Source organism: Streptomyces sp. NPDC041122, assembly GCF_055592445.1.
The window spans coordinates 361810-419321 of record NZ_JBVIYQ010000002.1 but is presented as its reverse complement, the minus strand read 5'-3'; the positions used below and the strand labels follow the sequence as shown (position 1 = coordinate 419321).

Genomic DNA, 57512 nt, shown 5'->3' with positions numbered 1-57512 from the left:
CCGGGTCGCGGTGGCTGAGCAGTGGCAGGAGCAGTACGTCGTCGCCGGGGCCGATGCGGTCGTCGAGGGCGGGGTACTCGGGGCCGGCGTTGCGCAGGAGGTTCCAGGACGGCGGCAGCAGCCGCATGGACTCGTACAGGATGTGCTCGTTGGGCGTGTCGTCGTCGAAGGGCGCTCCGAGCCAGTACGCGTTGGCGACGAGCGTGGAGACGGTGAAGCAGACGGGCGCGGCGGCGCGCCGGTACATGCCCATGGCGTAGCGGCGTTCGTTGTAGTTCGCGGCGTTCGCGGTCAGGCCCGCGATGCTGGTGGCGGGCGCGCCGGGGCGGAGCCTGCCGGGCAGGGCGGCGCCGGTGGCGATGACCGCCCAGGTCAGCTTGGGCGTCAGCTCCAGGGTGCGGTCCATGAGGATGCGCAGCCGGTACGGGTCGGCGCCCAGGATCAGGTCGCGCAGGTGGACGTGGCCGACGTGCGGCCACTGCCCCGTGAGGTCGAGGCGGCCGGGCACCGGCTTCTTCAGCGCGGTGCGCACGTCGCGGCCGATGGCCTGCATGACGGCGGCGGCCTCCGTACGCGGGATGGAACGCCCCTGCAGCGGTTTGAAGGTGGGGCGTTCGCGCTCGGTGGCCGGCCGGGCGGCCAGGATCCGGTCGGTCAGGGCGGGTCCTGCGACGCCGACGGTGTCGGCGTCCAGGCGGAACACGTCCTCGCCGCGGTGGTCGCGCAGCAGGGCGTCGAGCCGGGGCGTGAGGACGGTGGTCCGTGCGAGGCCGGCGGTACCGGATATGGACATCGGGAGTCTCCAGGAGCGGGAGGCCCGCACCCGGCGGCCGGTTCACGGCACACCGGACGCGGGCCTCGACGGCGCGTTGCGTCCCTACGGAATGTGCGTCCGCGCGGGATGCGCGCGGTGTCCTGCCTGCGGTCTAGTACCAGATGTACCAGGCGTAGGACTTGAGGCTCTTCTCTCCGGTGACCTTCTTCTTGAGGGAGCGGACAACCTTCATGTGCATACCTCCGGTCGTTTCCGTTCGTCCGTGCCGGACACGGACCTGCGGAGGATCTCCGTCCCCGATCAACAGCCGATAAACGGCCAGGTGATGGGCTATGACGGGCATATCCGGAGTGTGTCGGTGAGGGCCGTGGGCGAGGCGCGTGAGCGGAACGTCGGCGTCACGCGCGCGGGGACCCGTGCCGTGGAGGAAGAGGGACGGGGGCGGTGTTCCGTTCCCGTCCACCCGGTCGGCGGGGGCGGGCCCGCTCCTGATACCAAGATCCGTGGAGACCGTCCGGCCGCCCGCGGGGTACGCGGGCACGCGGAGAGAGGCACCACGATGCAGCTGCACACCCACGAGTGGGGGACCGGCGACCGGATCGCCCTGTTGGTCCACGGGATGATGTCGGACCACCGCACCTGGCGGCGCGTGGGGCCCGCCCTCGCCGAACGGGGGTACCGCGTGATCGCCGTCGACCTGCGCGGCCACGGCGCGAGCGGACGCGGCGCGTACGGCGCGCGGCTCTTCGCCGACGACCTCGTCGACACGCTGCCGGCCGGCGCGGACCTCGCGCTCGGGCACTCGCTCGGCGGTCTCGCGCTGGCCCTCGCGGCCGAGCGGCTCGCGCCCGCGCGGGCCGTCTACTGCGATCCGGCGTGGGCGCTCGGCCCCCGCGGCGCGGTCGACCCCGCCGCGTTCGTGGCGTTCCAGCGGCTGTCGCGGCAGGTGATAGCGAAGTTCAACCCGCGCTGGGAGGCGGCCGACGTGGACGTCGAGGTCGCCACGCTGGCCGCGTGGGACCCGGACTCCGCCCTGTCGCTGTCCGGCGCGCACGCCGCCGACCACACCCCCGCCGCCCCGGTCGTGCGCTCGCTCGTCCAGGTCGCGGACCCCAGCCCCGTCGTCGACGCGGCGCTCAAGGAGGAGCTGGCGCGGCGCGGCTTCGAGGTGCGGACGGTCCGGGGTGCGGGACACACCATCCACCGCGACGACTTCGACGCGTTCATGGGCTCGCTGGAGGGGTGGCTCTGAGAGGACCGGGCCACCTGCGCGACGCCCCGGCGCCCCCGTACGGCGCACGGCGCCGGCGGCGCGGGCGTGGCGGCGGAGTGAGACCTCGCGCCCCCTCGGACCTGTTGTCCTATTTGACGTATTAATGCCTATATCGTCGCGCGGGTGATCACTCTCGTACGGAGATGCGCCGCGCTCTGCGCCCTCGGCTCCCTGACCGTCGCCCTCGCCGGCTGCGGCGCCGACACCGCCACGTCCGGTCACGCGGGCCGCACCGCCCGCCCCGCGCCGACCGCCCCCTCGTCGTCCGCTCCCCCGACCCTCGCGCCGGGCCCCGCCGGGATCACCCCCGTGTTCACCAACGGGTCCCGCAAGCACGGCCGTACCGTCGCCCTCACCTTCGACGCCGACATGACCGCGGACCAGGGTCCGCGCGCGGCGGCGGGTGAGCGGTTCGACAATCCGGCCCTGGTCGCCACGCTGCGGCGGCTGAAGGTGCCCGCCACGTTCTTCATGACGGGCCGGTGGGCCGAGGAGTACCCGAAGCAGGCCAAGGACATCGGCCGCGACCCGCTCTTCGAGGTCGCCAACCACTCCTACAGCCACCATGCCTTCACCGGCGACTGCTACGGACTGCCGACCGTGCCCGCGGCCCGGATGCGCGCCGACATGGACCGCGCCTTCGCGGCCTTCCGCACGGCGGGCGTCGAGCGCCGCGTGCCGTACTTCCGCTTCCCCGGCGGCTGTTACGACCGGCAGGCCCTGCGGGCGCTGGCGCCCGGCGGCGTGACCGCGGTGCAGTGGGACGTCGTCAGCGGCGACGCCTTCGCCACGGACTCCTCGGCGGTCGCCCGGCAGGTGCTCGACGGGGTGCGGCCGGGCTCCGTCGTCGTCATGCACTGCACGCGCAGCGCGGCGCCCACGACGGAGCGCGCCCTGCGCACGGTCGTCCCCGAGCTGCGCGAGCGCGGGTACCGGTTCGTCCGGGTCTCGGAGCAGATCCGCTCGTCCGGGGCGCCGGGCACGACGGGAGCGACGCCCCGGGCGACGGGCGCGGCGGACTCCGCGGACTCGGCGGGGCGGGACGCGTCCGACAAGTCCTGAACGGGCCTGGTCCGGCCTGAACCGTCGGGATCCCCTGAACTAGGCTGGTCCGCATGCCGGATGACGATCACCGCGCGGCGGCCCCGCCGGAGCCCCGGCCGGACGAGCCGTTCGCCGAGTGCGTGCTCTGTCGCGCGCCCACCGAGTACCCCGAGTCCCGGCGGGGCGTCACGCTCTGCCCGGTGTGCGAGTGGCAGGAGGCACAGCGCTCGGCCTGTTCGGGCTGAGCGGGACCGGGGACCGGCGTCCGTCGACAGGCAGACCGGCGGATGGGCCACCAGGCCGACAGGCGGATGGGCCGACAGGTCGATCCGTCGACCATCGGGCCGTCGCTCCGTCAGCCGCGCCGCGAGCTGAGCGCGCACGCCCCCCACAGCGCCGCCGCCGTGACGGCCAGCGCCGCCGCGAGAGCGCCCAGCGGGGCGGGCACCGCGCCCTCCCGCGACCCGGTGGTCAGGTCCGTCAGGACCGACTTGGCCGGGGAGCCCGTGGTCACCAGCAGGAACAGCGCGCCGAGCAGCAGCGCGGGCACGGCGCGGCCCGCGGAGCGCAGGATCGGCCAGCCGGCGAGCGCCCCGAGCGCGGTGCCGAGCAACGCGCTGACCAGCATCGCGAGGAGTCCGGCCGCGCCCGCGGGGAGCCGCTCCACCGGCACCCGGGCGTTCGTGCTCGCCGCGTCGCTGATGACCGTCACGACGCACACCGCCGCGGCGCCGAGCGCGGCGGCGGTGAGCAGTGCGGCCAGCAGTGAGGCGAGGTGGGCCCGGCCGGGGCCGATGGCCGCGGCGGAGCAACTGCGCGCCGCGGGCGGCTCGTTGGACACACAGATGCGGACGAGCCAGGCCGCCACGGGCAGCAGGCCCCCGGCGGCGTAGGCGAGCGAGTCCAGGATGGGCTGCCCGCCCTGTACGCCGACGCCGAGGAACACGGCGTACAGGATCACGGGCGGAAGCCAGCGCTGGGACCGCACCAGCAGGGCGGTCTGATAGCGCAGCGCGGCACGCATCACCGCACCTCCTCGTCCGTGGCCGCCCCTACCTCGCCACAGACGCGGGCGTCCGCGGCGTGCACCCGCACCACGTGCCACGGCGGCCGTGCCGTCAGAAGCTCCCGCAGGACCCGGTCCGAATGGGGCTCGGGCACGGTGAGCCGCAGCAGGCCGGGCGCGGCCCCCTGCGCGCGGGCCACGACCGACGCGGCGACCGACGGCGGGAGCCCCGCCCCCCGCGCCCCCTCGGGCCCCTGCGTCTCGATGAGCACCGCGGGCCCCTCCCACTCCCGCGAAGTCCCTTGTTCCGTGCGGCGGTTCAACGTCGAGCCCGTCACCGCGTACGTCGCGTGCGCCAGGCCCCGCAGCCTCAGCGGGTCGTGGTCGACGAAGACCACGGAGCCGCCCGCCGCGGTGCGTTCGGCCACCGCGCGGTCGAGCTCGGCGCGGGCGGGCGCGTCCAGGCCGGTCCACGCTTCGTCGAGGACGAGGAGTTCGGGGTCGGCCAGCAGGGCCTGCGCCACGGCGACCTTCTGGCTGCTGCCCTTGGAGAGCTCCGCCAGCGGAGTCCGCGCGTACCCGTCGGCGCCGAAGCGCTCCAGCCACTCCGCCGCGCGGCGCCGGGCAGCCCCGCGCCCGAGTCCGTGGACGCGGCCCATGTGCGTGAGATAGCCGACCGCGGTGAACGGCAGCGCGGCGGGGAACCGTTCGGGCACGAACGCGGTGCGCGGACGCCCGGTCAGCCGCCCCTCGGAGGGCGCGTCGATCCCGGCCAGCAGCCTCAACAGGGTCGACTTTCCTGTTCCGTTGCCGCCCTCGACGCGCACCAGGGCGCCCGCCGGTATGCCGAGGTCGACCTCGCGCAGCACCCAGGGGCCGCGCACGCCGTAGCGGCGTCCCACCTTGTCGAGCCGTACGGCGTGCTCACGTTCCATGCGGGTCATTCTGACGCACACGCCGGGGCGGACACGATCCACGGACGGGCCGGGGCCGGGCCCGGTCCGCCGGCCGGGCGGCTGGCAGACTTGCCGCGTGAGCAGCGAACAGACGACCACCCCCGACAGCGCCCCCGACCGCGCCCCCGCGCAGGACAGCCCGTTCCGGCACGAGATCACCGCGCGCGACGAGGCGCCGCAGTTCGTGCTGCCCCTCGTCGTCCGCATCGAGCGCGCCGCTCCCCCGGCCCGCACGGACGCCCTGGAGACCGCGGCCCGCGCCGTCCTGGTGATGCTGAGCGACGCGCGTTCCCTCGGCGACGGCGAGTGGGCGCAGGCCGTGCGGGACTGGCAGGACGCCCGTATCCGCAAGGTGGTGCGCCGGGCCAGGGGCGCCGAGTGGCGCAAGGCCGAGGCGCTGCCCGGCATCACGGTCACCGGCAAGTCGGCGGAGGTCCGCGTCTTCCCTCCCGTACCACTCGACGGCTGGCCCAAGGAGCTGGCGCGGCTCCAGGTCTCCGGCACCGAACTCGACGACCCCGAGCCGCCGGCCGGCGCCGACCCGACGCACCCCGTGCTCTGGCTGAACCCGCACGTGGAGATGACGGCGGGCAAGACGATGGCCCAGGCCGGCCACGGCGCCCACCTCGCCTGGTGGGAACTCACCGGCGAGGAGCGCGCCGCCTGGCGGGACGCGGGCTTCCCGCTCTCCGTGCGGACCGCCGACTCCGACCACTGGCGCGCGGTGTGCGCCGGCGACAACCCGGTGGTCCGCGACGCGGGCTTCACGGAGATCGCCCCGGGGCCGACCGTCGCGGTCGAGGGCGTGAACCGCATCGGCCTCCTCGGCCCCTGAGGGCTCAGGTGCTGCCTGAGGGCTCAGGTGCTGATCGACGTGACGGCCTCGACGCCGTAGGTGCGGGCGTAGCCGTTCTCGGTGCCGACCAGGAGGTCGACGACCTCGAAGTAGCGGTCCCAGAACGGGGTTTCGCGCAGGGCGTCGACGAGGCGCTGGTAGGCGTCGTGGTCGACGGCCTCCCAGACCCAGACGTCGGTGACCCGGGTGGAGTAGAACTCGGTGTCGTAGAAGCGCGACCGGACGCCGGTGGTCCTGGCCTCGACGGCGGGGACGACCTGCGTGGTGAACGCCTCCACCCGCTCCTGCGGGGTCATGGCGAGCCATTCGGGCGTGGTCTTGACGAGCATGAACGCGGTGACGGGCAGGGTGGTTTCCGGTACGGACATGGGACGGGCCTCCGGGAGGTGTGTCGATGACGGGGTGCGGGTCACGGATACGGGTCGGGTCGTGGGGAAGGCTCAGGCGGCGGCCGAGGACTCGACGGCGGGCCTGAGCACCCGGTCGCACCACTGCTCGAACGTGGTGGGCGTGGCGTTGCCCGGCGTGCGGGTGACGCCGGCGTCCAGGCCCGCGTCCTTGGCCCGCTTCATGTCGCGGACGCCCCGCGCGAACGTCTCGTCGAGCCCGTAGCCGACCAGGGTGCTGTACAGCTCGTCGAACGCCTGGCGCTCGTACCGCACGGGCCGGCCGAGCCGCTCCGTCATGATGCGGGCCAGGTCGTTCGGGGACAGGTCCTGCGGCCCGAGGACCGGAACGCTGTCGACGCCGGACCACGTGCGGTCGAGGAGCAGCCCGGCGGCGACGGCCGCGATGTCGGCGACGGCGACGAGAGGGGCCCTGCGGTCGGGGTCGACGACGTCCGTGAAGACGCCCTTGTCCCGGATCTCCGCGGCGTCCTCCAGGAAGTTCTCGAAGTACGAGGGGTTGGCCAGCGCCCGGTAGGCGACGCCGGTCCCGGCGATGAGGTCGTCCATGGCGAGCGAGGCCGTGACCAGTCCGGCCCGGTCGGCGACGGGCGTGCCGCGGCCGAGCGCGGAGACGCCGACCACATGAGGGACGCCGTGCGTGACGAGGGCCTGTGCGGCGGGACGCGTGAAGCCCCGGAAGCCCTCGTCCGGCGTCCGCGAGGAGTCCGGCGGTACGAGCCAGAACACGGCGTCCGCGCCGGCGAAGGCCCGGTCGACGACGTCGGCGTCGCCGTGCGAGCCGACGACCACCTCGACCCGTTCGCGGACCGCGTCGGGAAGGCGGGCCGGGTCGCGCACCACGACGCGCAGGCGCTCGTCGTGGGCGGGGGCGGACTCCAGGAGCAGGGGCAGCAGATGGCGGCCGATGTTCCCGGTGGGAGCGGTGATGACGATCATGAAAACCTCGTGGGCTGGTGCGGTTCCGGTACGCCCTCATCCTGTTGACCGCACAGTCATTGCGACAAGAGGAACTTCGGCACGGGATCATTGCCGGAAGTGGAATGACCGGGTTGAGCAGCGTCGATGACGGCACTTCGATGGCACCATGACCACCACGGCGGCCGTCGCCCGCCGCGCGCGCCCGGATACCGGGGCGCGAGCACGGACGCGCCCGGCCGGAAGCGAGGCCGGGCGCAGAGCCAGGAGCAGGGGTACACACATGCAGGCGAGAACGGAACGCGAACGCGCGGCGGCCGTCCGGCACCGGGGGCGGTCGTGAGCGGCGGCGCCGCGGGGACCGGCGGGCGCCTGGACGGCCGGGTCGAGCGCGGCAACCAGACCCGCCGCCTCGTGCTGCGCCGCACTGTCGACATCGCCTCCGTCGAGGGGCTCGACGCCCTGTCGCTGGGGCGCATCGCCGCCGAGCTGGACCTCAGCAAGAGCGGGGTGTTCGCGCTCTTCGGCTCGAAGGAGGAGCTGCAGCTGGCGACCATCAGGGCGGCGGGGCGCATCTTCCTCGACACGGTGGTGGAGCCCGCGCGCGAGGAGCCGCCCGGCCTCGGACAGGTGGGCCGGCTCTGCGCGAACTGGCTGGCGTACTCGGAGCGCCGGGTCTTCCCCGGTGGCTGCTTCTTCTACGGGGCGATGGCCGAGTACGACGCGCGTGAAGGTACCGTGCACGACGCCGTCGCCGACGCGGGCCGCAGCTGGACCGGGCAGGTGGAGCGCTGCCTCGGCGAGGCGCGCGACGCCGGCGACCTGCGGGCGGACACGGACATCGGGCAGCTCGCCTTCGAACTCGTCGCCCTCATGGAGACGGCCAACGCGCACTCGGTGCTGCACGGCGCGCCGGACGCGTACCGACTGGCCGGCGCGGGCATCACGGCGCGGCTGCGGGCGGCGGCCACGGATCCGGCGTCGGCGCCCCACCTCCCGTAGGGATGAGGCTTCCGTCTCTCGCGCGACGGCCCGCCTTCCTTCACTAGCACGACCGTTCGTTTAGTTTTATGCTTGCCGCATGCCTTCGACGGCTTCCCGCCCCACCCGGAACCCCGACCCGGAAAGCAGGCACACCGTGACCGATCCCGTCGCCCTCGACCGCGCCGCCGTCCAGACCTCCCTCCACGTCCTGTCCTTCGCCCGCGACGCGGCGGACTGGGAGCGCCCCACCCCGTGCGCGGGCTGGACCCTGCGCCGTCTCGTGACCCATATGACCGCCCAGCACCACGGCTTCGCGGCGGCCGCGCGCGGGGCCGGCGACGACCGCACGTGCTGGATCGAACTCGACCTCGGCAGCGACCCGTCGGCCCGCTACGAGGAGTCGGTGCGGCACGTCCTGGCCGCCTTCGCCGAGTACGGAGCGGAGTACGAACAGGACGGCAGGGAGCGGCAGTTCGTGCTGCCGGAGCTCGGCGGCAGCTTCTCCGGACGTACCGCCGTCGGGTTCCACCTCCTCGACTACGTGGTGCACGCGTGGGACGTGGCCGTCACGCTGGACGTTCCGGTCACCTTCCCGGACGAGGTGCTCGCCGCCGCGCTCGCGGTGGCCCGCCGGGTGCCCGCCACCCCCGAACGCCGGGGCCCCGGCGCCGCGTTCGCGCCCGCGCTGCCCGCCCCGCCCGACGCCTCCGTCCTGGACCAGGTGCTGACCCACCTGGGCCGCTCCCCCGTACCGTTCGCGTCCGACATCTCGCGCGGTTGAACGCCCCGCCCGTATCTTCCGTACTCCCCGGTATCACCGGCGACACCGGAGCACCACGGGAGGCACCTTGCGGCGCGTCAACGGCACGGCTCTGATCATCGCGGCACTCGTCGCCACGCTGGGGGCGATCGCGTTCCCCGTGTGGTCCTACGCCGACCGGTCCGGCACGGGCCAGGCCAATCTGGCCGCGGGGTCCGTCGCCACCCGGTGGGGGCCGCTCTCCACGGCCGACCGGGACCTGCTGGTGAAGGTGCGGCTCGCCGGGCTGTGGGAGATACCCGCGGGCCAGCAGGCCGTCGAGCGGGCGCCGACCAAGGCGGTCAAGGAGGCCGGGGACCATCTGATCGTCGGCCACACCGATCTCGACCGCCGGGTGCGCGGGGTCGCCGCGCAGCTCGGTGTCGAGCTGCCCAACCAGCCCACCGAGCAACAGCAGGGCTGGCTGGACGAGTTGACCGCGGCGAGCGGCGAGGAGTACCAGCGCAAGTTCGCGAATCTGCTGCGCGCCTCGCACGGCAAGGTCTTCGGCGCGATCGCGCTGGTCCGCGACAGCACCCGCAACTCGCTCGTGCGCCAGCTCGCCACCGACGCCAACCAGACCGTCCTCGACCACATCACGATGCTGGAGGCCACCGGCCAGGTCGACTTCGACGGGATCGCGAACGGCGCCGCGTCGACCGCGACCGCCAGCCCCACCGGACCTCCGCCGCCGTCCGGCGCCACGCCCCCGCAGCCACCGCCCGCCGGGCCCAGCGGCGACGTGTCGGCCACGTCCCGTCCCTCGCCCGCGCCGCCCGGCCAGGTCAACACGGACCGGCCGGAACCTCAAATGTAGCTCTGAACGTCCTCCCCCGAGGGTTCGCCCGCCCCCGTCCCGGTGATGTCCTGGGCACGGAAGGGCCGGGGGTACGGGGGCCCGCGGGACGAAGGGGGAGCGCATGACGCGTCAGGAGAGGCACCTGGGACGGCCGGCACGACTGGGGACGGGCATCGGCTGGCGGCCGGAGATCGCCGGTGCCGTGGAGGCGATGCCCGGCATCGACTGGGTCGAGGCCGTCGCCGAGAACCTCTGCCCGGGTCATCTGCCCGACTCCCTGCTGCGGCTGCGCGAGCGCGGGGTGACCGTCGTGCCGCACGGCGTCTCGCTGGGGCTCGGCGGCGCGGACCGCCCCGACGAGGGGCGCCTGGCGGCGCTCGCCGAGCGTGCGGAGGCCCTCGGCTCGCCGCTGGTCACCGAGCACATCGCGTTCGTACGGGCCGGCGGTACCCTCACCGCGACCCAGCCGCTGGAGGCCGGGCACCTGCTGCCCGTGCCGCGCACCCGCGACGCGCTCGACGTGCTCTGCGAGAACGTCCGCGCCGCACAGGACGCGCTGCCCGTGCCGCTCGCCGTGGAGAACATCGCGGCGCTGGTCTCCTGGCCCGGCGAGGAGATGACGGAGGGGCAGTTCCTGTACGAGCTCGTCGAGCGGACGGGCGTACGGCTGCTCATCGACGTCGCCAACCTGCACACCAACCACGTCAACCGCGGCGAGGACCCGGCCAGGGCCCTGGACGAACTGCCCGTCGAGGCCATCGCGTACGTCCATGTGGCGGGCGGCTTCGAGCGGGACGGCGTCTGGCACGACAGCCACGCGCACCCGGTGCCCGAGCCGGTCCTCGCGATCCTCGCCGACCTGGCGTCGCGGGTGTCCCCGCCGGGCGTGCTCCTGGAGCGCGACGAGAACTTCCCCGAACCCGCCGAGCTGGAAGGCGAGTTGGACGCCATCCGGGCCACGGTGAAGGTGGCGGGCGAGCTGCCCGCGCCGGAGTCCGCCGCCCGGCGCGAGGTGCCGCCCGCCTCCCCGGCCGCCCGGCAGCGGACCGCGCTCGCCCAGACCGCGCTGCTCTCCGCGCTCGTCGCGGGCACCCCGGCGCCCGAGGGCTTCGACCACGCGCGGCTGAAGGTGCAGAGCCACGCCCTGGCCGCCAAGCGGGCCGACGTCGTGGCGAAGGTCGCCCCGGAGCTGCCCGGCATCCTGGGCGCCGGGTACCGCGGCCACTTCCTGGCATACGCCCGCTCCCGCCCCATGACGGCCGGCTACCGCCACGACGCGCTGCACTTCGCCGCCCACCTGCTGTCCACCGGGCAGCCGGCGGCCCCGGACGCCCGAGCCGAACTGAGGACCTGGTGGCGGGAGCGCTCGGGCCCGGCCCCGCTGTCCCGCCGCCCCGCCGCCCGCCTGCGCCACGCCACCCGCCGGGTGCTCCTGCGGAGGTGACGAGGGCGGGGGGTCAGGTTGCGCAGGCGGGGGTCCGCCGTCTGCGGGCGCCCTGCGCGCCAGGCAACCCGGCCTTCGCATAAGGCAGTTGACGTACTCCCCGCCGTATCGGGCCGCGCCCCGCCCGGCGCGCACTAACGTGCGGTGCCGCAACAGGAGGCGTCATGCGATCCCGAACCATCAACGGCACCGGCCTCATCGTGGCGGGCCTCGTCGCGACCCTGGCCGCGCTGATCTTTCCGCTCTGGTCCTACGAGGACCGCTCGGGTACCGAACTCGACCGGCTCGACGCCGAGGCCGTGTCGACCGGCTTCGGGCCGCTGTCCGCCCAGGACCGGGAGTTCGTCACCAAGGTGCGCCTCGCCGGGCTGTGGGAGTTGCCGGCCGGACAGCAGGCCGAGGAGCGCGGCACCACCCAGGCCGTGCGCACGGCGGGCGAGCACCTCGTCCAGGGGCACACCTTCCTGGACGCGCGCGTACGCGAGGTCGCGGCCCGGCTCCGCCTGGAGCTGCCCAGTCAGCCAAATCCCCAACAGCGCGACTGGCTGGCGGAGTTGAGCGGCGCCCGCGGCGCGACGTACGACGAGCGGTTCGCGAACATCCTGCGGCGCGCCCACGGCAAGGTCTTCTCCCTGGTGGCCCTGGTCCGCGCGAACACCCGCAACTCCCTGGTGCGCGCCCTGGCCGACGACGCCAACACGACCGTCCTCGACCACATCGAGGTCCTGGAGAGCACCGGCCTCGTCGACTTCGACGGCCTGGCGAAGGACGCGGCGACGTCCGGGCCCGCGGGACCGGCCACCCGGACACCACCGCCGCCCGGCCCGGCCGACTCCCCCGCGCCGGCCACGCCCGTCACCCCGTCGCCCGCCTTCCCGCTGCCCCCGGCCGTCTCCCGGCCCGCGCCCGCCGCCCCGTGACCGGGAGCGACGGAAAACGGAACGTTACCTACCCGTCACCGGTTGTCCGCATGGTGAATAAGCCATGGCGGAATGCGGCGCCTTCGCATAGAAAACCGCCATGTTCTGGGTCCCTCTGTTCCTCCTCGCCTGGGCCGCCGCCGGACTGTCCTGCGGCCGGCTCTGCCTCGCCGCGAGCCGCGCCGCCACACAGGAGAAGACCGCGGCCCGCGGACACGAACTCACCCTCTACGAGACGGCGTTCCTGTCCGGCGGCCCCTCCCGCGTCGCCGACGTGACGCTCGTCGCGATGGCCGGGGCGCGCCGGCTGCTGATCGCGCACACCGGCTGGGCGACCGTCGTCGACCCGGTCGGCCGCGACGACATGGAGCGCTCGGTGCTCGGCGCGATCGGCCCGGCCGGGCAGTCGCGGATAGCGAAGATACGCCGGGCCGCGGCCGCCGCCGACCCGGTGCGGGCGCTCGCGGACCGACTCGTCACGGCCGGGCTCGCCGTCCCGCAGGGCGCGGAGGCGGGCGTCGCGGCCGCGGTGCGCCAGGTGCGGGCCGCCACCGCGGCGGTGCTCGCCCTCGGCGCCGTCGCGGTGCTGCTGCCGGGGCAGGGCCCCGGCGTCTCCGGGCAGGTGCCCGTCGCGGTCTGGTTCGCGCTGCCGCTGCTCGTGTGCACGGGCTGTCTGCTCATCGCCCGCGTCGAGATCCATCCGTACACGCGGTGGGCGTCCCCGGCCGGGCAGCGGCTCCTCGGTGCGCTGCCGAGGCGCGGCGACGGGCTCACCGCCGTCGCGGTGCGCGGGGTCCGTGCCACCGGGGACCCCGGACTGCGGGCCGCCTTCTCACCGCGGCCGCACCGGGGTGCGGGGCAACGGGGTCATTGAGCCGACACCGGCGGGCCGGTGCTTTACTTCGTCGATTACCACACGAATCATCCCTTTTGTTCGAGTACCTCCCGCACGCACAACCGAACACAAGGGGTATGCACGCGCGATGAGAGCAGCAGCCGTCCGCTACGGAACCGCCGGATCCCTGGTCCTGACCGCCCTCGTCGCCGCCCCCGCGGGGAGCGCGAGCGGCGCCCCGCCCTCCCCCGAGACCTTCGGCACCACCGTCGCCGCCCAGCGCGCCGAGGCCGCCGGGATCCACTGGGGCACCTGCGCCAAGGCCGAGGGCCTTCCGCCGTCCATCAAGTGCGGCACGGTCTCCGTGCCGCTCGACTACGCCCGCCCCGGCGGCGAGCAGATCAGACTGACCGTCAGCCGCACCAAGGCCACCGGCAGGGCGACCGACAAGGCGGCGGGCAAGAAAGCCGCCCGGCAGGGCTCCCTCGTCTACAACCCCGGCGGGCCCGGCGCCTCCGGCACGTACTTCCCGATGGTCGGCATGATGCCCGAGTGGAAGCGCATCGCCGCGGCCTACGACCTGGTCGGCTACGCCCCGCGCGGGGTGGGCCGCTCGGCGCCGCTGTCCTGCGAGGACCCGAAGGCGTACATCAAGGCGCCCACGCAGTCGCCGACCCACCCCGACGAGGCGTACAAGCGCCAGCGTGTCGCGCGGGCCAAGGCGTACGCGCGCGGCTGCGCGGCCCGCAATCCCGGCCTGCGCCACTACACGACCCTGAACAACGCGCGCGACCTGGACGTGCTGCGGGCGGCCCTCGGCGAGCGGAAGCTGACGTTCATGGGCGCCTCGTACGGCACGTACTTCGGGGCGGTCTACGCCACGCTCTTCCCCTCGCACGTGCGCCGCATGGTCTTCGACTCGGCGGTCAACCCCGACCCGCGGCAGATCTGGTACGGCAACAACCTCGACCAGTCGGCGGCCTTCGAGCGGCGCTGGGCGGACTTCCGCGCCTGGGTGGCCAAGCACGACAAGACCTACCACCTGGGCGACACGCCCGAGCGGGTGCTGCGCAGCTACGAGAAGGTCCGCGCCGAGCTGGTCCGGAGGCCGGCGGGCGGCAAGGTCGGCCCCGGTCAGCTGCAGGGCGCCTACCTGAAGGCCGGGTACTACGACGACTACTGGCCGATGCGCGCGGCGGCGCTCTCCGCGTATCTGAAGGGCGACCCGAAGCCGCTGATCGAGCAGGCCGCGCCGGAGCCGAAGTCGGCCGCGGAGGAGGAGAACGGCAACGCCGTCTACACGGCCGTGGAGTGCAACGACGCGGACTGGCCCACCGACTTCGCCACCTGGGACCACGACAACACCCGGCTCGCGCGCGTCGCGCCCTTCGAGACGTGGGACAACGCCTGGATGAACCTGCCGTGCGCCTACTGGAAGGCGCCCCGGCAGCAGCCCGTGGACGTGCGCGCGGCCGGCGGCGAGCTGCCGCCGACGCTGATCCTGGCCGCCGAGCGCGACGCGGCGACGCCCTACGAGGGGGCGCGGGAGCTGAACCGCCGCCTGGAGGGGTCGGTCCTGGTCACCGAGCGGGGCGCGGGCACACACGGCATCGGCGGCGGCCCCAACCAGTGCGTCAACGGGCACCTGGACGCGTATCTCCTGCGCGGCGAGCTCCCCGTGCGGCGCGCGGCGTGCGCACCGCACAAGGAGCCGTCGCCGACGTCCGGGGTCCGCGCCGCGGAACTGCCCCGGGAGCGCTGACCCGCTACGCCAGGCCCGCCACCAGGTCCGCCACGGACTTGCGGCGGCCGGTGTAGAACGGCACCTCTTCACGGACGTGCATCCGGGCCTCGGAGGCACGCAGGTGACGCATGAGGTCGACGATGCGGTAGAGCTCGTCGGCCTCGAAGGCGAGGAGCCACTCGTAGTCGCCGAGCGAGAACGAGGCGACCGTGTTGGCGCGCACGTCGGGGTAGCCGCGGGCCATCATGCCGTGGTCCTTGAGCATGCGGCGGCGGTCCTCGTCGGGCAGCAGGTACCAGTCGTAGGAGCGCACGAAGGGGTAGACGCTGACGTAGTTGCGCGGCGTCTCGTCGGCCAGGAACGCCGGGATGTGCGACTTGTTGAACTCGGCGGGGCGGTGCAGCGCCATGTTCGACCAGACCGGCTCCAGGGCGCGGCCGAGCTTCGTGCGGCGGAAGAGGTTGTAGGCCTCCTGCAGCTCGTCGGACGTCTCGGCGTGCCACCAGATCATGACGTCGGCGTCGGCGCGCAGGCCGGAGACGTCGTAGGTGCCGCGGACGGTGATGTCCTTGGCGGCGAGCCGGTCGAAGAGTTCCTGGACCTCGTCGGCGTAGCCCGCGCGGTCCGTGCCGTCGTCGGGGAGCACGTCTCGCAGCTTGAAGACGGACCACAGGGTGTAGCGGATGACCTCGTTGAGGTCCTTGGCCTTCTTGCCCGCGTTGGGCGTCTTGGCGGGGGCGTCGTCACTCATGGGGCTATTCTCCTCCGCCGCCGTGCAGGCTCTGCACCGGGTCGCGGGTGAGCTCCTCCACACCGGTGAGGTCCCCGGCCAGCTGGTCGACGGCGGCGTGGGCGCTCGCGATGCAGGCCGGGATGCCCACTCCGTCGTAGGCGGCGCCGCACACCGCGAGGCCGGGCAGGGCGGCGACGTGGGCGCGGATGCGGGCCACGCGCGCGTGGTGGCCCACCGGGTACTGCGGCAGGCCGTCGTTCCAGCGGGTGACGCGGGTGGCGACCGGCTCGGCGTCCAGGCCGGTGGCCTCGCGCAGGTCGTGCCGGGAGAGGGCGACGAGTTCGGCGTCGTCACGCTCCAGGATCTCCGTCTCGCGGTGGCGCCCGACGGAGGTGCGCAGGACGAGCAGCTCCGGGTCCTGCCGGTCGATCCAGCCCCACTTGCGGCCGGCGAAGGTGGACGCCTTGATGGTGTGCCCGTCGACGGGCGGCACGAGGAAGCCGCTGCCCTCGGGCAGGTCGGTCTCGCCGCGGCGGTAGGCGAGGGTCATCAGGGCCATGGAGGCGTACTCGACGGCACGCAGCTCGGCCGCGGCGGCGGGCGACTCGGTGTCCAGGAGCTTCGCGGCGGCGGGCGCGGGCAGCGCGACGACGACCGCGTCGGCCTCGTGCCGGCCGTGCTCGGTACTCACGCGCCACCCGTCGGCGGTCCGCCGCACCTCGGTGACCGGTGAGTCGGTGAGGATCTCGGCGCCTCGCGCGCGCAGCGACGCGGCGACGGCGAGCGGCAGTTGCCCGATGCCGCCGTCGATGCCCATGAAGACGGGCCCGGTCTGCCGGCCGCGCGCGGCGCGCGCCTGGATCTCGCGGACGCCCTCGGTGAGGGAGGCGTGGGCGCGGGCCGCCGCGAAGAGCTGCGGGACGGCCGAGCGCATGGAGATGCGGTACGCGTCCCCGGCGTACACCCCGCCGAGCAGCGGCTCCACCAGCCGGTCGACGACCTCGCGGCCGAGGCGCGCGGCGACGTACTCGCCGACGGCGACGTCGTCGCCGACCTCGGTGGGCGGCAGTTCGGCGTCCCGCCCGATGCGGCGCAGGCCTTCCTCGGAGAGGACGCCGGCCAGCGCGGACGCGTCGCCGGGCACGCCCATGACGTGGCCCTTGGGCATGGGGCGCAGGGCGCCGCGGGTCCAGATCGCCGCGGTCGCGGTGGCGGGCGGCTCCAGCAGGCCGCCGAGGCCCACCTCGCGGGCGAGGGCGACGGCTTCGGGGCGGCGGGCGAGCATCGACTCGGCGCCGAGGTCGACGCGGACGCCGGCGATCTCGTCGGCGTGCAGCTTGCCGCCGAGCCGCCCGGAGGCCTCCAGGAGGGTGACCCGGCGCCCGGGGGCCGCGGTGAGCCACCGGTGCGCGGCGGCAAGACCGGCGATCCCGCCCCCGATGACGACGGCGTGGCCCAAACCCGTACGTGTGTCCGCTGCGCGCATGCCCCCACTCTCTCAGACCGGCGAGTCCCGACCGTGACCGCATCGGGACCGGTCGGCAACCACCGTTCCGGCCCTCCGCGACGTCAAAGGAGCATCAGTCACCACGTCCCTCGGGGGGTACGCCGATGCACGCGTCCAGCAGGTCCCTGTCCCGCACTCGTTCCCGTCCTCATTCCCGTCCTCGCAGGGTCCGGGCGCTCTCCGGCCTCCTGTTGGCGGTCGCGCTCGCCGTCACCGGGTGCAGCGCCGGCGGCGACAGCGGGGACAGCGGGGGCGACACGGACGGCAAGGCGGGAGCCTCGGCCGGCGGCAGGAAGGGGGCCGGCGCGCAGCAGGGCCCCGGCGGCGACCGGGCGACGGCCGCGCCCGCCGGCACCCACATCATCCGCACCGCGCGGCTCACCGTCCGGGTCGAGGACGTCCCCCGGGCGCTGGACACGGCACGTAGCGCCGCGGCGGACGCCGGCGGCCTCGTGGGCGACGAGAACACCACCCGCGACGGCAGGGGCCGCGAGCGCTCCCGTGTCGTCCTGCGCGTCCCGCAGGACGAGTACGAGGAGGTCCTCGACGCGCTCTCCGGCACCGGCAGGCTGATCGGCCGCGAGGCGAAGGCGCAGGACGTCACGGACCGGGTCGTCGACGTGGAGAGCCGCGTCGCGTCGCAGCGGGCGAGCGTGGCCCGGGTGCGGAAGCTGATGGACAAGGCGACGAAGCTGAGTGACGTGGTCGCCCTGGAGGGCGAGCTGAGCACCCGCCAGTCCGACCTGGAGGCGCTGCTCGCCCAGCGCTCCTCCCTGAAGGACCGCACGACCATGGCGACCATCACGCTCTCGCTCACCGAGAACGCGGCGGCGAAGGGGGCCGCCGAGGACGACGACCCGTCGTTCACGGACGCCCTCGCGGGCGGCTGGGACGCGTTCGTCACGACGCTGCGGTGGATCGGCGTCGTGCTGGCCGCGGTGCTGCCGTTCACGGCCGTCGCCGCGCTGCTGCTCCTGTTGTGGCTGCGGGTGGTCCGCCCGCGCCTGCCGCGCCGGGCGACGGCGGCCCCGGCTCCCGTCGGTGCGCCGGCTCCCCCCGCCCCGCCGGCGCCGCGGGCCGCCACCGGCCGTCGCGACGACGGGGATTGAGCGCCGTGCCGCCCGCCCCCGCGCCGTAGCGTGTCCGTATGAGCAGCACACGGGAACGACTGGTGATCATCGGGGGCGACGCGGCGGGCATGTCCGCCGCGTCGCAGGCGCGCAGGCTCAAGGGCCCCGACGAGCTGGAGATCGTGGCGTTCGAGCGGGGCCACTTCACCTCGTACTCCGCCTGCGGCATCCCCTACTGGGTGGGCGGCGACGTGGCGGAGCGGGACGACCTCGTCGCGCGCTCGCCCGAGCAGCACCGCGAGCGGGCGATCGATCTGCGGATGCGCACGGAGGTGGTGCGGCTCGACGTGCCGGGCCGCCGCGTCCTCGCCCGTGACCTGGACGCGGGCGAGGAGTACTGGACCGCGTACGACAAGCTCGTCATCGCCACCGGCGCGCGTCCCGTCCGCCCGCCGCTGCCCGGCATCGACGCGCCCGGCGTGCACGGGGTGCAGACCCTGGACGACGGCCAGGCCCTGCTCGACACGCTGGCCGGCACCTCCGGGCGGCGGGCGGTGGTGATCGGCGCGGGGTACATCGGCGTCGAGATGGCCGAGGCGCTGATCAAGCGCGGTTACGAGGTGACGGTCGTCAACCGCGGCAAGGAGCCCATGTCGACGCTCGACCCGGACATGGGGTGCCTGGTGCACGACGCCATGACGGGTCTGGGCATCACCATGGTGAACGGCGCCGAGGTCACCAAGATCCTCACCGGTGACGACGGTCGCGTCGCCGCGGTCGCCACGCAGGACGCCGAGTACCCGGCGGACGTGGTGGTGCTCGGCATCGGCGTGCGCCCCGAGACCACGCTCGCCCGCGAGGCGGGGCTGCCGCTCGGCGCGTACGGCGGGCTGCTCACCGACCTGGCGATGCGGGTGCGGGGGTACGACGACATCTGGGCGGGCGGGGACTGCGTCGAGGTCCTCGACCTGGTGTCGGGGCGCGAGCGGCACATCGCCCTCGGCACCCACGCCAACAAGCACGGCCAGGTCATCGGCTCGAACGCGGGCGGCGGTTACGCGACCTTCCCCGGCGTCGTCGGCACGGCCGTCAGCAAGGTGTGCGACCTGGAGATCGCCCGCACCGGACTGCGCGAGAAGGACGCGGCGGCCGCCGGACTGCGGTTCGTCACGGTGACCGTCGAGTCGACGAGCCGGGCCGGTTACTACCCGGGCGCGGCCCTGATGACGGTGAAGATGCTCGCCGAGCGGCGCACCGGGCGGCTCCTCGGCGTGCAGATCGTCGGCCGCGAGGGGGCGGGCAAGCGCGTCGACGTGGCGGCCGTCGCGCTCACGGCGCAGATGACGGTCGAGCAGATGACGGCGCTCGACCTCGGGTACGCGCCGCCGTTCTCCCCCGTGTGGGACCCGGTCCTGGTGGCGGCGCGCAAGGCGGTGGCGGCGGTGCGCTCCGAGCGCTGAGCAGCGCGGTGCGCTGCGACCGCCGAGCCCGGAAAGGGTCCCCGCCCACCTGGGCAGGGACCCTTTTCGGACATCTTTTGGACGGGCTCCGTTCAGACGGCCGTGCGCGTGTGCACGTAGTCCACGAGGCGGGTCAGCGCCTCCGGGTCCGTCGTCGGCAGGACGCCGTGCCCGAGGTTGAAGATGTGCCCCTCGAGCCCCTTCGCGGCGGCGAGCACCTCGTCGGTCCTGGTCTCGACGGCCTCGCGGGTGGAGAAGAGGACGGCCGGGTCGAGGTTGCCCTGGATCGCCTTGCCGGGCCCGACGCGGCGCGCGGCCTCGTCCAGCGGCACCCGCCAGTCGGCGCCCACCACATCGGCGCCGGCCTCGCCCATCAGACCGAGCAGCTCGCCCGTGCCGACGCCGAAGTGGATGCGGGGCACGCCGTAGGAGGCGACGGCGTCGAAGACCTTGACGGACGCGGGCATCACCGAGCGGCGGTAGTCGGCGGGCGACAGCGCGCCCACCCACGAGTCGAAGAGCTGCACGGCGCTCGCGCCCGCCTCGATCTGCACCTTCAGGAAGGCGGCGGTGATCTCCGCGAGCCGGTCGAGCAGGTCGGCCCAGAGCTGCGGGTCGCCGTACATGAGCGCCTTGGTGTGCTCGTGGTTGCGGCTGGGGCCGCCCTCGACGAGGTAGCTCGCGAGGGTGAAGGGCGCGCCGGCGAACCCGATGAGCGGCGTCGCGCCGAGCTCGGCGGTGAGCATCCCCATCGCCTCGGTGACGTAGTGGACGTCGTCGGGCGTGAGGTCCCGCAGCTGCGCGAGGTCGGCGCGGGTGCGGATCGGTTTCTCGACGACGGGGCCGACGCCCGGCTTGATGTCGAGGTCGATGCCGATCGCCTTGAGCGGGACGACGATGTCGCTGAAGTAGATCGCGGCGTCCACGTTGTGGCGGCGCACCGGCTGCAGCGTGATCTCGGTGACGAGGTCGGGGCGCATGCAGGACTCCAGCATGGCGGTGCCCTCGCGCACCTTGCGGTACTCGGGAAGTGAGCGCCCCGCCTGCCGCATGAACCAGACCGGCGTGTGCGGCACGGCCTCGCGCCTGCACGCCTTCATGAAGGGGGAGTCGTACGTCGCTGCGTTCTGCCGGCCCTCGGGGCCTCGGCTGTCATTGGCACTCACGCGGAAAGTCTCGCACGTTGACCGAGAACGCCCTCACGGGTGTCTCTCCCTGCGCGAAGGCGCCGTTCCCCTTAACCTTCCCCGCATGGCTGCGGCTCAGGGACAACGGTCGGACGGCGCTGGCGAGATGGAGAGTTCGGAGGAGAAGGTGGCGGATTCTGCTCCGCCGCCCTTTCGCGCGGCGGTCGAGGCGCTGCGGGGGGCACGGCTTCGGCCGGAGATCGAGATCGATCCGACCCGGCCGCCGAAGCGGCTCGCGCCGTACGCGTACGCGGTGGAGGCGGCGGTCGTCGAGGACGAGGAGGACCTCGCGGACGGGCGGCTCGTGCTGCTGCACGATCCGGCGGGGCACGACGCCTGGAAGGGAACTTTCCGCCTGGTCACGCTGGTGCGGGCGGAGCTCGAACCGGAGATGGCGGCGGATCCGCTGCTGCCGGAGGTGTGCTGGTCGTGGCTGACCGGAGCGCTGCAGGCGCGCGGGCTCGCTGCGGGCGAGGCGAGCGGCACGGTGACCCGGGCGGGCTCGCACTACTTCGGCGGTCTGTCGGAGCGGCCGCCCGCCTCGCAGATCGAGATCCGCGCCTCGTGGACGCCGCGGGAGGCGGCGGGCGGGGTGCCGGACACCGGCGCCCATCTGGCGGCGTGGTGCGATCTGCTCTGCCAGATCGCGGGGCTGCCGCCGGTGGGGCCGGGCGGCGACGGTTCGGTGGTCTCGCTGCCCCAGCGACGCGGGCCGCTCTCCCCCTGAAGCCCCGTCATCCGTCTTCCTCTCCCCGCGGCCTCGTGCCGCGGGGTTTGTCCGCGTGGGGGTCACCCGTAAGAGGGCGTGTTCGGTTTGATCTTCGGATGATCGAGCGCGTGTCCGAATTGCCCCAATTCTCTCTCACCAAATCGTGATCATTCCCTAAAGGCGGATGCGATTGGTGCCGAAGAGGTTTGTGACCTTGAAAGCACGGTTCGTCCCGGCTTCATCCCCGAGCCGGCCCCTCCCGTCCCCCCACCCAGGAGGCCTGGTGTCCGTTCTCCTCGAGCAGCCCGCAAGCCTGGTCGCCTACCGCCCGAACAAGCCGACCGCCATGGTCGTCGTGGCCGACCCCCGCGTCCGTTCCACCGTCACCCGCCACCTGTGGGCGCTCGGTGTACGCGACGTCATCGAGGCCTCGTCGATCGCGGAGGCTCGTCCCCGCATCGGCAACCCCCGGGACATCTGCGTCGCAGACGTCCACCTCCCCGACGGCTCCGGCCTCACGCTCCTCTCCGAAACCCGTGCCGCGGGCTGGCCGAACGGCCTCGCCCTCTCCGCCGCCGACGACATCGGCGCCGTGCGCAACGCCCTCGCGGGCGGCGTCAAGGGCTATGTCGTCACCGGCACCCGTACGAACGTCGGACTCCCCACCCGCCCCGGCGCGGCTCCGATCGGCTCGGCCGCCGCCCGTATGCACCGCCGCCCTCCGGGCGCCCCGAGCCACCCCGGCGGCTACCGCGAGCTCTCCGGCCGCGAGGTCGAGGTGCTGCGGCTGGTCGCCGAGGGCCAGTCCAACAAGGCCATCGGCGTCTCGATGGGCCTGTCCGCCCTGACCGTGAAGAGCCACCTCGCGAGGATCGCGCGCAAGCTCGGCACGGGTGACAGAGCCGGGATGGTGGCGGTGGCGCTGCGTACCGGCATCATCCACTGACTCATTTACACCCCTCAGGCGCCCGTCGACGGAACGTTCCGTCGACGGGCGCTGTCCATACACAGATACCCTTGACAGGTGACCGACGCCCAAGAGACCGCAGCAGACAGCTCACTGCGCACCACCGGAGGCGCCCCTCCGGACGACGACGGCCTCTCTTCCGAAGGGTTGCCGATCCCCCTCCTCGAGCCGCGTGACGGCATTCCGCCGGTGATCGCCGACGAGGAGTCCCTCGCCGCGACGGTGGCCGCCTTCGCGGCGGGCACCGGCCCCGTGGCCGTCGACGCCGAGCGCGCGTCCGGCTACCGGTACGGCCAGCGCGCCTATCTCGTCCAGCTCCGCCGGGAGGGCGCGGGCACCGCTCTCGTCGACCCTGTCGCCTGCCCCGACCTCTCCGCCCTCGGCGCGGCCCTCGCCGACACCGAGTGGGTGCTGCACGCCGCCACCCAGGACCTGCCGTGCCTGCGGGAGATAGGCATGGTTCCGTCGCGGATCTTCGACACGGAGCTCGCGGGCCGGCTCGCCGGGTTCCCGCGGGTGGGGCTCGGCGCGATGGTCGAGGGCGTCCTCGGCTACGTCCTGGAGAAGGGCCACTCCGCCGTCGACTGGTCGACCCGGCCGCTCCCCGAGCCCTGGCTGCGGTACGCCGCGCTCGACGTGGAGCTCCTCGTCGACCTGCGCGACGCCCTGGAGAAGGAGCTCGACCGGCAGGGGAAGCTGGAGTGGGCCCGCGAGGAGTTCGACGCCATCGCCTCCGCGCCGCCCGCGCCGCCCCGCAAGGACCCCTGGCGCCGCACGTCCGGCATGCACAAGGTGCGCAGGCGCCGGCAGATGGCGGTCGTCCGTGAACTGTGGACCGCCCGCGACCGGATCGCGCAGCGCCGTGACGTGTCGCCCGGCAAGGTGCTCGGCGACGGGGCGATCGTCGAGGCCGCGCTCGCGCTGCCGCCCAACGTGCACGCCCTCGCCGGGCTCGCCGGCTTCGGGCACCGCATGGGGCGGCGCCAGCTGGAGCAGTGGCAGGCCGCCGTCGACCGCGCCAAGGAGCTGCCGGACGCGGAGCTTCCGCAGCCGGGCCAGGCGGTCACCGGACCGCCGCCGCCCCGGTCCTGGGCGGATCGCGACCCGGCCGCCGCGGCGCGGCTCTCCGCGGCGCGGGCGGCGATCTCGGCGCTCGCCGAGAGCCTGAACATGCCGCAGGAGAACCTGATCACTCCGGACACGGTCCGCCGCGTCTGCTGGGAGCCGCCGGCCCGGCTGGATGAGGAGTCCGTGGCCGCGGCCCTCGCGGGCCACGGCGCCCGCCGCTGGCAGATCGCCCAGGTCGCCCCGGCCCTGGTGGAGGCGCTCGGCTGACGCGGCCCGGTCCCGCCCACCTGTCCCGCCGCGCGGCGGAGCACGCACACCCACCCGCCCCGTTCACCCCGCACCGCCGGGGGAACGAGGCGGGTGGGTGTTTCCGTGTGCGCTCCACCGAGCGGCGCGGCGCTCCCTCCCCCCGCTCGGGCACCCGGCGGGCAAGTGTGACCTTCGCCTCGCGAGACCGGCCCTTGGCCACATAGTTACCGACAAGTAGCATGACCTGAGGAAGCGCGCCGCAGGTGTGGCGCAACCGCACCCTGGAGGAGAGCCATCGTGCCTCGTACCGTCAGGGACGTCGTCTTCGTGGATGGCGTCCGCACCCCGTTCGGCAAGGCGGGCCCGAAGGGCATCTACCACGAGACCCGTGCTGATGACCTCGTCGTGAAGGCCATCCGGGAGCTGCTGCGCCGGAACCCTGACCTCGACCCCGCCAAGATCGACGAGGTCGCCATCGCCGCGACCACGCAGATCGGCGACCAGGGTCTGACGATCGGCCGCACCGCCGGCATCCTGGCCGGGCTGCCGCAGTCCGTGCCCGGCTACTCCATCGACCGCATGTGCGCCGGCGCGCTGACCGCCGTGACCTCGGTCGCGGGCAGCGTCGCCTTCGGCGCGTACGACATCGCCGTGGCCGGCGGCGTCGAGCACATGGGCCGCCACCCCATGGGTGAGGGCGTCGACCCCAACCCGCGGTTCGTGAGCGAGAAGCTCGTCGACGAGTCCGCCCTGTTCATGGGCATGACCGCCGAGAACCTGCACGACCGCTACCCGAGCATCACCAAGCAGCGCGCCGACGAGTACGCCGTGCGCTCCCAGGAGAAGGCCGCCAAGGCGTACGCCGACGGCAAGATCCAGGCCGACCTGGTGCCGATCTCCGTGCGGCGCACCAACGAGGAGGCCGGCGAGACCGGCTGGGGCCTCGCCACCGCCGACGAGCCGATGCGTCCGGGCACCACCCTGGAGAGCCTCGCCGGGCTGAAGACGCCGTTCCGTACCCACGGCCGCGTCACCGCGGGCAACGCCGCCGGTCTCAACGACGGCGCCACCGCCTCCCTCATCGCCTCCGAGGAGTTCGCGCGGGAGAACGGCCTGCCGGTCAAGATGCGGCTCGTGTCGTACTCCTTCGCGGGTGTCGAGCCGGAGGTCATGGGCTACGGCCCGATCCCGGCCACGGAGAAGGCGCTCGCCAAGGCGGGCCTGGCCATCTCCGACATCGGTCTCTTCGAGATCAACGAGGCCTTCGCCGTGCAGGTGCTCGCCTTCCTGGAGCACTACGGCATCGCCGACGACGACGCGCGCGTCAACCAGTACGGCGGCGCCATCGCGTTCGGCCACCCGCTCGCCTCCTCGGGCGTGCGCCTGATGACGCAGCTGGCGCGGCAGTTCGAGGAGCAGCCGGAGGTCCGCTACGGCCTCACGACCATGTGTGTCGGCTTCGGCATGGGCGCCACGGTCATCTGGGAGAACCCGAACCACAAGGACGCCGGAGGCGACAAGTGAGCACCACCACCGCTGAGCTTCTGAAGGGTGCGGCCGAGCTGTTCCCGGACGAGGTCGTCACGCAGGCGCACGTACGCCACCTCGACCTCCCCCACGGTGCGGGCCGCTTCGCCCTCATCACCCTGGACAACGGCTTCGACCACACCAAGCCGACCACCTTCGGGCCCGGCTCGCTGGCGAACCTCAACGCCGCGATCGACCAGGTCGAGAAGGAGGCCTCCGAGGGCACGATCGTCGGCGTCGGGATCACCGGCAAGCCGTTCATCTTCGCCGTCGGCGCCGACCTCAAGGGCGTCGAGCTGCTGAAGCACCACGAGGACGCGCTGGCCATCGGCAAGGGCGGCCATGAGGTCTTCAAGCGCCTCTCCGGCCTCGCCGTGCCGACCTTCGCGTACTACAACGGCGCGGCGATGGGCGGTGGCGTCGAGGTCGGTCTGCACTGCTCCTACCGCACCGTCTCCAAGGCGCTGCCCGCGTTCTCGCTGCCCGAGGTCTTCCTCGGCCTGGTCCCCGGCTGGGGCGGCTGCGCGCTGCTGCCGAACCTGATCGGCGCCGACAAGGCCGTCTCGGTCATCATCGAGAACTCGCTCAACCAGAACCGTCAGCTCAAGGGCAAGCAGGTCTTCGAGCTCGGCATCGCCGACGCGCTCTTCGAGGGCGCGGACTTCCTGGAGCAGTCGCTGATCTGGACGGCCTCCGTCCTGAACGGCTCGGTCACGGTGGAGCGCCCCGAGATCGACCGCGGCGAGGGCTGGGACGCCGCCGTGGCGCGCGGCCGTGCCATCGCGGACTCCAAGGTGCACGGCGCCGCCCCGGCCGCCTACCGCGCCCTGGAGATCATCGCGGCCGCCAAGGACGGCGACCTGCAGCAGGGCTTCGACGCCGAGGACGTCGCGCTCGCCGACCTCATCATGGGCGGTGAACTGCGCGCGGGCATCTACTCGTTCAACCTGGTGCAGAAGCGCGCCAAGCGCCCCGCCGGCGCCCCGGACAAGAACCTGGCGCGCCCGGTCACCAAGGTCGGCGTCGTCGGCGCCGGTCTGATGGCCTCGCAGCTGGCCCTGCTCTTCCTGCGCCGCCTGGAGGTGCCGGTCGTGCTGACCGACATCGACCAGGAGCGCGTCGACAAGGGCGTGGGCTACGTCCACGAGGAGATCGACAAGCTGCTCCTCAAGGGCCGGATCAACCAGGACAAGGCCAACCGTCTCAAGGCGCTGGTCTCCGGTGTCCTGGACAAGGCCGAGGGCTTCTCCGACGCCGACTTCATCATCGAGGCGGTCTTCGAGGAGATCGGCGTCAAGCAGCAGGTGTTCGCCGAGGTCGAGGCGGTCGCCCCGGCGCACGCGATCCTCGCGACGAACACCTCCTCGCTCTCGGTGTCCGAGATGGCGTCGAAGCTGAAGCACCCCGAGCGGGTCGTCGGCTTCCACTTCTTCAACCCGGTCGCGATCCTGCCGCTCCTGGAGATCGTGCGCGGCGAGCGGACCGACGACGCGTCGCTGGCCACGGCCTTCGGTGTCGCCAAGAAGCTGAAGAAGACCGCGGTGCTGGTGAAGGACGCCCCGGCGTTCGTCGTGAACCGCATCCTCACCCGCTTCATGGGCGAGATCCAGAACGTCATCGACGAGGGCACCCCGGTCGCCGTCGCCGAGAAGGCCGTCGAGCCGCTCGGTCTGCCGATGTCGCCGCTGGTCCTGCTGGAGCTGGTCGGCCCGGCCATCGGTCTGCACGTCTCGGAGACCCTCAACCGGTCCTTCCCCGACCGCTTCACCGTCTCGCCGAATCTCGCGGCCGTCGTCAAGGCGGGCAAGCGTGGCTTCTACGTGTACGACAGCGGCAAGCCGGAGCTCGACCCCGAGGTCGCCGCGCTCCTCAAGCAGGGCGACTCCGTCCTGACCGAGGAGCAGGTCCGCGACCGCGTGCTCGACGCGGTGGCGCAGGAGATCGGGCTCATGCTCGACGAGGGTGTCGTCGCCGAGGCACAGGACATCGACCTCTGCCTGATCACCGGCGCGGGCTGGCCCTTCCACCTGGGCGGCATCACGCCGTACCTGGACCGTGAGGGCGTCAGCGAGCGCGTCAACGGCAAGCGTTTCCTGGCGCCGGGCGTGGCGAGCGTCCCGGCGTAACCTGCGCCGCACGCCTCAACGGCAGTGGGCCGTACGGGAGTTGTCCCGTACGGCCCACTGCCGTCTGGTCACACCCGGGTCCACGCCTCCAGCGCCAGGCCCGGCTCCGTCTTCTGGCGGGCGAGGCGCAGCGTGCCGTCGAGGCCGATCGCCGCCATGACCACCCGGCCGCGCGCGTCGAGCGCCAACGACGGGGCGCCCAGGCACGGTTCGCCGGTCTCGGCCCACCACAGGCCCGCCCCCTCGTCCTCCGTGGGGAACGCCGCGAGCGCCGGGCGCCCGCCGGCCGTGCGGTGCGCGAGGACGGTGCAGTCGTGGCCGTCGACGGTGGTCCGCACGGCCGCCGTGGGGCCGGTGCCGGGCGCGCCGCCGAGCGGCACCGCGGCGCCGCCGTCCGCCGGGCGGTGGGCGAGGACGCCGTCGCCGAGGGCGTCGGCCGCGTAGTACGTGAGGCGGTCGGGGCCGGTCTCCAGGACGGTGCCGGAGCCGGGGACCGGGGCCAGGGGGACGTCGGCGGCGCGCTCCAGCTCGCCGCCCTGGCTCTGCTGGGCCCAGCGCAGGGTGGCCTTGCCGGACGGGGCGAGGAGCTCCACGCGGCCCGTCGACGTGGCGAGCGCGGCGATGCCGTCCAGGGTGTCGCGGACCTTGAGGTCCTTCCACCCCTCCCACTTGCCGCCCTTGCCCTCGCGGCGCGTCCGGACGCTGCCGATCGCGTCCCGCACGAAGACGTGGACGGTGCCGGCGGCGTCCACCGCGGCGGCGGGGGCGCCGAGCGACGGGGCGCGGTCGAGGCGCTTGGTGTGCGGGTTGCCGAGCGAGCGCCAGTCCATGAGCGGCCGGCCCGACTGGTACTGGATGGAGTGCATGATCTCGACGACGGGCTCCCCCGCCGCCTCCCGCCGCTCCCTGCGGCCCAGGAAGTGCACGTACCCGTCGTCGCCCTGGGCGAGGGTGAGACAGGTCAGGTCGGGCGCCTCGAAGAAGTCGGGGCCGCTCCAGCCGGGGCCGCCGGGCCGCTCCTCCGTCCAGCGCAGCAGCCCTCCCCCGGCCCGGGCGTAGGCGGCCAGCCGGCCGTCCCGGCCGCGCAGCAGCCAGCGGGCGGTGTCCGGGGCACCGGTGCTGGTGGACCTCGACGGCATGGTTCGGCGCCTCCCCTTCCACGATCACGCCCACGGTCACGGACGCACAGCGTTTTGCCTATTAGTTTACGTTTGCCGCATGAGAACTCTCGTCGTCGTCGATGCAGCGAACGTCGTCGGATCCGTGCCCGACGGCTGGTGGAAGGACCGCCGCGGGGCGGCCGAGCGGCTGCGGGACTCGCTCGTCCCGTACGCCGCGGACGGGCTGCCCGGACACCCGGGCCCGGTGGACCTGGTGCTCGTCGTCGAGGGGGCGGCCCGGGATGTGGAGTCGGTGCCCGGCGTACGGGTGGAGAGCGCCTCCGGCAGCGGTGACGACCGCATCGTGGAGGTGGCGGCAGGGGCGGCGGGCCGGCCGTGCGTGGTGGTCACGGCCGACCGCGAGCTGCGCCGCAGGGTCGGTGAGGTGGGCGCAGAATGCACGGGCCCAAGGGCGGTCCGCGCCCCGTGAGGGGCGCGGGGAACTGCGCGACCGGCCCCCACCGGCCCGCAGCCGGTGAACCGCCCGCCCGGCGAAGCGCTAAAGTCGCTTCGCGCTGCGCAGCGTGGAGGCGTAGTAGCCGTTGCCGTCCAGGCGCGACGTGCCGCCCTTGTCGCCGATCGTCGGCCCGTTGACCTCCTCGCGGCTGGAGATGAAGATCTTGTGGCCGTCCGCGTCGTGGCCGAGGAAGATGCCGACGTGGTCGAGGCGCTGCTTGGTGCGGGCGTCGAGCTTGAAGAAGAGCAGGTCGCCGGGTTGCACCACGTCGATCGACTTGGGGCGGTCGGCCGTGCTGATCCCCTTGAGCGGGATGACGTCCGTGCCCGCCTTGCCGCGCGCCATGCCGTTGGCGGTGCGGGGCAGGCCGTCGCCCGCCTGGTCGTTGGCCATCAGGGGGTAGCGGGCGCGGTAGCCGAAGACGGTGCGGACGAAGCCGGAGCAGTCCATGGACCGGGCCCGGGCCTTCTCCGGCTGCATGGTCGTGCCGTTGCGGAAGGTGTACGGGATGCCGAGGTAGTCGAAGAAGTCGGACTGCTCCAGGCGCAGGTCGTTGCCCGAGCTGCCTTCGGGGTTGAGCGGGCCGAAGTTGGCGTCGCCGGCGTAGGCGATGCCCTCGTCGTCCTTCTTGGTCGGAGCGCCCTCGATGTACTGGAAGGCCATCGCGAAGATGTCGTCCTCCTCGCTGCCGGAGAACTCCTTGTACCAGTCCTTGAACCACTTCTCCTTCTCCGCGCCCTCGCGCCAGTTCTCCGGCATCAGCCGCACCCAGTCGTTGGTCACGACCCGGGACTTGGTGTTGGCGGGCTCGGAGAAGGTGCGGCTCGGGCCGGTCAGGGTCGCGGTGCGGGCGCCGTCGGTGAACGTGGCGAGGACCTTGCCGCTCTCGGTGCGCAGCACGGAGCGGTCGGGGCCCTTCAGGCGCTCCCACTTCTGCTTCCCGCCGCTCTGCCCGGTGCTGCTGTGCAGCCCGGGGGTGTCGGTGACGGCCTGCACCTTCGGCGCCTTGGCCTCCTCGTCCTTGCGCAGTTCCACGGTCAGGTAGGCGCTGCCCGCCAGCAGGGCGAGCACGGTCGCCGCGTGCACGACGGGACGCTTCTTCTTGGGCGGCATGAATGGCTCCTGCGAATCAGGCGGACGGCATGAAGCCGAGGAGGATCCCGGCGGTGAGGACGACGTAGGCCATGAGGGTCACCGAGCCCGTGGCGAGCAGGGTGGGGCCCTTGGGCTGGCGGACCAGCTGGTAGGCGATCAGGCCCGGGACGATGAAGCCGAGGGTCTGGTTGCTGTACATCAGCGGGAACTCGAGCGAGAGCACGATCATCACGGTGGCCTGGAGCACCACACCGGTCAGCACGACCGCGGCGAACAGGCGCTTGCCGTAGAGGATCACGAAACGCTGCATCAGGAGCGTGCAGAGGTAGGTGAGGACGGTGACGCCCACGACCATGGCGGCGCGCTGGAGGTCCTCGACGAGGGTCAGCGCGAGCCAGCCCGGCGTGATCATGCCGCCGGGCGAGAGGTTGGTCGTCAGATAACAGACCAGGGAGAAGAGCAGCCCGAGCGCGATGCCGACCGCGGCGATCTCAGGAGTGAGGACGGAGGGAATCAACGGGGCTCTCCTGGGCTGTGCCACTGCGGGGTGTCGTCTGCGGCGGGCGGTACGGGCGGTACGCGCGGCTCGAACAGGCCGCGGGGCGCGGGGGGCTGGGGGTGCGGTTCCTGGGGCGCGTGGCCCTCGTGGGACACGTACTGCTGGTGCTGTTGGTACGGCTCGTACTGCTGGTACGGCTCGTACTGCTGCTCCTGGTACTGCTGCTCATGGTGCTGCTGGTGCTCGTACTGCTGGTACTCGTACGGCTGCTGGACCACGGGGATCGGCTGGGTGTGGGCCGGCGCGTACCGCGTCTCGTACGCCTCCGGGTAGTGCTGGTACGGGTCGACGTGCGGCTCGTAGAACGGGGCGGGCTCCTCGGCCGCCTGCTCCTCGCTCTCGTCCGGCGGCAGTTCGGCGAGGTGCTCCAGGAGCAGCTCGCCCTGGCCGTGGATGTTGCCGATCGCGACGAGCGAGGAGTCGGCGCCGAGCTGCGCCAGCATGTCGCGCATGAACTCCTCGGGGTCGCGCCGGTCGCCGCCGAGGTCGACGGCGCGCGAGCGCCAGTCGGCGGGGATGGCGTCGATGGCGGACTTGGCCGGGTGGCCGATGACGAAGACCTTCTCCGGCCGGAGGTCGGGGATGATCTCGCCCATCTGGCCGTTGCGCTCGACGCGGTCGGGGCGGCAGTTGATGACCACGTGGAGCGGGCGGTGGATGGCGCCGAGGTCGAGCAGCTGGTTGATGTTCATCAGCGTCGACTCGGGGTCGTTGGCCGCGAAGACGTTGGCGAAGCGGAGCTTCTTGCCGTCCTCGGTGGCGTACCGCTCGACGGAGAGGACACCGGGGTCCGGCGGCGCGTCGTACATGCCCTGGAGGGCGACCTCGCGGCCGACGCCGACGAGCTCGGCGACCTTGAGCGCGATCGCCACGTTCTCCTTGAAGGTGAACCAGCTGAAGCCGCGCAGCTCGTCGTCGGTCACCGTCTCCGGGTCGGCGTAGATGAGCTCGCAGTTCCGCGCGTCGGCCTCCTCCTTGAGGATGTCGAAGCGGTCCTGCTCGGCGGTGACGCAGATGCCGCCCTCCGGCATGGAACGGGAGAGCGAGCGCGCCACGTCGTCGAGGGTCGGGCCCATCTCGGCGAGGTGGTCCTCGCGGACGTTGCAGAGCACGCCGATGGTGGAGCGGATCAGCTTGGACTGGTTGATCTCCTGGAGTGCCGGCATGACCGCCATGCACTCGATGACCAGGGCGTCCGGGTCGTAGGTGGCGGCGCGCCGCACGATGCCGATCTGCTCGACGACGTTGGCGATGCCGAACTTGCGGTAGACGGGCTCCTCGGTGGCGTCGGGGTGGATGAACCGGGCCGCGGTGCCGGTGGTCTTGGCGACCGTGGTGAGCCCGCCGCCGCGCAGGGCGCCCGCGCACAGCCGGGTGATGGAGGACTTGCCGCGGATGCCGTTGACGAGGACCCGGGTGGGGATGTGCTCCAGACTGGCGAAGTGCCGCCGCTGTTCGACGACGCCGGCGGCCAGCAGGATCGCGCAGCACACCACGAGCACGGTGTAGAGGAAGAGCACGGGGTTCAGTTCCTTCCGGCGAGGCCGGCCGTGACGCCGTCCCGCTTGCGCTGCGTGCCCGTCGGCAGCTGCTGCCTGATGAGTTCGAGGCTGCGGGTGACGGCGCCGACCTCGTCGTGGTGACGCGGGTACAGGACGGTGCGGCGGTCCCCGTCGGCGAGCGCCTCCGCCTGGTCGGCGAGGTGGCGCAGCGGCCGTACGACGACGATGTGCAGCCAGCCGAGGCAGGCCGCCGCCGCGGTGATGCCGAGCAGACCGGCGAGGACCGTGCGGTTCTGGTAGCTGTAGGCGGGGATGGCGAGCCCGGAGGCGGGCTGCCAGCTGACGACGGTCCAGCCCAGCGCGCCGGCCGCGCCGCCGCCGACGAACGGGGCCGCGGCGGCGATCTGGATGTCGTCGCCGTCGCGGTAGAGGACGCCGCTCGGGCGGGGGCTGAGCCCGACCTTCTGCCCGGTGCCCTCGGCGAGGGCGTTGAGACGGCCCCCCGGCAGGCTCTCGAACTCGCGGTAGCCGGTGTTGGCGCCGATCACCCGGCGCTTGTCGTCGACGACGCGGACCTCACCGAGGCCGGGCCGCTTGAGCAGGGAGTTGAGGAAGTCGATGCGGAACTCGCCGACGACGGCGGCTCCTTCCAGGCCCGGCACCTCGGCCGTACCGATGATCACCGGTTCCTTGCCGCCCTCGTCGATGACGCGGATGGGCTTGGTTGAGGGTCCCTTGCCCGAGGGGCTGCGGGGGTCGTGGCCCGCCTCGGCGAGGATCTTGCCGTCGGCGTCGAGCACGTACAGGGACTGGTAGCGCCCGTGCTGGTTCAGGGTGCTCTCCAGGACCTTGGCCATGTCCGAGGGTTCGGTGCGGTCCCCCATCAGGGTGGCGACCGAGGTGAGGTCGGCCTGGCCCTCGTTGAGGGCGCGGCGGACCCGGTCGGTGAGGGTGTCGGTGCGCTCGCGCTGGTCGTTGACCATCTGCTGCGGGATGACGACGGTGTCGCCCGCCCTGTTGAGCAACAGCAGCAGCGGCGCGGACCAGGCGAGCAGCAGCACGGCGCAGACGGCGATCAGGGTGCGGGTGCCGAACCTGCGGCGCCGGGTCCTGTCCTCGGGGGCGGCGGGTTCGCCGGTGAGCTGGCGGCGCAGCCGTTCCAGGGCGGTGCCGATGCGGGCGGCCTCGCCGTGCCGCGGCACGGAGACCGGCCGGTCGACGTCGCCGCGGGTGAGACGGCGGCCCTCCAGGAAGAGCTGGATCAGCGGTCGCTGCACGGTCCGCAGGAGCACGAATACGGTGAGTCCGCCGATCAGCAGCAGGGCCCCGGCCGCGATCAGCCCGAAGGCGGAGTCGCTCTTGGCCGTCGGGTCCTCGGCGACCGGGACCATGGCGACGACGGTCAGGCCGAGCCGGGTGGCCACGGTGGACTCGCCCGGCTCGGGGCCCGCCATGTTCGCGTACCCGGCGACGGCGCGCTCACCGAGGTAGCGCTCGCCGGTGAGGTGGCCGCTGATGCCGAGGAAGCCGCCGGAGCCGGGCTCCTTGGACATCAGCGGATGGCCCCTGGTCTTCTTGGCGGCCGCCTCGGCGAACGACTTGAGCTGCTTGTTGGACTGCTTGACCTCGTCGCGCTGGAGGTCGGTGAGGACCTGTTCGGGCTCGGGGATGCCGTCGGTGCTCAGGACCTCGCCGTCCTGGCCGACGACGGCGATGGAGCGGAACTTGCCGAGGCTGATGCCGGGGAAGCGCAGGCTGCTGGAGGCGATCAGGAGCTGCTGCGGCTGGCCCTTCCAGGTGAGCAGGGCGAAGGAGAGCAGGCGGGTCTCGCCGTTCTCCAGGCGCACCATGCGCGGGGCGAGACCGTCCTTGCCGGCCAGCTCGCCGCGGTCGACGGCGGTCAGCGGGAGGTTCTCGCCGCGGGCGGCGAGCAGCTTGCCCGAGGTGATCTCGACGACCGCCGTGCCCATCCACTTCTGGTAGACGCTGCCGGTCTTGTCGAGGACGGCGTCGGCGGGCACCGGGTCGCCGGCGCTGAAGAGCTCGGCGGTCCGGGTCAGGTCGGTGACGGACTCGTCGATGGAGGCGCGCAGCGCGATGGCGCCGTCCTCGGCGAAGTGCTGCTGGGACGACTTGACGGCTTTGGGTACGGCTTCCTGGCCGACCCTGCCGAGCGACAGCGCGGTGATGCCCGCGAGGGCGAGGAGCAGGACCGACAGCACTGCGATGGGCGGGCGTATGCCGCCCAGCAGTGACATGTCGGTCCTTCGGCGGACCTTGTGCCGCCGCTTCGAACGCGAAGCGGCCAAGGGAGGCTCCTCTCCTGGAGTGACGCGGGGGGTCGAACACGCAAAGTGATGCGTTCCGGAGAGGTCTGACCCGCGTCACGCCGGGAGGGATGTACGAGCGGCCGCAAATGTGAGCTAGATCGCGTCAAGAAGGTGTTTGGGCCAAAAAACGACCATGATCGTTCCACTTTTACTCGGCCGGGCCCGGTCGGGCTCAGTCGGGCAGCCCCTGGAGCGGTACGAGCCCGTCCTGGCTCGCGCCCCGGTTCAGCAGCGTGCCCTGGGTGCGCTCGAAGGCGAGCCGGTAGCGGGAGCGCTGCTGCTCACTGAGGTCCTCGTCGTCCCGCAGCGCGGTGGCGACATCGACGAGCCGGTGGTCCTCGACCGCGTTCTTCGGCAGGGCGCCGGTCTCGTCGGGGTCCGGCGGGATGTCCACGAACGTGGGGACGTACTTGGCGTCGACGTCCCACTTCCCGCCGCGCTTGACGAACTCGAACCAGCCGATGACGCCTTCCTCGGTCAGTCCGTTGGGCACGTCGTGCCGGGCGATCTGGTTGCCGAGCCCGTACGCGATCCAGGTGCCGTCGACCTTCTCCATCGGCTGGACGACGTGCGCGTGGTGGCCGATGACCAGGTTGATGCCGGTCTCCCGAGCGATCCTGCGGGCCAGCTTCAGCTGCGGGCCGCTGGCGTTGGGCTGGTTCTCACGGCCCCAGTGGATGCTGAGGATCACCACCTCGGCGCCCGCCGCGCGCGCCTTCTTCTCGGCGGCGGCGATCGCGTCGAAGTCGTTCTGGTTGGCGATCCACGGCTTGTCCCTGGGGACCTCGCGACCGTTGAACCCGAAGGCGAAGGCGATCTGCGCCACCTTCACGCCCTTCACCTCGGTGATCAGCGGCTTCGCCGCCTCGGCCGCGCTGCGCGCCGAACCGGTGTGCCGCAGGCCCGCCTCGTCCAGCGTGTCCAGGGTGCGGGTGACCCCGGCGGGGCCGTGGTCGAGCGTGTGGTTGGACACCGTCGAGCACTGGTCGTAGCCGACGTCCTTGACCGCCGTGGCGATCTGGGGCGGGACGAGGAAGTCGGGGTAGCTCCGGAACGGTCCGCCGGGCTTGCCGACCACCGGCTCGAAGTGGCAGATGCCCAGGTCGGCCTTGCTGATGACCGGCTTGACGCCCGCCATCATCGGCCGGAAGTCCAGGCCCTTCTCCCCCTGGCCCGTCTTCTTGGCGTCCTTGCGCGCCTGTTCGGTCAGCTGGGGGTGGATGAGGATGTCGCCCGCGGCGGCGACGGTGAACGAGGGGCCGTCGGCTGCGGGCTTGTCGTCGCCGCCGAAGGGGCCGCAGGCGGTGCCGGCCAGCAGGAGCGAGGAGGCTGCACAGGTCACGAGATGCCTGCGAAGGGGACGTGTCATCACAGGGCTATCTTTATACAACCATGAAGATCTCCCGCACCCGGCCGCAAGCGATCGCACGGAAGGCCCGCGTTCTCGGCCTGGTCACCGCAGCCGTTCTCAGCCTCGCGCAGTGCGGCGCGGGCTCCTCCCCGGACGACGACGAGTCCGGGCGCGAAGAGAGCCACGCCCCCTCGAAGCCCGGCGGCGGCGAGAACGGTACGGAGGGTCAGGACGGCGAGGACCTCACCGAAATGATCACCTCGTACACCGACGGGTTCCACGAGGACAGCGGGTACCGCCACCCCTCGCGCACCGACCGGGACACCGTCGCCGAGGGCGTCGCGCTGCTCCTCGACCACCGCCGCCCGCAGGCCGAACGGCGCCTGGCGGACGTGGATCTCGCGGTGCGCACGGTCACCGACAAGGGCACGGGGCGGCGGTACGCGGAGATCGCCGACCGCTCCGAGGACGGCGCGGCACCGCGTGGCTGGGGCCGCGTCTACCTCGACCTCGACGCCCCGGTCCGCTGGTCCGTGCAGGTCCCGCACCCGGTGGCCGACCGGAACACCGAACGGCTCGGCGCGGAGTTGATGCGCCGCTCCCCCGGCGGCGTGCTCGTGCTCGCGGGCGCGCACCGCGACGCCGGACGCGGGGACGAGGCGGACGTCGCCCACCGCAGGGACACCGTGTTCCACGCCGTCTGCGACGAACTTCTCCGGCGCGGCCTGCCCGGCGTCCAACTCCACGGAATGGCCGACGACTCGGCGCCGCGGCACGACGTCGTCGCCTCCACCGGCCGCGGCCGGGAGGCCGTCACCGAGGGCCGCGCCCTCGCCGACGCCCTGCGCGGGCGGGGCTGGGACGTCTGCCGCGCCTGGGCCAGGTCCTGCCCGCTCGCGGGCCGCTCCAACATGCAGGGACGGGCCGCGTCGGCGCGCGATGTGCCGTTCCTGCACGTCGAGTTCGGGCCCCGGATCCGCGAGGACGCCGGGCACGCACGGGAGGTGGTGGGCGAGCTGGCCGAGGTCACGCGCGGGTGGAACCGGCACACCCGGCCCCGTTCGTAGCGCGCCCCCGCAGCCGCACCGCCCCGCCCCTCACCGCCCCACCCGCACGTACACCACCGCCCCCTCCACCCGCGCCACCGGCGCGTACCCCACCGAGAGGATCCGTCGCAGCGACGGCACCCGGTCCGGACCGAACGGCTTGCCCCGGGAGTCGTCGACCACGACCGCCGGCGGGGTGCGCCGCAGTTCCTGGCGGAAGACCGGCCAGGCGCCCTCGACCGCGTACTTCTCGCCCACCTGGGGCCCGTCCCTGCCCCCGCTGTAGTTGGTGAGCAGCCCGGCCGTGAGGTAGCGGCTCGCGGGGGCGCGGCCGGCCAGCCAGTACGCCTCCGGATGTATCCCCCAGAACAGCACCCGGTCGCGCGGGCCGGTGTCGGCCCTGACCGCCTGCGCCAGGCGGGTGGCGTGCGCCAGTTCGGGGCGCGGCGCGAGCAGCCCCCAGGCGAGGAACACGGCGCACGCGCACCCGGAGGTGACGAGGGCCCGCACCGTCCGCTCGCGCGGCAGGATCTGGAGCGCAGCCGCGCCCAACAGGGCCAGGGGCGGCATGAGTTGGAGGTAGTAGTGGCCGAAGAAGTGGAAGCCGAGCAGGACCGCGGCCACCGAGGAGGCCAGCCAGAGCCACAGCTCCGCCGCGCCGGTGCGGGCGATGCGCAGCACCCGTACGACCGGTGGAAGGATGCCCGCGCAGGCCGCCGCGAGGAGCGCCGCGTTGGCCAACCCGCGGGCCAGGACGTGGAGTTCGGAGCCGGTGAAGGAGGCGTACGCGCCGGAGCCCGTGACCGTCCAGAACAGGAACCCGGCGGGCGTCGTCAGGAGTGCGGCGGCCAGCACCGGCGACACGAGGCCTGCCGTGAGGCGCCCGGCGCCCCGCCGGTCCGCCCCGCCGTGCCACAGCAGCCAGCCGACCGGCAGCAGTACCGCCCCGCCGGTCTGCTTGGCCAGGAAGGCGCAGGCCACGGCGGCGCCCGCGGTGACCCATCTGCGGCGGTCCGCGCACCACATGGCGGCCGCCGTGCACGGCAGCATGAAGACCTCGAAGGTGGCCGCCTGGGCGTCCTCCGGGTTGAGGCCCACGGAGATCAGCAGATACAGCACCCCCGCCGTGCGGCCGGCGCCGTCCCCCCAGCGGCGCCGGGCCAGCGAGACCAGGAGCACCGCCGTGAGGAGCTGCGCGGCGAGGGCGAGGAGCTTCAGGGGCAGCAGGGAGTCGTCGCCGAAGAGCGCGAACGCGCCCGCGTACAGCCAGGGGACGAGCGGCGGCTTGCGGTCGACGACCGTCTCGTAGAGCTCGCCGCCGTCCGCCAACATCCGTGCCTGGACGGCGAGATAGCCCTCGTCCGGGCTCCACAGCGGCCACCGGAAGGAGGGCAGCCGCGTCACGCACGCCAGGGCGGCGAGCAGCGGGAGCAGACGTGCCCAGTACGCGGCCCGGGCTCCCCTTCCGGGGGCGGGCTCGGTACGCGGGCCCGGCACCCGGAGGGCGGGCACGGAGCGTGGTGACACGGAGGGCGGGGCGAGCATACCGGCACGCTAACGGCCCCGCACGCCCCGACGGATCGGGACATACGGGGCCGGAGCGTAATGCCTGCCGAACGGCGGGTGACTACCGTGCGTCGTCGGCGTGCCGGTCACGGACGTGCAGCCGGCTGTGCGAACGCCCGTACGCGAAGTAGATGACGACGCCGAGCACCATCCAGACGCCGAACCGCAGCCAGGTCTCGGCCGGCAGGTTCAGCATCAGCCACAGCGACGCGAGCACCGAGAGGATCGGCACGAACGGCACCAGCGGGGTACGGAAGGCGCGCGGCAGGTCGGGGCGCTGCCTGCGGAGCAGGATGACGCCGAGGGCGACGACGACGAAGGCGAACAGCGTGCCGATGTTGACCAGTTCGGCCAGCTCGTCGATGGAGGTGAAGCCCGCGACGACCGCCACGATCGCGCCGAGCAGGAGCGTCGAGCGGTACGGCGTGCCGAACTTGGGGTGGACCTTGGAGAAGGTCTTCGGCAGCAGCCCGTCACGGCTCATCGCGAAGAAGACCCGGGTCTGGCCGAGCAGCAGGATCATGCAGACGGAGGTGAGGCCGACGGCGGCGCCGAAGCTGATCACGCCCGCCCAGAACGGGTGCCCGACGGCCTTGAAGGCGTCCGCGAGCGGCGCGTCCGTGGAGAGCTCGCTGTACTTCTGCATGCCGGTCACCACGACGGAGACCGCGACGTACAGGACCGTGCAGATGAGCAGCGAGCCGAGGATGCCGCGGGGCACGTCGCGCTGCGGGTTGCGGGTCTCCTCGGCGGCGGTCGCGACGATGTCGAAGCCGATGAAGGCGAAGAACACGACGGCCGCCGCGGTGAAGATGCCCATCACGCCGAAGTCACCCGGGGTGAACCCGAAGATCAGCTGGACCAGCGGCGCGGTGATGCCGCCGCCGCCCTCGACCTGCTTGCTCGGCGGGACGAACGGGTCGTAGTTGGAGCCGGTGATGAAGAAGGCGCCCACGATGATGACGAGGACGACCACGGTGACCTTGACCGCGACGATGACGTTGGTGACCCGCGAGGACAGCTTCATCCCGGCGACGAGGATGCCGGTCAGGATCAGCACGAGCACCGCGGCCAGCAGGTCGAAGCCGAACTTCCCCTCGTGCGTGCCGCTCAGCGCCTGCGGCAGGTGCACGCCCGCGGTGTCGAGGAGCGAGCGGAGGTAGCCGGACCAGCCGACCGCCACCACCGCGCAGCCGAGCGCGAGCTCGAGGACCAGGTCCCAGCCGATGATCCAGGCCGGGAACTCGCCGAGCGAGGCGTACGAGAAGGTGTACGCGGACCCGGCGACCGGCACGGTCGAGGCGAACTCGGCGTAGCAGAGCGCCGCGAGGGCGCAGACGAGTCCGGCGACGACGAAGGCCAGGGCCACCGAGGGCCCGGCCGTCTCCTTGGCGATTTTTCCGGTCAGTACGAAGATTCCGGTACCGATGATGACGCCGACGCCGAAGACCGTGAGGTCGAGGGCGGACAGCGACTTCTTGAGCGCGTGCTCCGGTTCCTCGGTGTCCTGGATGGACTGCTCTACGCTCTTCGTCCTGAAGAGGGTGTTGCTCACGGGCGTACCTCCACGCTTGGTCGTCCCCGACATGATCGAGAGACCGAGTACCCCGAAAGCCCCGGCGCGGGCCGATTCACGCGAATGGGCCGGTTCCACCACCCGTACAGGGTGCTGGAACCGGCCCTTCGGCGGTGCGCGTTGACGTCAGTCGCGGGCGGGCTCCACCGAGTCGACCGCGGCGGCGGTGTTCCGCTCGTACTTGCCGTCGAGCTTGGCGACCAGGCCGGTGACCTGCCGGGCGATGTCCGGGGCGGTCAGCCCGATCTCCGCCATGATCTCCTTGCGCGATGCGTGGTCGAGGAAGCGCGGCGGGATGCCGAAGTCGCGCAGCGGGACGTCGACGCCGGCGTCGCGCAGCGCCTGGGCGATGGCCGAACCGACGCCGCCCGCGCGGGAGTTGTCCTCGACGGTGACGACGACGCGGTGCTTCTCGGCGAGCGGGGCCATCGCCTCGTCGACCGGCTTGACCCAGCGCGGGTCGACGACGGTCGTGGTGATGCCCTGCTTGTCGAGCAGGCCGGCGATCTCCAGGCACATCGGCGCGAGCGCGCCCACGGAGACCAGCAGCACGTCCGGCTTGTCGGCGGACGCCTCGCGCAGCACGTCCATCGAACCGACCTTGCCGACGGCCTTGACCGCCGGGCCGACCGCGCCCTTGGAGTAGCGCACCACGGTCGGCGCGTCGTCGACCTCGACGGCCTCGCGCAGCTGCATGCGGACCTGGTCGGCGTCGCGCGGCGCGGCGATCCGGAGGGTCGGCACGCACTGCAGGATCGACATGTCCCACATGCCGTTGTGCGAGGCGCCGTCCGTGCCGGTGACGCCGGCGCGGTCCAGGACGAAGGTGACGCCGCACTTGTGCAGCGCCACGTCCATCAGGAGCTGGTCGAAGGCGCGGTTGAGGAAGGTCGCGTAGACCGCGAAGACGGGGTGCAGTCCACCGCTGGCCAGGCCCGCCGCGGAGACCGCCGCGTGCTGCTCGGCGATACCGACGTCGTAGACCCGGTCGGGGAACTCCTCGGCGAACTTCTTCAGGCCGACCGGCTGGAGCATGGCGGCCGTGATGGCGACGATGTCCTCGCGCTCCCGGCCGAGCTCGACCATCTCCTCGCCGAAGACGGACGTCCAGTCCATGCCGGAGGCGGCAATGGGCAGGCCCGTGTCGGGGTGGATGACGCCGACGGCGTGGAAGTGGTCGGCCTCGTCCTCCAGGGCGGGCTTGTAGCCGCGGCCCTTCTCGGTGATGCAGTGCACGATGACCGGGCCGCCGAAGCGCTTGGCACGCTGCAGGGCGGACTCCAGGGCCTCGACGTCGTGGCCGTCGATCGGGCCGACGTACTTCAGTCCGAGGTCCTCGAACATGCCCTGGGGGGCGATGAAGTCCTTGAGGCCCTTCTTGGCGCCGTGCAGGGTCTCGTAGAGCGGCTTGCCGACGACCGGCGTGCGCTCCAGGAGGTCCTTCCCGCGGGCCAGGAACCGCTCGTAGCCGTCGGTCGTGCGCAGGGTCGCCAGGTGGTCGGCGAGGCCGCCGATCGTGGGCGCGTAGGAGCGCTCGTTGTCGTTGACGACGATGACGATCGGGCGGTCCTTGGCGGCGGCGATGTTGTTCAGCGCCTCCCAGGCCATGCCGCCGGTGAGCGCGCCGTCCCCGATGACGGCGACGACGTGGTCGTCCTTGCCGCGCACCTGGTTGGCCTTGGCGAGGCCGTCGGCCCAGCCGAGGACCGTGGAGGCGTGGCTGTTCTCGATCACGTCGTGCTCGGACTCGGCGCGCGAGGGGTAGCCGGAGAGGCCGCCCTTGCTGCGCAGCCTGTCGAAGTCCTGGCGGCCGGTGAGCAGCTTGTGCACATAGCTCTGGTGGCCGGTGTCGAAGAGGACCTTGTCCCTGGGGGACTCGAAGACGCGGTGCAGGGCGATGGTGAGCTCGACCACGCCGAGGTTGGGGCCGAGGTGGCCGCCGGTCTTGGAGACTGCGTCGACGAGGAAGCCGCGGATCTCTCCGGCCAGCTGGTTCAGCTCCTCGGGAGTGAGCCGGTCAAGATCGCGCGGTCCCGTGATGCGGGTCAGCAGCGGCACCCGTGCCTCCTTGCAGTAGAGCTGAGATGTGCTGTTCGAGCGTTGCCGGGTCTGTCGAGTCTAATGTTCCGCAACCGGCGACGGCGTCCGGGAGGCGTTTTCCGGGTCACACGAACAGCGGAACCCCGCGCCCCGTGAAGGGGACGCGGGGTCCGGCGTGCCCCGTAAGGGGCGCGGGGAACTGCGCGCTCAGCCAGGGACGGCCGGCAGTCACAAGACCTGGGGGAACCACCCCAGGCCCGAGGGGGGCACCCTTAGGCGCGCCCCGCCGATTTCTGGGTCCGCCGCGAAATAGAGTCAATGACCACCGCCGCGAGCAGCACCGCACCCGTGATCATGAACTGGATCTCGCTCGCCATGCCGAGCATGTTCAGGCCCTGCTGGATCGACTGGATCACGAGCATGCCGAGCAGCGCGGACCACACCTTGCCGCGGCCGCCGAAGAGGCTGGTGCCGCCGATGACCGCCGCGGCGATCACCATCATCAGCGTGTTGCCGCCGCCCAGGCTCTTCGTGGCACCGCCCGAGAGGCTGGCGATGAAAAGGCCGCCGAAGGCGGCGAGCATGCCGGAGATGGCGAAGACGGTGATCCGGACCCGGTCGACGTTGATGCCGGCCCGGCGCGCGGCCTCCGCGTTGCCGCCGACCGCGAAGACCTGGCGGCCGAAGGTGGTGCGCCGCGCCACGAAGTCCGCGATCACCAGGACGGCGAGGAAGAGCACCAGGGCCAGCGGCAGACCGCGGGCGCCGACCGGCTCGTTCAGCTCGTACGCCGCGCCGCCCGCGAGGACGGCCACGACGACCGTGCGCAGCACGATCTCGCTGACCGGCCGGGACGGCAGCCCGGCGGCCCTGCGGCGCTTGCTGTCGAGCAGCAGGGAGGCCGCGTACGCGATGATCGCGACGGCCGCGAGACCGTAGGCCGCGCCCTTCTCCGCGAAGAAGTGCCCGGTGAGGTCCTCGACGACGCTGCCCTCGGGCGTGTTGATGCTGCCCTCGCCGCCCATCAGCCAGATCTGTACGCCGCTCCAGCCGAGGAAGCCCGCGAGGGTGACCACGAAGGCCGGCACGCCGATCTTGGCGAAGAAGAAGCCGTGCAGGGCGCCGATGACCATGCCGGTCAGGACGGCGATGAGCACCGACAGCCAGTCGTTCATCTCGTGCGTGACGTTCAGCACGGCCCAGACCGCCGCGCCCATGCCGGCCACGGAACCGACCGACAGGTCGATCTCGCCGAGCAGCAGGACGAAGACGATGCCGACGGCCATGATGCCGAGGCCGGAGGTGAAGACCGCGATGTTCGCGAGGCTGCTCGCGTCCAGGAAGTGCTCGTTCTTCAGCTGGAAGACGATCGCGATGATGATCAGGCCCACGACCACGGGCAGCGAGCCGAGCTCGCCGCCGCGCATCTTGCGCTTGAACTCGGTCCAGTAGCCGGCCAGGCCCTCCTCGCGGACGAGCAGCCGGGGGTCGACGGCCGGGACCGGCGCGGCCGACTTCTCCGCCTGGGCCGGCACGGTGCCGGTGCCCGCGGCGGGCGCGTCCGTGGCGGGGGCGTCCGCGGCGGGCTTCGGGTTCTTGGCGAGGTCGCTCACTTCGCGTCCTCCTTCGTGACCGAGGCCGAGCGCGCCGAGCGGCGGGTCACGGCGTTGTCCGTGGCGCCGGTGATGGCGGCGATGATCTCTTCGTTGGTGGTGTCCGCGACGGAGAAGGTGCCGTTGTTCCGGCCGAGCCGCAGCACCGCGACCCGGTCGGCGACGGCCTTCACGTCGGCCATGTTGTGGCTGATCAGGATCACGCCGTGGCCGCGCTCGCGCAGCCGCTCCACCAGGTCGAGGACCTGGGCGGTCTGCTCGACGCCGAGGGCGGCGGTGGGCTCGTCGAGGATGACGACCTTGGGGTCGCCGACCAGCGCGCGGGCGATGGCGACGACCTGGCGCTGACCGCCGGAGAGCGCCGCGACCGGGATGCGGACGCTGGGGATGCGGATGGAGAGGGTGTCGAGGAGCTCCTTGGCCCGCTTCTCCATCTTGATCTCGTCCAGGACGGACGCGGTCCTCAGCTCGCTGCCGAGGAAGAGGTTGGCCACCACGTCGAGGTTGTCGCAGAGCGCGAGGTCCTGGTAGACGGTGGCGACGCCGAGGTTCTGGGCGTCGTGCGGGCGCCCGATGCGGACCCCCTTGCCCTCCCACTCGATGGTGCCGTCGTCGATCGGGTGGACGCCCGAGATCGTCTTGACGAGCGTGGACTTGCCGGCGCCGTTGTCGCCGACGAGGGCGACCACCTCACCGGTGTGGATTTCGAGGTCTACGTCCGTGAGCGCCTGGACGGCGCCGAACCGCTTGGAGACCCCGCGCAACGCCAGCACGGGCGTAGCGGACACGTGAATCAGCTCCTTCGCCGCCTGACCGGCGGGGATGGTGGTGCAGCAAGGACAGTGCCCGGTGAGCGGTGCTCCATGAGCAGAGCGGTGCTCCGCGGGCGAGTCCGGCACCCGCCCCCCGTTTGCGGGGCGGTGTGATGGGGCGGGCACCGGACCGGTACCGGGGTTCCCTTCCGTACGGGCCCGGGGAGCGCTCTCACGCGCCACCGGGCCCCACTTCGTACGAACGGGCTTACCGCGGACGGGCGTTACTTGATACCCGCGGCGTCGCAGGCCTTCTTGTACTGGGCCGTGCAGATCTCGCTGACCTTGTAGACCTTGTCCTTGATGAGCGTGTCGGCGACCTGGTCCTTGGTGATCGCCTGCGCGTCGTACAGCTTGGCCGGGATGCCCTTGAAGTCGCCGCTGAGCGAGTCGACCTTGCGGTCGGCGAGGGCGTCGATGTCCTTGCCCTGGAGCAGGCGCACGGCGATCTCGGCGGTGGTCTCGGCCTCCGGCTTGATCTGCTTGTAGATCGTGTAGTCCTGGGTGCCGCTCAACAGGCGCTGCACGCCCGCGAGTTCGGCGTCCTGGCCGCCGACGGGGACCTTGATGCCGCGCCCCTTGAGGGCGGTGATGGCGGCGCCCGCCATCGAGTCGTTGCCGGCGTAGACGCCCTGGATGCCGTCCTTGCCGAGCTTGTCGATCGCGGAGGACATCTTGCGGCTCGCCTCGTCCGGCGACCAGTCCGGGATGTCCTGCTCGTACGCGATCTTCTTGACCTTCTTGTCGAGCACCGAGTGGGCGCCCTTCTTGAAGAAGGGGGCGTTCGGGTCGGTCGGCGAGCCGTTGAGCATGACAACGTTGGCGTCCTTGGCCTTCGAGCCGAGGGCCTTGACCATGGCCCCGCCCTGCAGGCGGCCGATCTTCTCGTTGTCGTAGCTCACGTACGCGGCGAGCGGGCCCTCGGCGAGGCGGTCGTACGCCACGACCTTCACGCCCTGCTTGTCGGCCTGCTTGACCCACGACTTGGTCGACTTGTAGTCGACCGCGTCCAGGATGATGACCTTGATGCCCTGGGTGACGAGCGCGTCGAACTGCTTCTTCTGCGTCTCGATGTCCTGCGCGGCGTTGTTGTACTTGACCTTGCAGTCCGAGCAGAGTTCCTCGATCTTCGCCTGCATGAAGGGGCGGTCGAAGGTCTCGTAACGCGTGGTCTTGTTCTCGGGGAGCAGCAGACCGATGGTCTTGTTGTCGCCGCCGCTGCCCTTGTCGTCGTCGTCGCCGGCCTTGCCGCACGCGGTCATGGCCAGTGCCATCGAAACCGCTGCGGTGCCTATGACGACGCGACGCGTCATTGCGTTCATTGGGGTGCCTCCCTGACGAGGCCGCGACGTTGCGGCCGAGGTGGCTCGAAGTCAACTCGGCCGCCACACCAGCGTCAAGGAGTAAATCCTTAACGAGATGACAACGGTGCCATGCGTTATCTAAGTGAAGGCAGGTGCCTGCACGGGGAGGCTTCCGTCCAAAAGGGTGGAATCCCCCATCTCGCTGAGCGCGAGGGCCAGCGCCCCCAGCACCTCGGCCCGCCCGCCGAGCGCCCCCGGCAGGACGGACAGCTGCCGCGCCGCGCTGGGGATGGCGTACCGCCCGACCGACTCCCGGATGGGACCGAGCACGAGCTCGCCGGCCTCCGCGAGGTCGCCGCCGAGCACGACACGGGAGGGGTTGAGGAGGTTGCAGAGGTTCGCGACGCCGCTGCCGATGTGCCGGCCCACGTCGGCGATCACCCGCCGGCACCCCGGGTCGCCGTCCCGCGCGAGCTGGACCACCCGCTCCATGGTCAGGTCGGTGCCGTGGCTGGACTGCAGCAGCGGCAGCACGTACCGGGCGGCGGCGAAGGTCTCCAGGCAGCCGCGGTTGCCGCAGCGGCAGACCGGGCCCGACTCGTCGAGCGTGATGTGCCCGATCTCCCCCGCGGTGCCGCCCGGCCCCCGGTAGATCCGCCCGCTGATCACGAGCCCGGCGCCGACGCCGCTCGCGACCTTGATGTACGCGAGGTCCTTGACGCCCCGGCCGCTGCCCCAGACCAGTTCGCCGAGGGCACCGAGGTTGGCGTCGTTGTCGACGTGCACGGGCACCCCGAGGCGGCCCCCCAGCTCCTCCGCGGGCTTGGTGCCGGTCCAGCCCGGCAGGATCGACGTCGAGCCGAGGGTGCCGGACTCCACGTCGATGGGTCCGGGCACGCCGAGGCCGACCCCGGCGATCTTCGTACGGTCCACTCCGGTGGCCTCGATCAGCCGGCTGACCAGCTGCTCGGCCCGGTCGAAGCCCTGCGCGGCGGACGCGTCGACGTCCAGCGGCTCGGACTCCTCGGCGAGCACCTGGTGGGCGAGGTTGCCGATCGCCACGCGCAGGTGGGTGTGGCCGAAGTCGACCCCGATGACGATGCCGGCGTCCCCGCTGAGCGAGACGCTGCGGGCCCGCCTGCCACCCGCCGAGGTGGGCGTGACCTCGACGGTCCCGCCGTCCTTGAGCTCCCGGACGATGTTGGAGACGGTCGCGGCCGACAGGCCCGTCGTCCTCGCGATCTCCGCCTGCGTGAGCGACCCGGCGAGCCGCACGGCGCGCACGACCCGTTCGAGATTGGCCCGGTGCAGAGACGACTGCGACCCCGGAGTCTCCATTGACTCTCACCCTTTGCCCTCTTCCGGGCGGCCCGTGGACCACCCGCGACACCGGCCTCGGAAACGCCTACCGGGCCATGTACAAGTTATGAACTCCAAACTCTGCTGAAGGACTCGCTGTAGTCAAGTCGTTGAGGGAAATCCGGACCCTCCGCCCAGCGAATGCCGGAAACGGCCGCCCCGTGACAGGAACGGCCGCCTCCGGACGCCTTCGGACGGGCCGCACGCCCGTCCTCCCGCCTATTTCACCGACCCCGCCGTGAGCCCGCTCACCACATGCCGCTCGATGAACGCGAACAGCACGACGACCGGCACGATGGCGACCACCGACGCGGCGAAGAGATAGTTCCACTGCACCGTGTAGTTGCCGATGAAGTTGTTGATGCCGACCGTCAGCGGCTGCTTCTCCGGCTCCGTCGTGAGGGTCAGGCCCATCACGAACTCGTTCCACGAGGTGATGAAGGTGAAGATCACGGCCGTGACCACGCCCGGCAGGGCCAGCGGCAGGGTCACCTTGATCATGGCGCCGAAGCGGCTGGTGCCGTCCACCATGGCGGCCTCCTCCAGCTCCGGCGGGATGGAGCTGATGTAGGCCGTCAGGATCCACACCGCGAAGGCGAGGTTGAACGCCGCGTTGGTGAGGATCAGGGTCCAGACCGAGTTCAGCATGTCCAGCTGGTGGAACTCCCGGTAGAGGCCGACCAGCAGGGCGGTGGGCTGGAACATCTGGGTGACCAGGACGAGCAGCAGGAAGAGCTTGCGGCCGCGGTAGCGCATGCGGGCCGTGTAGTACGCGGCGGGCAGCGAGACGAGCAGCACCAGGAGCGTGGCGCCGCCCGCGACCAGCAGGGTCACCTGGAGGTTCTGGCCGAGCTCGGACTCCTTCCAGACGTCGATGAAGTTGGCCCACTCCAGCTGGTCGGGCAGGTACGTGCGGTCGCGCAGCTCCTCCTTGGGGCGCAGCGCGGTGACGACCATCTCCAGGTACGGCGCGAGGAAGACCGCGGCGAGCAGCCAGGCGCAGGCCGTGACGACCAGGGTGCGGGGCCGGAAGGCGCGCCGGGCCTTCGCGGGACCGCCGTCCTTGTGGGGCGCGGGGCGGGTCGCCGTCGCGGTGGCCATCAGTCCTCCTCGTTCCACCGGCTGACCTTCAGGAAGATCAGCACGAGCACCACGACCATCAGGAAGTTGACGACCGACATGGCCGCGGACTCGCCGATGTCGGTCTCCTTCAGCTTGTACATGAACACCATCGACGTGGAGGTGTCGTAGCCCGGACCGCCCTGGGTCATGGCCCAGATGATCGGGAAGGAGTTGAAGACGTTGATGAGGTTGATGACCACACCGACGAGGAAGGCGGGCCGCAGCATCGGGAGCGTGATGTGGCGGTACGTCTGCCAGGGGCCCGCGCCGTCGATGCGCGAGGCCTCGTAGACGTCCTGGGGGATGGTCTGCAGGCCGGCCAGGAGCGTGTACGTGGTGAAGGGCAGGGAGACGAAGACGGCGACCGCCATCATCCACGGCCAGGCGGTCTCCGGCTTGCCCAGCCAGTCCTTGGAGTCGTCGATCAGACCGAGGTCGAGCATGAGCGTGTTGAGCACGCCCGCGGTCTGGTTGAGCATCCACTTGAAGCCGATGGCGGTCATCAGCACGGACGCCGCCCACGGGGCGATGAGCGCCCAGCGGGTGATGCGGCGGCCGGGGAACTTCTGGTTGAAGAGCTGGGCCAGGGCCAGCGAGAGCAGCATCGTCGCGGTGACGACGACGACCGTCCACAGCACCGTCCAGAGCAGGACGGACCCGAAGTCGCTCTCCTCGAAGAGCTTCTTGAACTTGTCGGTCCCGGCGCTGCCGCGCACCTTGCCGGCGATGGAGATGTTGAGGAACGAGGTGCGGATCAGCTCGACGACGGGCCAGACGACCACGGCGAGGATCAGCAGGATGACGGGCGCTATCCAGGGCAGCGGACCGAGCCGGGCCAGACCGCTGCGGCGGCTCACCGGCCTGGGTGCGCGCCCGCTCCGTCCCCGGCCGGACTCGGCCGGGGACGGAGGGGCCTTCAGGGACACAAGGACTCCTTGCGAACGGGGTGACGTGGGTGAAGAGGGCGTGCCGGGGCGCTACTTGGACTCGGCCGCCGCCGACTCCGCCTTCTTCTGCAGGTCGCCGAGGACCTGCTTGGGGTCGTCGGAGACGGCCTTGCCGCCGGTCTTCTTGATCTCGGCCGAGACGACGTCCCAGGTGGTGTCACCCAGCGGGTAGAACTTGGCGTTCGGCAGCACCTGGAAGAACGGCACCAGGTCCTCGTGTTTGCCGTTGCCCTGCATCGTCTTGAGGGCGTCCTGGGTGACCGGCATCAGGTTGTACATCTCGTCGAACGCCAGCATCTTCTTGGAGTACGTGAAGTCCAGGAACTTCTTCACGCCCTCCTTCTCCGCGCCGCCGTCCTTGAACGCCATCATCCAGTCGGCCACGCCGAGGGTGGACTTCAGCGGACCTTCCTTGCCGGGGATGGGCGCGACGCCGTAGTCGACCTTGCCCTCCTTGGCCATCTGGATGAGGCTCGGGTGGCCGTTGAGCATGCCGACCTTGCCGGCCGCGAAGTCGGCGAAGGCCGTCTTGCGGTCGGTGGAGGCGGGGTTGGCGTACGTCAGGCCGGGCTTGACCAGGTTGGTCTTGAGCCAGTCGAAGGTCTCGACGTTCTTGGCGCTGTCGATCGTGTACTTGCCGCTCGCGTCGGTGTAGCCCCCGCCGTTGCCGAGCTCCCACATCATCGACTCGCCCTGTGTCTCCTCGGGACCCAGCGGCAGCGCGTAGGGGGTCTCGGCGGCCTTCTTCGCCTTGATCTTCTTCGCCGCGTCGGCCAGTTCGTCCCAGGTCTTCGGCGGGCTCTTGATGCCGGCCTTCTTGAAGACGGACTTGTTGTAGAACATCACGCGGCTGGAGGAGACCCACGGGATGCCGTACTGGGTGCCGTCGACCTCGCCGGCCTTGGCGAAGGTGGGGATGAGGTTGTCGCGCGTCTTCGGCGACATCACCTCGTCCGCCTTGTAGAGCAGGTCGTCGGCGACCTTGTCGGCGTAGCCGCCGGTCTGGAGCAGGTCGGGCTCGTTGCCCGCCTGGACCATGTTCTTGACGGACTTGTCGATCTCGTTCCAGTTGATGACCTGGACGTCGACCTTGTAGCCCTTGTTGGCCTTCTCGAATTCCTTCTTGACCTGGTTCCAGTACACCTTGGAGGCGTTGGAGGCCTTGTCGCCGTAGTCGGCGGCGACGAGCTTGATGGTCTTGCCGTCCCCGCTGTCGCTGTCACCCCCGCAGGCGGTAAGACTCAGCGCCATGGCGAGCGTTGCCGCACCGGTGGCGACTATTCGATTCCTCATGATGGTTCAACCCTTCGACATCGGTGTCGACTTGAGCGCGTCCAGTCGCCCCCCGCGGCCCGTGGCGCCGACACTACTCACGGCCCGATTCGCCTCGACAGGCCTAGACCACTTTCGTGGCCAAGCTGAAATCACCCGCCTCACCAGGTCACTTGATGGCCCCTGCGGTGAGACCGGCCTGTACCTGTCGCTGGAAGACCGCGTAGACGACGAGGACCGGGAGCATCGCGATGGTCAGGCCCGCGAAGAGCGCGCCCCAGTCGCCGCGGTAGCCCTGCGAGACGGCGAGCGAGGCGAGCCCCTGCGGCAGCACGTAGCTCTGCTCGTCCTCGTTGTTGAGCAGCAGCGGGAGCAGGTACTGGTTCCACTGGCCGAGGAAGTTGAAGATGCCGATGCTGACCAGGCCGGGCTTGGCCATCGGCAGCATGATCTGGAAGAACGTCCGGGTGTGCGAGGCCCCGTCGACCATCGCCGCCTCCTGCACGCCGGTCGGCAGCGTGCGGAAGAAGGAGGTCAGGAAGAAGGTGGTGAACGGCAGCGAGTACGCGATGTAGGCGATCATCAGGCCGGGCCGGGTGTCCAGGAGCCCGAAGTTCTCCATCACCGCGAAGAGCGGCACCAGGGCGAGGATGACCGGGAACATCATGCCGCCCGCGAACAGCATGAAGACGAGGCGGTTGCCGGGGAAGGTGAAGCGGGCGATCACATAGGCCGCCATCGAGCCGAGCAGCATCGTGCCGGTCAGCGAACCCGCCAGGATGATCAGCGAGTTGAGGGTGTACTGGCCGATGCTCGCCTTGCTCCACGCGTTGGAGAAGTTCTCCCAGTGGAAGGAGGCCGGCCAGCCCATCGGATCGCTGAGGATCTCCGCCGAGGGGCGGAACGCGGTGAGCGCGACCCAGATCAGCGGTCCGGCGGCCAGGATGACCCACAGGACGAGGAAGGCGTGCGAGAAGACGTTGAGGGTGGCGCCGCCCGTCTCCCTTTCGCGGCGGGGCGCGGCGGCGGTCTCGGGGCGCGGCGCGGCGGTGGTGGTCGTGGTCATGATGCTGGCTCCCGCGGTCTCAGTATTCGATCCGGTCGCGGTTCCCGACCCGCATGACGATCAGGGAGAACGCCATGCTCAGGAAGAGAAGGACGACGCCGATGGAGGTGGCGTAGCCGTACTGGCCGTCCCGGAACCGCTCGTAGAGGAAGACCGGGGTCACCTTCAGTACGTGCGGGGGGACCATGACCAGGCAGATCGCGAAGGTGTCCAGGGCCTGGATGCCCATGTAGATCCAGCCGGTGCGCACCGTGTCCCAGATCAGCGGGAGCGTCACGTTGAAGAAGGTGCGGGCGCGGCCCGCGCCGTCCAGGAGCGCGGCCTCGTAGATGTCCTTGGGGATCGCGCCCATCGCGGCGGAGAACAGCACGACGTAGAAGCCGATGAAGCTCCAGCTGATCACCGTGAGCAGCGAGATGATGCCGAGGGTCTCGTCGCCGCCCAGCCAGGCGGGCCCGTCGATGCCGGCCTTGTCGAGGCCGCCGTTGATCAGGCCGCTGTTGGTGTTGAAGACGCGGCCCCACACCACGGCGATGATGGCGACGGAGAGCACCTGCGGGAAGAAGTAGACGACCTTGTAGACCGACGATCCGGCGACGCCCGCGATGGCCTGTCCCCTGCGGTGCCGCCCGCCCGAGGTGATCATGTAGGCGAAGAACATGCCGAGGACCAGGGTGATCACGGGGGCGATGAGCAGCAGGAGGGCGCTCACCTGGAGGGAGTCCCAGAAGCGTTCGTCGTTCCACATCTTCAGGTAGTTGTCGAACCCGACGAAGTGCGCGACGGGACCGCCGGACCAGTCGGTGAACGAGTAGTAGATCGCCTGCACGAAGGGCGAGATGACGAACAGCGCGTAGAACGCCAGCGGCACGGCCAGGAAGCCGACGATGAACCGGTACTTGTCGAGCGTGCGGTAGCGCCGGTCGTAGCGCACCCGTTCGGGGGTGAAGCGGGGCGGCAGCACCACCGCCAGGAGGAACAACAGCAGGCCGGGTGCGCCCGGTGCGGGGCTCGGGCCGCTCTTCTGCTTCTTCGGAGGTGGGGAGTTCTCCACCAGGGTGTCGGTCTTCACGCTGCTCAGCCCCGCCGCTCTTTCACATGCCTACGTGCTCGGTTGCGTGCCCGGGTCCGGGGCCGCGCGGCCCCGGACCCCCAGGAGGATCACGAGGATCGGGAAGGCCGGGTCCGTCCGGACCCGTCAGGCCTTCTTGATCTTCGTGATGTCGGGGTCGTTCTTGATCCGGTCGGTGGCCTTCTGCATGGTGTCCATCGCCTGCCGGGCGCCGATCTGGCCCTGCATGAACTTGTGGATCATGTTGTTGAAGTCCTCGCGGAACAGCTCGTTGTACCAGTCCATGAACTGGGGGATGACCACGTTCTCGCCGGCCGCCTTGATCGCCGCCTGGGCGCTCGCCGCGCCCGGGGGGAGCTGCTTCAGACCCTCGAGGACGCCCTTGACGACGGGCAACGAGCCGACCTCCTTGAAGAGGTTGACGGCAGCCTCCCTGCTGTACATCATCCGCATCCACTCCAGGCCGCCCTGTACGTTCTTGGCCTTGGCGGGGACGATGAAGGGCTCACCGGCCGGGGCGTAGAGCGTGCCGAACGGCATCTTGTCGTCCGAGTCGAGCGACGGGGTCGCGCCCACCGCCATCCGGAAGTCCTTCGGCGTGGTGTCCTTGGCCTCGTTCTCCACCCAGGAGCCATTGGGCACGAAGAGGCACTTGCCCTCCTTCGTCCACGCGGTCTGCATCTCGGTGTGCGCCTCGGTGCCGTCGAAGCCGGTCAGCACGTACTTCTTGGCGACCAGCTCCTCCCAGGCCTCGAAGACGTCCTTGACCGCGTCGTGCTTCCAGGCGTCCGGCTCCAGGTAGTCCATCGCCGTGGTGACCTCGCGGCCGCCGCGCTGGGCGAACATCGCGTACATGCTGAAGAACATGTAGCGGGGGTGGCCCCCGGGGTAACTCCAGCCGTGGATGCCCTTGGCCTTGGCCTTCTTGCAGACCGCGAGCATCTCGTCCCAGGTCTTCGGATACTCCGCCTCCAGGCCCTCCTCCAGGAGCTTCTGGGAGTACCAGTTGCCGTACACCGTCATCGTGATGTTGAGCTGGTAGCACTCCTTGCCGCCGAAGCGGCCCATCTGCTCGACGACCGGCACCAGGGTCTCGCGCACGGTGACCTTCGGGTCGTCCCAGGAGGGGGACGCGAGCATCTCGTTGAAGTCGGCGACCTGCTTGTTGTGGACGAGCTTGCCGATGTTCATCTGGTCGGCGCCGGAGTTGTTGACGACGTCCGCCGTGGGCTTGCCCCGGACGATCTTCGGCTGGACCTGGGTGGCGATCTTCTCGGTGGGCTTCTGGTCCGTGTCGGCCTTGGGGTACTTCTTGCCGTACATATCCGTGACGAACTGGGCGTACTTGTCGCCGTACCCACCGTTGAAGATGTAGACCGTCAGCCCCGCGTCCTCCTTGACGCCGAGCGGGTTCTTCTTGGTCTTCTCGCCCTTTTCGGCCTTGTTCTCGTCGCCGCCCCCGCTGGCGCAGGAGCTCAGTGCCCCCACGGCCGGCACCGCGAGCAGACCGGCGGCAGCCGTCCGCTTCATGACATCACGACGGTTGACGCTGGTGGATCCCATGCTCAAGTCCTCGCCTTCTCCAGGACTCAGGCGGTGAACCGGACCCTCCCCGGCACCGCGGTGGTGTGAAGCTGGGGTCATGCGGATACATCGGTGAAGCAGCAGGATGCGGTCGACCGGGTCCGCGACCGGCCGGACGGCCCGCGCGGACGCCGACAGGTATAGTCCACTTGCGGTCGGCTGGGCAAGATCGAATACAGCATTGCTCCGCAGCCTTTTCCGAGTTGAGACCTGCGGTGATCCCTGGTGAGAACCTCTCGCAGATCGTTGCCGCAACCCCTGGACTTTCGCGCCGGTTTCCATGGACTTTCCCGCAAGGTACCGGCGGCGGTACGGGTGGCGGTCCCGCGACACGGCCCCGCTCGTACGACTCACGACACCCGTCAACAACCTTGACACCCATCACCACTTGACGCCCTACTAGACCTTGCGCAGCGATCGTGACAACGTTGTCCAACCCGCAAGGAGGGGCTCGGGGATGCCGTACACGGCACGCAGACCTCGTCATAGACACCACCGTCCGCTCGGACCGGTCCCCCGTTCGGCCGCGGCCGTCGGGGCGCTGGCGCTCTCGCTCGTCGCGGCGGCACAGGGGGCCGCCGTCGCCGGGCCCGGGCGGCAACCACCTCGCTCGGAGCGGGAGTTCTCCTCCTCCTTCGAGAAGGGGGAAGCGCAACCCGACTGGCTGAACACCGTCGAGACCGGCCCCGACGGCAGGAAGAAGGCCGCCGGGGTGAACGGCGCGTTCAGCTCCGGTCTGCCGGGCAGCGTCAACGACCACGTCACCGAGGTCCGCGCGAGCGGCGAGAACAGCGGCTCGGGCGAGGTCGCGGCGAACCTCGTCGACGGCGAGGCGACGAGCAAATGGCTGACGTTCGCCAAAAACGGCTGGGCCGAGTTCGACCTGGACGAGCCGGCGAAGGTCGTGACGTACGCGCTGACCTCCGCCAACGACCACGCGGAGCGCGACCCCAAGGACTGGACCCTGAAGGGCTCGACGGACGGCAAGGACTGGAAGGTCCTCGACGAGCGCAAGGGCGAGACGTTCGACGGCCGCCACAAGACCAAGAAGTACGACATCGACAACACCACGGCGTACGCGCACTACCGCCTGGACGTCACCGCGAACAACGGCGCGGACGACGCCCTGCAACTGGCCGACGTGCAGTTGTCGGTGGGCGGCACGGAGGCCCCGGTCCCCGAGGACATGCTGAGCCTGGTGGACCGCGGCCCCAGCGGCTCCCCCACCGCCAAGTCCCGCGCCGGGTTCACCGGGAAGCAGGCGCTGCGCTACGCGGGCAGCCACACGGCGGACGGCCGCGGTTACTCGTACAACAAGGTCTTCGACGTCGACGTCGAGGTGGACCGGAACACCGAGCTCGGCTACCGGATCTTCCCCGCCATGGCCGAGGGCGACCGTGACTACGCCGCCACGAACGTCTCCGTCGACCTCGCCTTCACCGACGGCACCTACCTCAGCGACCTCAAGGCCGTCGACCAGCACGGCTTCCCGCTGACCCCGCGGGGCCAGGGCGCGTCCAAGGCGCTCTACGTCAACCAGTGGAACGACGTGGCGGCGCGGATCGGGCAGGTGGCCGGGGGCAAGACGGTCGACCGGATCCTGGTGGCGTACGACTCCCCCAAGGGTCCGGCCAAGTTCCGCGGGTGGCTCGACGACGTGTCCCTGAAGGAGAAGGCGCCGGCGAAGCCGAAGGCTCACCTCTCCGACTACGCCGACACGACGCGCGGCACCAACTCCAGCGGCGGCTTCTCGCGCGGCAACACCTTCCCGGCCACGGCGGTCCCGCACGGCTTCAACTTCTGGACGCCGGTGACCAACGCGGGGTCGCTCAGCTGGTTGTACGACTACGCGCGCGGCAACAACGACGACAACCTGCCGACGATGCAGGCGTTCAGCGCGAGCCACGAGCCGAGCCCGTGGATGGGCGACCGGCAGACGTTCCAGCTGATGCCGTCGGTCGCCAAGGGCACCCCGGACGCCTCGCGGACCAAGCGGGCGCTGCCCTTCCGGCACGACAAGGAGACGGCGCGCCCGCACCACTACGGCGTGACCTTCGAGAACGGCCTGAAGGCCGAGATGGCGCCGACCGACCACGCCGCGATGATGAGGTTCACCTATCCCGGTGACGACGCGAGCGTCATATTCGACAACGTCTCGGAGAAGGGTGGCCTGACCCTCGACGAGGACAAGGGTGTCGTCTCCGGCTTCTCCGACGTCAAGTCGGGCCTGTCGACGGGCGCGACGCGGCTCTTCGTGTACGGGGTCTTCGACGCGCCGGTCACCGCGGGCGGCAAGCTGGAGGGCGGCGGTGGCGGGGACGTCACCGGCTACCTCCGCTTCAAGCCGGGACAGGACCGCACGGTCAATCTGCGGCTCGCCACCTCGCTGATCAGCCTGGACCAGGCGAAGGCCAACCTCGCCCAGGAGATCCCGTCCGGCACCTCCTTCGACCGCGTCGAGGACCGCGCCCAAAAGGCGTGGGACGACATCCTCGGCAAGGTGGAGGTCGAGGGCGCGAGCGAGGGGCAGCGCACGAGTCTGTACTCCTCCCTCTACCGCTTGTACCTCTACCCCAACTCGGGCTTCGAGAAGGTGCGTTCGGCGAGCGGCAAGTCGACGTACAAGTACGCCTCCCCCTTCTCGCCGCAGACGGGTCCGGACACCCCGACCCACACCGGCGCGAAGATCGTCGAGGGCAAGCCGTACGTCAACAACGGTTTCTGGGACACCTATCGGACCACGTGGCCGGCCTACTCCCTGCTCACCCCGAAAAAGGCGGGCGAGCTGGTCGACGGCTTCGTCCAGCAGTACAAGGACGGCGGCTGGACCTCGCGCTGGTCCTCGCCGGGCTACGCGGACCTGATGACGGGCACCTCGTCGGACGTCGCGTTCGCCGACGCGTACGTCAAGGGCGTGAAGTTCGACGCGGAGGACGCCTACGACGCCGCGCTGAAGAACGCGACGGTGGTGCCGCCGAGTTCGGGCGTCGGCCGCAAGGGCATGGAGACCTCGCCGTTCCTCGGCTACACGCCGAGCGAGACACACGAGGGCCTGTCGTGGGCCCTTGAGGGTTACCTCAACGACTACGGCATCTCCCGGATGGGCGCCGCCCTCTACAAGAAGACGGGCAAGAAGCACTACAAGGAGGAGTCGGAGTACTTCCTCAACCGCGCCCGTGACTACGTGAACCTCTTCGACGACAAGGCGGCGGGCGCCGGCACCTCCCCCGGCTTCTTCCAGGGCAAGGACGCCAAGGGCGACTGGCGGGTGGACTCCTCGAAGTTCGACCCGCGCGTGTGGGGCTACGACTACACG

At 71.7% G+C, this 57512-nt stretch carries 49 protein-coding genes and 1 pseudogene (2 of these 50 only partly in view); 22 read left to right on the top strand and 28 right to left on the bottom strand.

The features are described 5' to 3' along the window. Both ACZ6B8_RS08135 and ACZ6B8_RS08130 read right to left on the bottom strand, forming a co-directional pair. Positions 1–793, bottom strand: the 5' portion of a protein-coding gene (locus tag ACZ6B8_RS08135) for a cytochrome P450 (protein ID WP_471077377.1). 272 nt of this gene lie to the left of the window's left edge; 793 of the gene's 1065 nt are visible here — the first part of the coding sequence; the start codon lies at positions 791–793; the stop codon falls past the left edge of the window. 133 nt (positions 794–926) lie between these two features. Next, complete coding sequence (locus ACZ6B8_RS08130; RefSeq protein WP_355806243.1) at positions 927–1007, bottom strand: tryptorubin family RiPP precursor; 81 nt, start codon at positions 1005–1007, stop codon at positions 927–929. 327 nt (positions 1008–1334) lie between these two features. Between ACZ6B8_RS08130 and ACZ6B8_RS08125 the strand changes: the two genes are divergently transcribed. The 3 genes from ACZ6B8_RS08125 (at position 1335) to ACZ6B8_RS08115 (ending at position 3337) form a co-directional block, all read left to right on the top strand. Next, a complete protein-coding gene (locus ACZ6B8_RS08125) occupies positions 1335–2027 on the top strand; it encodes an alpha/beta fold hydrolase (RefSeq protein ID WP_471606653.1) in 693 nt (230 codons plus the stop codon). Positions 2028–2171: 144 nt separating this feature from the next. Then, complete coding sequence (locus tag ACZ6B8_RS08120) at positions 2172–3110, top strand: polysaccharide deacetylase family protein (protein ID WP_471606652.1); 939 nt, start codon at positions 2172–2174, stop codon at positions 3108–3110. A gap of 53 nt (positions 3111–3163) precedes the next feature. Beyond that, positions 3164–3337 carry a hypothetical protein gene (locus tag ACZ6B8_RS08115; RefSeq protein WP_471606651.1) on the top strand — a complete coding sequence of 58 codons (174 nt, stop codon included), beginning with the start codon at positions 3164–3166 and terminating at the stop codon, positions 3335–3337. A gap of 110 nt (positions 3338–3447) precedes the next feature. Here ACZ6B8_RS08115 and ACZ6B8_RS08110 read toward each other — a convergent pair whose 3' ends face one another. Both ACZ6B8_RS08110 and ACZ6B8_RS08105 read right to left on the bottom strand, forming a co-directional pair. Continuing rightward, entirely contained in the window at positions 3448–4116 is a 669-nt protein-coding gene (locus ACZ6B8_RS08110) for an ABC transporter (RefSeq protein WP_471077365.1), read from the bottom strand. Further along, entirely contained in the window at positions 4116–5033 is a 918-nt protein-coding gene (locus tag ACZ6B8_RS08105; protein WP_471077362.1) for an ABC transporter ATP-binding protein, read from the bottom strand. Before ACZ6B8_RS08105 ends, ACZ6B8_RS08110 begins: the two co-directional genes overlap by 1 nt. 97 nt (positions 5034–5130) lie before the next feature. On the opposite strand from ACZ6B8_RS08105, the gene ACZ6B8_RS08100 reads away from it, so the two are divergent. Then, positions 5131–5889, top strand: coding sequence for a peptidyl-tRNA hydrolase (locus ACZ6B8_RS08100; protein ID WP_471077359.1), 759 nt, complete (start codon positions 5131–5133; stop codon positions 5887–5889). A gap of 23 nt (positions 5890–5912) precedes the next feature. Here ACZ6B8_RS08100 and ACZ6B8_RS08095 read toward each other — a convergent pair whose 3' ends face one another. Then, positions 5913–6278 carry a darcynin family protein gene (locus ACZ6B8_RS08095; protein WP_471606650.1) on the bottom strand — a complete coding sequence of 122 codons (366 nt, stop codon included), beginning with the start codon at positions 6276–6278 and terminating at the stop codon, positions 5913–5915. On the opposite strand from ACZ6B8_RS08095, the pseudogene ACZ6B8_RS08090 reads away from it, so the two are divergent. Beyond that, a pseudogene (locus tag ACZ6B8_RS08090) lies at positions 6259–6303 on the top strand (hypothetical protein); the annotation flags it as partial. The gene ACZ6B8_RS08095 and the pseudogene ACZ6B8_RS08090 sit on opposite strands and share 20 nt — an antisense overlap. Positions 6304–6350: 47 nt before the next feature. Here the strand turns inward: ACZ6B8_RS08090 and ACZ6B8_RS08085 are convergent. Beyond that, positions 6351–7256, bottom strand: a complete 906-nt coding sequence (locus ACZ6B8_RS08085; RefSeq protein ID WP_471077354.1) for an NAD(P)H-binding protein — start codon at positions 7254–7256, stop codon at positions 6351–6353. Positions 7257–7574: 318 nt separating this feature from the next. Between ACZ6B8_RS08085 and ACZ6B8_RS08080 the strand changes: the two genes are divergently transcribed. The 7 genes from ACZ6B8_RS08080 (at position 7575) to ACZ6B8_RS08050 (ending at position 14778) form a co-directional block, all read left to right on the top strand. After that, positions 7575–8237, top strand: coding sequence for a TetR/AcrR family transcriptional regulator (locus ACZ6B8_RS08080; protein WP_471606649.1), 663 nt, complete (start codon positions 7575–7577; stop codon positions 8235–8237). A 79-nt stretch (positions 8238–8316) separates the two neighbouring features. Further along, a complete protein-coding gene (locus ACZ6B8_RS08075; RefSeq protein WP_471077348.1) occupies positions 8317–9000 on the top strand; it encodes a TIGR03086 family metal-binding protein in 684 nt (227 codons plus the stop codon). 67 nt (positions 9001–9067) lie between these two features. Continuing rightward, on the top strand, positions 9068–9835 hold the full coding sequence (locus tag ACZ6B8_RS08070; RefSeq protein WP_471077345.1) for a DUF4142 domain-containing protein: 768 nt from the start codon (positions 9068–9070) through the stop codon (positions 9833–9835). Positions 9836–9938: 103 nt separating this feature from the next. Next, the gene (locus ACZ6B8_RS08065; protein ID WP_471606648.1) at positions 9939–11261 is read left to right on the top strand and encodes an MbnB/TglH/ChrH family RiPP precursor modification enzyme; all 1323 of its coding nucleotides are present in this window, start codon (positions 9939–9941) and stop codon (positions 11259–11261) included. 164 nt (positions 11262–11425) lie between these two features. Next, complete coding sequence (locus tag ACZ6B8_RS08060) at positions 11426–12181, top strand: DUF4142 domain-containing protein (RefSeq protein WP_471077339.1); 756 nt, start codon at positions 11426–11428, stop codon at positions 12179–12181. A gap of 100 nt (positions 12182–12281) precedes the next feature. Beyond that, positions 12282–13055: a TIGR04222 domain-containing membrane protein gene (locus tag ACZ6B8_RS08055; protein WP_471606647.1), complete on the top strand. Its 774-nt coding sequence runs from the start codon at positions 12282–12284 to the stop codon at positions 13053–13055. A 109-nt stretch (positions 13056–13164) separates the two neighbouring features. Further along, the gene (locus ACZ6B8_RS08050; protein ID WP_471606646.1) at positions 13165–14778 is read left to right on the top strand and encodes an alpha/beta hydrolase; all 1614 of its coding nucleotides are present in this window, start codon (positions 13165–13167) and stop codon (positions 14776–14778) included. A gap of 4 nt (positions 14779–14782) precedes the next feature. Here the strand turns inward: ACZ6B8_RS08050 and hemQ are convergent, their stop codons facing one another. Beyond that, entirely contained in the window at positions 14783–15511 is a 729-nt protein-coding gene (gene hemQ, locus ACZ6B8_RS08045; protein ID WP_471077330.1) for a hydrogen peroxide-dependent heme synthase, read from the bottom strand. Between the two features lie 4 nt (positions 15512–15515). Further along, the gene (hemG, locus tag ACZ6B8_RS08040) at positions 15516–16979 is read right to left on the bottom strand and encodes a protoporphyrinogen oxidase (RefSeq protein WP_471606645.1); all 1464 of its coding nucleotides are present in this window, start codon (positions 16977–16979) and stop codon (positions 15516–15518) included. Positions 16980–17104: 125 nt separating this feature from the next. Between hemG and ACZ6B8_RS08035 the strand changes: the two genes are divergently transcribed. Both ACZ6B8_RS08035 and ACZ6B8_RS08030 read left to right on the top strand, forming a co-directional pair. Further along, positions 17105–18109: a DUF4349 domain-containing protein gene (locus tag ACZ6B8_RS08035; RefSeq protein ID WP_471606644.1), complete on the top strand. Its 1005-nt coding sequence runs from the start codon at positions 17105–17107 to the stop codon at positions 18107–18109. Between the two features lie 38 nt (positions 18110–18147). Then, positions 18148–19530 carry an FAD-dependent oxidoreductase gene (locus tag ACZ6B8_RS08030; protein ID WP_471606643.1) on the top strand — a complete coding sequence of 461 codons (1383 nt, stop codon included), beginning with the start codon at positions 18148–18150 and terminating at the stop codon, positions 19528–19530. A gap of 92 nt (positions 19531–19622) precedes the next feature. On the opposite strand, the gene hemE is transcribed toward ACZ6B8_RS08030, so the two are convergent. Continuing rightward, entirely contained in the window at positions 19623–20696 is a 1074-nt protein-coding gene (gene hemE, locus ACZ6B8_RS08025; RefSeq protein WP_471606642.1) for a uroporphyrinogen decarboxylase, read from the bottom strand. Between the two features lie 85 nt (positions 20697–20781). Between hemE and ACZ6B8_RS08020 the strand changes: the two genes are divergently transcribed. The 5 genes from ACZ6B8_RS08020 (at position 20782) to ACZ6B8_RS08000 (ending at position 27363) form a co-directional block, all read left to right on the top strand. Then, positions 20782–21444 (top strand): DUF3000 domain-containing protein, encoded by a 663-nt coding sequence (locus tag ACZ6B8_RS08020; RefSeq protein WP_471077315.1) that lies wholly within the window; start codon positions 20782–20784, stop codon positions 21442–21444. Between the two features lie 265 nt (positions 21445–21709). Beyond that, positions 21710–22372 carry a response regulator transcription factor gene (locus tag ACZ6B8_RS08015; protein WP_030687574.1) on the top strand — a complete coding sequence of 221 codons (663 nt, stop codon included), beginning with the start codon at positions 21710–21712 and terminating at the stop codon, positions 22370–22372. 78 nt (positions 22373–22450) lie between these two features. Continuing rightward, positions 22451–23728, top strand: a complete 1278-nt coding sequence (locus ACZ6B8_RS08010) for an HRDC domain-containing protein (RefSeq protein ID WP_471606641.1) — start codon at positions 22451–22453, stop codon at positions 23726–23728. A gap of 279 nt (positions 23729–24007) precedes the next feature. After that, a complete protein-coding gene (locus tag ACZ6B8_RS08005; protein WP_471077308.1) occupies positions 24008–25234 on the top strand; it encodes a thiolase family protein in 1227 nt (408 codons plus the stop codon). After that, on the top strand, positions 25231–27363 hold the full coding sequence (locus tag ACZ6B8_RS08000; protein ID WP_471606640.1) for a 3-hydroxyacyl-CoA dehydrogenase NAD-binding domain-containing protein: 2133 nt from the start codon (positions 25231–25233) through the stop codon (positions 27361–27363). The genes ACZ6B8_RS08005 and ACZ6B8_RS08000 overlap by 4 nt, the downstream gene beginning before the upstream one ends. A 68-nt stretch (positions 27364–27431) precedes the next feature. Here the strand turns inward: ACZ6B8_RS08000 and ACZ6B8_RS07995 are convergent, their stop codons facing one another. Then, positions 27432–28502, bottom strand: coding sequence for a PLL family lectin (locus ACZ6B8_RS07995; protein WP_471606639.1), 1071 nt, complete (start codon positions 28500–28502; stop codon positions 27432–27434). A 79-nt stretch (positions 28503–28581) separates the two neighbouring features. On the opposite strand from ACZ6B8_RS07995, the gene ACZ6B8_RS07990 reads away from it, so the two are divergent. Beyond that, entirely contained in the window at positions 28582–28953 is a 372-nt protein-coding gene (locus tag ACZ6B8_RS07990; RefSeq protein ID WP_471077299.1) for an NTP pyrophosphohydrolase, read from the top strand. A 69-nt stretch (positions 28954–29022) separates the two neighbouring features. On the opposite strand, the gene ACZ6B8_RS07985 is transcribed toward ACZ6B8_RS07990, so the two are convergent. From ACZ6B8_RS07985 to ACZ6B8_RS07965, 5 genes are all read right to left on the bottom strand, one after another. Continuing rightward, a complete protein-coding gene (locus ACZ6B8_RS07985; RefSeq protein WP_471077296.1) occupies positions 29023–30093 on the bottom strand; it encodes a C40 family peptidase in 1071 nt (356 codons plus the stop codon). A gap of 16 nt (positions 30094–30109) precedes the next feature. Beyond that, positions 30110–30592, bottom strand: a complete 483-nt coding sequence (locus tag ACZ6B8_RS07980; RefSeq protein WP_471077293.1) for a poly-gamma-glutamate biosynthesis protein PgsC/CapC — start codon at positions 30590–30592, stop codon at positions 30110–30112. Next, complete coding sequence (pgsB, locus tag ACZ6B8_RS07975; protein ID WP_471606638.1) at positions 30589–32154, bottom strand: poly-gamma-glutamate synthase PgsB; 1566 nt, start codon at positions 32152–32154, stop codon at positions 30589–30591. Before pgsB ends, ACZ6B8_RS07980 begins: the two co-directional genes overlap by 4 nt. A gap of 5 nt (positions 32155–32159) precedes the next feature. Further along, a complete protein-coding gene (locus ACZ6B8_RS07970) occupies positions 32160–34394 on the bottom strand; it encodes a cache domain-containing protein (protein ID WP_471078455.1) in 2235 nt (744 codons plus the stop codon). A 244-nt stretch (positions 34395–34638) separates the two neighbouring features. After that, entirely contained in the window at positions 34639–35835 is a 1197-nt protein-coding gene (locus ACZ6B8_RS07965) for a CapA family protein (protein WP_471077287.1), read from the bottom strand. A 23-nt stretch (positions 35836–35858) separates the two neighbouring features. On the opposite strand from ACZ6B8_RS07965, the gene ACZ6B8_RS07960 reads away from it, so the two are divergent. Further along, positions 35859–36884 carry a hypothetical protein gene (locus tag ACZ6B8_RS07960; RefSeq protein WP_471606637.1) on the top strand — a complete coding sequence of 342 codons (1026 nt, stop codon included), beginning with the start codon at positions 35859–35861 and terminating at the stop codon, positions 36882–36884. 30 nt (positions 36885–36914) lie between these two features. On the opposite strand, the gene ACZ6B8_RS07955 is transcribed toward ACZ6B8_RS07960, so the two are convergent. The 13 genes from ACZ6B8_RS07955 to ngcE form a co-directional block, all read right to left on the bottom strand. Further along, a complete protein-coding gene (locus ACZ6B8_RS07955; protein WP_471606636.1) occupies positions 36915–38408 on the bottom strand; it encodes an ArnT family glycosyltransferase in 1494 nt (497 codons plus the stop codon). A gap of 82 nt (positions 38409–38490) precedes the next feature. Continuing rightward, entirely contained in the window at positions 38491–40017 is a 1527-nt protein-coding gene (locus tag ACZ6B8_RS07950) for an amino acid permease (RefSeq protein ID WP_471077278.1), read from the bottom strand. A 114-nt stretch (positions 40018–40131) separates the two neighbouring features. Beyond that, positions 40132–42063 (bottom strand): 1-deoxy-D-xylulose-5-phosphate synthase, encoded by a 1932-nt coding sequence (dxs, locus tag ACZ6B8_RS07945; RefSeq protein ID WP_471606635.1) that lies wholly within the window; start codon positions 42061–42063, stop codon positions 40132–40134. Between the two features lie 254 nt (positions 42064–42317). Then, positions 42318–43658 (bottom strand): sugar ABC transporter permease, encoded by a 1341-nt coding sequence (locus ACZ6B8_RS07940; protein ID WP_471606634.1) that lies wholly within the window; start codon positions 43656–43658, stop codon positions 42318–42320. Next, complete coding sequence (locus tag ACZ6B8_RS07935; protein WP_471078452.1) at positions 43655–44455, bottom strand: ATP-binding cassette domain-containing protein; 801 nt, start codon at positions 44453–44455, stop codon at positions 43655–43657. The genes ACZ6B8_RS07940 and ACZ6B8_RS07935 overlap by 4 nt, the downstream gene beginning before the upstream one ends. Positions 44456–44694: 239 nt before the next feature. Beyond that, positions 44695–45792, bottom strand: a complete 1098-nt coding sequence (locus ACZ6B8_RS07930) for a substrate-binding domain-containing protein (RefSeq protein ID WP_471077269.1) — start codon at positions 45790–45792, stop codon at positions 44695–44697. 120 nt (positions 45793–45912) lie between these two features. Further along, entirely contained in the window at positions 45913–47112 is a 1200-nt protein-coding gene (locus ACZ6B8_RS07925; protein ID WP_471077267.1) for an ROK family transcriptional regulator, read from the bottom strand. Between the two features lie 240 nt (positions 47113–47352). Continuing rightward, on the bottom strand, positions 47353–48234 hold the full coding sequence (locus tag ACZ6B8_RS07920) for a carbohydrate ABC transporter permease (RefSeq protein ID WP_471606633.1): 882 nt from the start codon (positions 48232–48234) through the stop codon (positions 47353–47355). Continuing rightward, positions 48234–49181 carry a carbohydrate ABC transporter permease gene (locus tag ACZ6B8_RS07915; RefSeq protein WP_471077261.1) on the bottom strand — a complete coding sequence of 316 codons (948 nt, stop codon included), beginning with the start codon at positions 49179–49181 and terminating at the stop codon, positions 48234–48236. The genes ACZ6B8_RS07920 and ACZ6B8_RS07915 overlap by 1 nt, the downstream gene beginning before the upstream one ends. Positions 49182–49232: 51 nt before the next feature. Continuing rightward, positions 49233–50495, bottom strand: a complete 1263-nt coding sequence (locus ACZ6B8_RS07910) for an extracellular solute-binding protein (RefSeq protein ID WP_471606632.1) — start codon at positions 50493–50495, stop codon at positions 49233–49235. 148 nt (positions 50496–50643) lie between these two features. After that, positions 50644–51540 (bottom strand): carbohydrate ABC transporter permease, encoded by an 897-nt coding sequence (locus ACZ6B8_RS07905; RefSeq protein WP_471077255.1) that lies wholly within the window; start codon positions 51538–51540, stop codon positions 50644–50646. Positions 51541–51559: 19 nt separating this feature from the next. Beyond that, entirely contained in the window at positions 51560–52474 is a 915-nt protein-coding gene (locus ACZ6B8_RS07900) for a carbohydrate ABC transporter permease (RefSeq protein WP_471607170.1), read from the bottom strand. 264 nt (positions 52475–52738) lie between these two features. Further along, positions 52739–54175 carry an N-acetylglucosamine/diacetylchitobiose ABC transporter substrate-binding protein gene (gene ngcE, locus ACZ6B8_RS07895; protein ID WP_471077253.1) on the bottom strand — a complete coding sequence of 479 codons (1437 nt, stop codon included), beginning with the start codon at positions 54173–54175 and terminating at the stop codon, positions 52739–52741. 478 nt (positions 54176–54653) lie between these two features. On the opposite strand from ngcE, the gene ACZ6B8_RS07890 reads away from it, so the two are divergent. After that, on the top strand, positions 54654–57512 hold the 5' portion of the coding sequence (locus tag ACZ6B8_RS07890) for a GH92 family glycosyl hydrolase (protein WP_471077250.1). The gene runs 1041 nt beyond the window's last position; 2859 of the gene's 3900 nt are visible here — the first part of the coding sequence; the start codon lies at positions 54654–54656; its stop codon lies off the right edge, out of view.

What these genes read in the sequence shown, in the direction of transcription:
- ACZ6B8_RS08065 (WP_471606648.1), top strand. Translation starts at nt 9,939, where the DNA reads ATGACGCGTCAGGAGAGGCACCTGGGACGGCCGGCACGACTGGGGACG.
- ACZ6B8_RS08115 (WP_471606651.1), top strand. Translation starts at nt 3,164, where the DNA reads ATGCCGGATGACGATCACCGCGCGGCGGCCCCGCCGGAGCCCCGGCCG.
- ACZ6B8_RS08075 (WP_471077348.1), top strand. Translation starts at nt 8,317, where the DNA reads ATGCCTTCGACGGCTTCCCGCCCCACCCGGAACCCCGACCCGGAAAGC.
- ACZ6B8_RS08105 (WP_471077362.1), bottom strand. Translation starts at nt 5,033, where the DNA reads ATGGAACGTGAGCACGCCGTACGGCTCGACAAGGTGGGACGCCGCTAC.
- ACZ6B8_RS08055 (WP_471606647.1), top strand. Translation starts at nt 12,282, where the DNA reads ATGTTCTGGGTCCCTCTGTTCCTCCTCGCCTGGGCCGCCGCCGGACTG.
- ngcE (WP_471077253.1), bottom strand. Translation starts at nt 54,175, where the DNA reads ATGGGATCCACCAGCGTCAACCGTCGTGATGTCATGAAGCGGACGGCT.
- ACZ6B8_RS07965 (WP_471077287.1), bottom strand. Translation starts at nt 35,835, where the DNA reads ATGACACGTCCCCTTCGCAGGCATCTCGTGACCTGTGCAGCCTCCTCG.
- hemG (WP_471606645.1), bottom strand. Translation starts at nt 16,979, where the DNA reads ATGCGCGCAGCGGACACACGTACGGGTTTGGGCCACGCCGTCGTCATC.
- ACZ6B8_RS08110 (WP_471077365.1), bottom strand. Translation starts at nt 4,116, where the DNA reads ATGCGTGCCGCGCTGCGCTATCAGACCGCCCTGCTGGTGCGGTCCCAG.
- ACZ6B8_RS07970 (WP_471078455.1), bottom strand. Translation starts at nt 34,394, where the DNA reads ATGTCACTGCTGGGCGGCATACGCCCGCCCATCGCAGTGCTGTCGGTC.
- ACZ6B8_RS08095 (WP_471606650.1), bottom strand. Translation starts at nt 6,278, where the DNA reads ATGTCCGTACCGGAAACCACCCTGCCCGTCACCGCGTTCATGCTCGTC.
- ACZ6B8_RS07920 (WP_471606633.1), bottom strand. Translation starts at nt 48,234, where the DNA reads ATGGCCACCGCGACGGCGACCCGCCCCGCGCCCCACAAGGACGGCGGT.
- ACZ6B8_RS08030 (WP_471606643.1), top strand. Translation starts at nt 18,148, where the DNA reads ATGAGCAGCACACGGGAACGACTGGTGATCATCGGGGGCGACGCGGCG.
- ACZ6B8_RS07955 (WP_471606636.1), bottom strand. Translation starts at nt 38,408, where the DNA reads ATGCTCGCCCCGCCCTCCGTGTCACCACGCTCCGTGCCCGCCCTCCGG.
- ACZ6B8_RS07995 (WP_471606639.1), bottom strand. Translation starts at nt 28,502, where the DNA reads ATGCCGTCGAGGTCCACCAGCACCGGTGCCCCGGACACCGCCCGCTGG.
- ACZ6B8_RS08050 (WP_471606646.1), top strand. Translation starts at nt 13,165, where the DNA reads ATGAGAGCAGCAGCCGTCCGCTACGGAACCGCCGGATCCCTGGTCCTG.
- ACZ6B8_RS07960 (WP_471606637.1), top strand. Translation starts at nt 35,859, where the DNA reads ATGAAGATCTCCCGCACCCGGCCGCAAGCGATCGCACGGAAGGCCCGC.
- ACZ6B8_RS08125 (WP_471606653.1), top strand. Translation starts at nt 1,335, where the DNA reads ATGCAGCTGCACACCCACGAGTGGGGGACCGGCGACCGGATCGCCCTG.
- ACZ6B8_RS07905 (WP_471077255.1), bottom strand. Translation starts at nt 51,540, where the DNA reads ATGACCACGACCACCACCGCCGCGCCGCGCCCCGAGACCGCCGCCGCG.
- ACZ6B8_RS08035 (WP_471606644.1), top strand. Translation starts at nt 17,105, where the DNA reads ATGCACGCGTCCAGCAGGTCCCTGTCCCGCACTCGTTCCCGTCCTCAT.
- ACZ6B8_RS08085 (WP_471077354.1), bottom strand. Translation starts at nt 7,256, where the DNA reads ATGATCGTCATCACCGCTCCCACCGGGAACATCGGCCGCCATCTGCTG.
- ACZ6B8_RS08060 (WP_471077339.1), top strand. Translation starts at nt 11,426, where the DNA reads ATGCGATCCCGAACCATCAACGGCACCGGCCTCATCGTGGCGGGCCTC.
- ACZ6B8_RS08020 (WP_471077315.1), top strand. Translation starts at nt 20,782, where the DNA reads ATGGCTGCGGCTCAGGGACAACGGTCGGACGGCGCTGGCGAGATGGAG.
- ACZ6B8_RS07985 (WP_471077296.1), bottom strand. Translation starts at nt 30,093, where the DNA reads ATGCCGCCCAAGAAGAAGCGTCCCGTCGTGCACGCGGCGACCGTGCTC.
- ACZ6B8_RS07925 (WP_471077267.1), bottom strand. Translation starts at nt 47,112, where the DNA reads ATGGAGACTCCGGGGTCGCAGTCGTCTCTGCACCGGGCCAATCTCGAA.
- ACZ6B8_RS07930 (WP_471077269.1), bottom strand. Translation starts at nt 45,792, where the DNA reads ATGAACGCAATGACGCGTCGCGTCGTCATAGGCACCGCAGCGGTTTCG.
- ACZ6B8_RS07990 (WP_471077299.1), top strand. Translation starts at nt 28,582, where the DNA reads ATGAGAACTCTCGTCGTCGTCGATGCAGCGAACGTCGTCGGATCCGTG.
- ACZ6B8_RS08130 (WP_355806243.1), bottom strand. Translation starts at nt 1,007, where the DNA reads ATGAAGGTTGTCCGCTCCCTCAAGAAGAAGGTCACCGGAGAGAAGAGC.
- ACZ6B8_RS07950 (WP_471077278.1), bottom strand. Translation starts at nt 40,017, where the DNA reads ATGTCGGGGACGACCAAGCGTGGAGGTACGCCCGTGAGCAACACCCTC.
- ACZ6B8_RS07910 (WP_471606632.1), bottom strand. Translation starts at nt 50,495, where the DNA reads ATGAGGAATCGAATAGTCGCCACCGGTGCGGCAACGCTCGCCATGGCG.
- hemQ (WP_471077330.1), bottom strand. Translation starts at nt 15,511, where the DNA reads ATGAGTGACGACGCCCCCGCCAAGACGCCCAACGCGGGCAAGAAGGCC.